The sequence below is a fragment of the Bradyrhizobium sp. AUGA SZCCT0431 genome (genome assembly GCF_018131065.1).
In the GTDB taxonomy this organism is placed as follows: domain Bacteria; phylum Pseudomonadota; class Alphaproteobacteria; order Rhizobiales; family Xanthobacteraceae; genus Bradyrhizobium.
On record NZ_JAFCLR010000035.1, the window covers coordinates 1 to 56,637 of the forward strand.

Consider the following 56,637-nt stretch of genomic DNA (forward strand, 5'->3'; position numbering starts at 1 on the left):
ATCGTGTGCACCAGGCGAAAGATGTTATCCAGAATCTTCGCGTTGTTCGGGTCCTGCTCGAACCGCACCAACTGATTGTCGACCGTATCCAGGCTCTCGCTGGTCTCGGTCAAAAATTCCCGCAACAAATCATCCATGAAACCGGCCTTCGCACGCACCGGCACGCGACATCGACGTGCCCCGACGGAACTTGGCCAGCTTCTATGCAAAGCGTTTAATATTGGTTGAGCAAATGGAAAAGAACGGGCTCAACAAAGAGATAAGACGGCTGCAATGAATCCAGCCGTCCAATATCAACCTTTGGTTAACCATAATCGCCGCGTGGCGGCGCTCAGGCGGCGGTAACGAGCACCTTGTCGCCGTCGAGCACGAGCGTCACGGCGAGCCCGCAGGCCTGCGCCAAAAGCCGCGTGTAATAAGGCTGCACCGCATGCGCATCGATGGCCGAACTGGAACTCGCACTCAAGAGGTCGGCGATGTTTTGCGGCACGCGGGCGTTGAGGCCGGCCGAGGTGACGCGAAAGCTCATCGTCTCGCCGTCGCCGATCGGGTCGATGGTCAGCGTACCGCCGCGCGGAATGGTCTGCTGCGCAATGACCAGCATGTTCAAGAGCAGCTTGACGCGGTTCTTGGGCAGCAACAGCCGCGGCAAATTCCAGCTGATGGTGATCTTGCCGTCCTCGATATGGCCGCGCGCCATGGTCTGGGCGTCGCCGAGATCGATCTGCGCGCCGGCCGAGCCGGCCGCGCCAAACGCCAGCCGGCAGAACTGCAGCCGGGCCGAGGCGGTCTTGGCGCTCTTGCGAATCAGATCGAGCGCGAATTCACGATCTTCGGGCTTGGGATTGTCGTCGAGGACCTCCAGCCCATTGACGATGGCGCCAACCGGACTGATGAGATCATGACAGACCCGCGAACACAGCAGTGCCGCAAGTTCGAGGGCGTCGGGAGCGACGCCGGGAGAGGGAGTGCCAGACATCGGATCTTCCTGGAAGGCCGCGCAGTCCCCAATCGCTGCAAGAGACTGCCGGCGGACAATTACGAATCACGCATGCTCGGTGGTTTGATACACTGCGCAGGCGCGTGCTGCCAGCACAGGGCGGCACCGGTCAAGGGAACACGAACAGCAAATGAGCTCCCGCTTATGAATGAGGCAACTCTGCCCGTTATCGATCATGTGGCCGCTAGCGCCCTGATCGAGCCGCTGACCGATCTGGTGATCCGGGCCGGCGCCGCGATCCTTGCCGTCAACCGCGCCGCCATGACGGTCGATGGCAAGACCGACGGATCGCCGGTCACGGAAGCCGATCTCGCCGCCGACCGCATCATCGGCGAAGGCCTTGCGCGGCTGGCGCCAAATATACCGTCATTGTCCGAGGAGCGGACGCATCTGGCGAAACTGCCGTACAAGGACAGCTTCTTCCTGATCGACCCGCTCGACGGCACCAAGGAATTCGTCGCCGGTCGCGCCGAATTCACCGTCAACCTGGCGCTGGTGACCGGCGGGGTGCCGCTGCTCGGCATCGTAGCCGCGCCCGCACTTGGATTGATCTGGCGCGGCATCGTCGGCCGGGGCGCCGAGCGGCTGACCCTTATTGACGGTGGCGCGCCGCGGATCGAGCCGATCCGGACGCGGCCCTGCCCGATCAGGGGAAAAGCCTGGACCGTGGCCGTCAGCCGCTCGCATGGCGATGACCGCACCGAAGCCTTTATTGCCGCAAGGCCCGGAGCCGTGCGCGCTGAACTTGGCTCGGCGGTCAAATTCGGCCGGGTGGCGGAAGGCGCGGTCGATATCTATCCCCGCCTGTCGCCGACCTGCGAATGGGATGTGGCGGCGGGCCATGCGGTGGTCACGGCCGCCGGCGGCAAGATCACGGATTCGACCGGCGCCGCGCTGCATTTTGGTTGTGGCCGCGAAGACTTCATCGTGCCGGAATTCATCGCCTGGGGCGATCCCGAGGCCCCGTCCTGATTTACTGCGCCAGGCCCTGTTCGAGTCGAGGCCAGCGGGCGGCGGCGTCTTTCAGGAAACGCGAAGGATCGGCCTTGAACGCATCGCGGTTTTCCTCGCGGCCGAACAGATAGAGCCGCTGGCCTGCGACCACCCAGAACCGCGGGTTACCGGCATAGGTAACCCCTCGCCCCAGGTCGACCGGATCGTAACCGCCGAACTGCGGGCCATAGACCTCGGGGTGGGCGACAAAGGAAGCGCGATTGCCCTCGTTGCGAAAGCGCCAGACGGCGCCGGCCTCGGCGGCCTCGAAATCCGCCACGCCCTGGACGGCCACGGAATCGGTGAAATAGGCGACGGGATCAAACCCCTCGATCGCAAGGCCGGAATAGCGATTGACCACCACCCGTTCGGTGGTCGCGGCAAGGGCGGTGAAATCAAGGCAGAGAACGCCGAAAAAGCCTGCGCATAGCGCGAAAATGGCCATTCCGGGGCGCCAACCATATCTTTCCTGCCGTTGTGCCGTCATAGTTGATACCGATAACATACGAGTCGAGGGGACACTGGGCGCAACCTAGAGCCGTGCTTGTTGGCGTCAGGTTAAGGCGGCGGCCAGAATTTCGATACCAGGGGTTCTTTGATGATTTTCGTCTCACGCCTTGCCGCGGTAACGCTCGCCGCGCTGATGTGCTGGACTGTGCCCGCACCTGCGCAGCAGTCGGGGCCGATGCAACAGGCGCCGCTGCAGGCACCGGGCCAACAGGTGCCGTACCAGCAGGCTCCTGCGCAGCAAACGCCGTACCAGCAGGCTCCGGTCCAGCAGGCGCCGCCGCAGCGCGCGCCGAGCCCGGCGACCTATGGGCCGGACGAACTGGTCAACGCCGGCCACAAATTCTTCGGCAACGTCTCGCGCGGGCTGGCATCGATCATCGAGCGCGCGGTGAGCCAATGGGGCCTGCCGAACGGCTACGTGCTCGGCGAGGAAGGCTCCGGCGCCTTTGTCGCCGGCCTGCGCTACGGCGAAGGCACGCTCTACACCAAGAACGCCGGCGACCTCAGGGTCTACTGGCAGGGTCCGTCGGTCGGCTTCGACTGGGGCGGCGACGGCGCCCGCACCATGACGCTGGTCTATAATCTGCCCGCCACCAACGCGATCTATCAGCGCTTCGCCGGCATCGACGGCTCGGCCTATATCGTCGGCGGCTTCGGCATGACCGCGCTCACCGCCAACAACATCGTGCTGGTGCCGATTCGCTCCGGCATCGGTCTTCGGCTCGGCGCCAATATCGGCTATCTCAAATTTACCCCGCGCGCGACCTGGAACCCGTTCTGACCTTTTCCTGAGCAACGGTTTCCTGAACAGCAGCACACATTGATCTTCACGATTCAGGTTAACGCGGCATTGGGCTGGCCTTTTGCCGGTCCCCCATGGCATTGTGATTAACGAATTCTTTATGCCCTCGGGGAGTGTCCATCCATGATCGAACCGATCATGTATCTGGCGATCGGTTTTCTGGTCTCGATGCTGTTTGGCCTGATGATCGTGCCGCTGGTGCATAACCGCGCGGTCCGGCTGACGACCCGGCGACTGGAAGCGGCCACCCCGCTGTCGATGGCTGAAATCCAGGCCGACAAGGACCAACTGCGCGCCGAATTTGCGATGTCGGCGCGGCGGCTCGAGATGAGCGTCGACCAGCTCAAGAACAAGACCACCAGCCAGCTTGCCGAACTCGGCAAGAAATCCGACGCGATCAACCGCATGAAGATCGAGCTTGGCGAGAAGAACGCCACGATCTTCGGGCTCGAGGCGCGCGAAAAGGCGGTGAAGGAACAGCTGCGCGCCACCGAGGAGGAATTCGCGGCCAAGACCGAGATGCTGCGCGGCGCCGAAAAGGCGCTGACCGACAAGCAGGGCGAACTCGCCAAGATCAATCATGAACTGTCAGACCGTTCGATGGTGGCGGACAGCCGCCAGGTCGAGCTGGTCGCGGTGCGTACCCAGATCGAGGAGTTGAAGAACCGCGTCGGCGACGCCGAAAAGGAATTCGCGGCGACGCAAGTCCGGCTCGGACAGGAGCGCAGCGAATCCGAGAACGCGACGCGCGAACTCAACGAGGCGCGCAGCCGCGTCGAAAATCTGAGCCAGCGCGTCACCGATCTGGACCGGCAGCTGATCATCCAGGTCAAGGAAGCCGAAATGCTCGGCAACCGCGTCAACGATCTCGAAGCGCGGCTCGCCACCCAGGGCAAGCTCCTGGCCGAACGCGAATTCGAGAACAACCAGCTCAAGCAGGCCAACGACGTCGCCGAGCGCACGACCAAGGAATTGCGTGTCGAGATCGCGGCCCTGAGCCAGGGCGGCAATTCGCCCGCGATCGAAAAGCTGCGCAGCGAGAAGGCCGCGGTCGAGGAACAGCTTCGTGTCGCGCGCGACGAACGCGCCAAGCTGCAGCGCGACATCAACGCGATCCAGCAGCAGGCCGAAAGCTCGTGGGCCACCGAGCGCATGGAGAACGCGCTGCTGCGCGAACGCATCAACGACATCGCCGCCGAGGTGGCCAAATTGGCGATCCAGCTGGAGGGGCCGAATTCGGCGATCGAGGCCATGCTGGCTGCGGAACCGGCGGCTCCGAAGCCCCCGGCCAACGACACGGCCGCCACCACGCCTTCCGAAGGCGGCGGCACCCTGGCCGAGCGAATCCGGGCCCTGCAGTCGCACGCCTCCCGCGCCCGCCAGCAAGGGGCGTAATTCGCTTCGATTCGGCCGCTTTGTTTGCTTGACACTATGGGCCCTCACTTCGTAAATCGCGGGCTCTGACGGCGCTGATTTCGCCGGACCCCGGACGCATAGCTCAGCGGGAGAGCGTTCCCTTCACACGGGAGAGGTCCAAGGTTCGATCCCTTGTGCGTCCACCATTAGACCTTCACATTCAATCACTTATCGGCCAGATTCCCTTAGAGAGTGCCCCAAAAAAACTGGGGCACAATAGGGGCACTCCCGATCGGGCCGGCAAAAAACGCTCCGCCGCGCTCGCGAAGCGCTGCGATTTCGATGCCAGGGAAGAGACTTGCTGATCCGTTACGACGACATCCTGCTAAGATATCGATGCCAACTGGACATCGGCTGATGGCCAATTCGCTTGTCGTGCGCAAGGGAACGGATTTGGCGAAGCGCATCAGAGCGCTTCGGGCCGCTCAATATGTGCGAATGTCGACCGACTTTCAACGCTACTCGATCCAGAACCAAGCCGCTACGATCGCGGCCTACGCACTGCAAAAACAATTTACGATCGTTCGGACCTATGTCGACGAAGGGCGCAGCGGCCTACGGATTAAGGGACGCGCGGGCCTCATCGAGCTGATCGACGACGTTCAATCCGGGCGTGCGGATTTCGACCATATTTTGGTTTACGACGTCAGCCGCTGGGGACGGTTTCAGGATGTAGATGAGAGCGCTTACTACGAGTTCATCTGCAAAAAAAACGGCGTCAAGGTCGCCTACTGTGCCGAGCAATTCGACAATGACGGCAGTTTGCTATCGAGTATCGCCAAGAACGTCAAACGGGTAATGGCGGCCGAGTGGAGCCGAGAACTTTCCGTCAAGGTTCACACCGGTCAATGCCGTATTGCGGGCCTCGGCTATCGCGTAGGCGCCCCCCTCACCTTCGGCCTTCGCCGGGAGCTGATCGGCGAGGACCTGAACTCGAAGGGACAGCTCGCTAGGGGACAGCAGAAATATCTAAAGACGGACCGCGTGCGTCTTCGACTCGGCTCTGACGAAGAGGCGGAGACCGTGCGACGAATCTTTCATTTGTTCGTTGTCGAACAGCAACCCAATAGCAAGATCGCACGTCTGCTCAATCGACAAAAGGTCACCAACCAACACGGCCGTCCCTGGACGGCCGACATGATTCACAGAATTCTCGGGAACGAGAACTATGTGGGTAACCTCGTGCATAATCGGACATCCCGGCGACTGGGGCAAAAGCAGGTCCGTAACCCCGGTCATCTCTGGGTCCGTCGCGAAGGGATCATTGAGCCGATCGTCGACCCCAAGATTTTCGCGCGTGCTCAGAAAATAATGGGGGACCGGTACATCTCGATATCGGACGAGCAAATGCTGGTTCGCCTGCGCATCACGCTCGCAAAAAAGGGAGAGTTGACCTCCAGCATCATCAACAACGCGCCTGGCCTTCCCTCCGCCTCAAGCTATATCAAGCATTTCGGTTCGTTAAAGAAGGCATTCGATCTCATCGGCTACACGTCACCGCGTGACTGCGACTGGATCGATACGCGAGAATATTGGTCCAAGGTTCTGACAGAACATGCGACGCGAATGGCTAGAGTTCTTGGCACCGGCTCACCGCAGCGTGATCGCGAAAACGGCATCAGGCTTCCGCTCAACCGGAGACGAACGCTCACGCTCCTCGTTGCCCGACAATTGAAGCGGAAGCCACACCATTCCGAGCAGTGGAGAGTGTGCCGAAGGCATTTGCCACCGGGGCTATTGGCTATTGCTCGGCTGGACAGAACGAACAAGACTATCAAGGACTACGTGCTGATGCCCTCGCCAAAAGTCCGCGGTTCATATCTGTGGCTCTCGGATGCCTCGCTGGCGCGCCGCAATGCTGTGCGCCTCGAAAGCAGCGACGGTCTCGGTTGCGCTGTCCAGTCAAGGCTGCGTAGCTGACGGCGCCGCGTGCCAATATTCTGAACCAATTTCTCCCGCCTGCTGCTAGTCTTGGCCGAACATTGGAGTGCCTACAAATGTCAGACCAAGCGGTCGAAATTCTCATCACCAATGCGATCCATACGGCTTTCATCAAGTACCCCGAGGGCGACGGCGGCCCGAACCTGGACTATGAATGGATCGCGCCGGATCAGAGCGTCCATATCGCAAAGGCGATCCTGCAGGATCTGGCAGTCAACGGATATCAGGTCGTAAAGAAGGGCAAAGTCTAGCTGATCGAATCGGATGCGTTGACTACGGCAAACCCCGGTTCAGAACACCGGTACGCAGACGTCGCGAATTCATAAACCAACAACGCTGGTCAGCTTTGGTTTACCAGTCGCGTTAAGCCTTCACGGCCGAGCCCATGACATGGTGGCTCGCAGATCGAGGGCAAACCTCGGCAGGGAAAGCGTCAGGGTCAGGCCGCCAAGCGCGCCTGACCCGCCATTTTTTCGGGGAAGGTAATGCGAGCAAAGAAGACGCCACCGAAGTCAAAGCGCAAAGCGAGCAAGATCAGTCCGACGTCGACCCGTGCCTCACCAATGATATTGATGGCCGCGCGAAACCTGATGGACATGGTCGCGGTCGGTGCGACTTCGGGCGCAGTTCTGCTCACCCTCCTGGCCGCCAAGCATTTTTGAGAACGCGCGGATTCGCGCATGACGGATTACGGAGCAACGCACCTCAGCGGAAAATGTAAGACTGCGAGTTCCGAACCGTGCGTCCCGAACGCAGTGATCATCTTCTAAGTTGTTGATTTTTATGGCTGCGGAAGGCGTTTCTGCCACGTTTTGTTCACGGTCGTTTCGCGCAATTCGTTGCGATTTCGTTGCGGCGTTACCCACGAGAACAATGTTCGCTGAGGTATTAAGTCGAAGCAAGTCCGACCCCAACGGCACCGATGAAACGACTGACCTAGCAGGGCTGTCGTGCCGAAGCCACCTTGCACTAGGCGGTGCGTTTGTCTTGCGAGCTGTCGGGGGTTCGAGTCAGCAGACCGCTGCCGCTTTTCCCCACACGACGCAAATCTGCGATATCGCCTCCGATCGTCCGCCTAAACTCGGGAACTTGTCGATTGGTGGATTCAAAGAAGCGTGGCAGAGGTGATGCCGGTCGCGCCCTGCTTTTTTTGCGGGTTTTTGGCAAGTTTTTGGCTCCGCCCCACCATCCGCCCCACCAATCTTCTCAGCGAAGGACGTGGCAGCTCTTGCGATACGGGCTCGTTGAAAATCTGTTACCGCTTCGCGTCCGATGGGGCGGCCGCAATTTGGCAAAGCGACGGCGCCGAACTGGGCCACCTAAGCATTCATTTTTTTGCTGCTTGACTCGGTTCGGTCACAAGCCGAACTGGGCAGCCGATCACCGCAGATCTTCACGTATCGCTCTACCTAGGCGGATACTCGCGCGCGAGGAACGCAAGGACGGCTTCTGCGAAAACTTCAGGCATCTGATCGGGAAACGGCACCATGGCACCGGCAATCTCGACTATGGACGCGCCAGAGATGGCGCCGGCCACCTTGCCTGCGACGGGAAAGGCATGCGGATCTGCGGCGGGCGCCAGTACCTTGACGGGACACCGCACAAGCGGCAGGCGCGTTTCCATTGCATATCCATTGACCACACGATGGCCCTCGGCAGCCAATGGCCCGGCTTTCAGCGCATCGACAATGAAGCGATCGAGAAGATCGATCCCACCTGCGGGATAGTCGGGTTGGCGCATCTGCCAAAGCGCAACCAGGTGGCTTCCGTCGGCATCTGGCGTCACCTCATCGACAACCCTCTTGCCTGCAGCGTTCGCGCGCCGTTCGGCATCAACATAGGGCGGTGCGGAAAGCACGGCGGCGACAATCCTCTCAGGCTTCGCAGCTGCCATCTCGATCGCGATCGCAGCTCCGGTGTGATGGCCAACGATAGCGACTTTGGGCAGTTCGAGTGCGTCAAGCAGATCGAAGGCACAGGCGCACCACGCTTCGATCGAGTTATCCTCAAACGGCAGCGCCGCCGAGTCGCCAAAGCCGGCAGTGTCCATCGCGATGGTCCGATAATGCCGGCCGATCAAAGGGAGCACGTCGCGATATTCGTCCCAGGAGCGCGGCGTCTGATGCAGGAGAAGGACCGGCCTGCCCTCGCCGGCGGTCGCGACGTGGATACGCGCCCTCGGCGTCGCAACGAAGCGGCGTTCAGTGACAAGATGGCGATCGGACATCAGCGTTCGTCCTTCGGGATTATGACCGAGACCGGAACGGCATGCGCCAGAAAGGTGACCTCGGGCATGCCCTCTGCCCTTTCCTCATCTCCGGCGTCGGCAATTCTCACCATTGGCGTGCCGAACGGGTCGTCCCAGCGCTGGACGACCATGACCGTGAAGCCATGCAGCGTGTAGGTCTGCCACATCCTGGCACCTGGGCCCGTCATCACTGCCCCTCTCTCGTCACCGCATCAGAACGGAACGATCCGGCACGTTATTTGCCCAGCCGGCGCCGAGGGGCGCCACGAATACGTTCTCGGTCCGCGTCCGGGAGACCTTCCAGACGCCATCAACCCTGCGGAACAGATTGTTCAACCGGCTGGACCGCAGCAGCGACGAGCCGTCAGAGAAAATCCAGGGCTGACAGTGTACCCACTGCCCGTCCGCCTCATCGCCCCGCACGTGGATCTGTTCCGAGGTGAGATAATGCACGTTGAGCAACAACGCAGGATCGCGCTTCTGGCCCCAGAATGCCTCAAAATGCTCGCGCAGCGCCGCCTTGCCGACGCGCTGGCCGAACTGATTGTCGTAATAGGCGCCGACCCCCTCCCAAATCGCATCCTCGGTGTAAAGGTCGAGAATGCACTCGATGCGCTGGCTATCGTTCTCAACCCCGGCCTCGGGGCACGGGGTATCGCAAAGAAACATGTAGCGCGCCTGCACGCGGCGAATTTCGGCCTCCGCCTCTAATGTTTCGATTCGCTTCGCAAGCGCTTCGAGCGACTGCAGCACGTCCTTGGTCATTTCACTCATGCATAGGCCTCGTCAGGGGATTTGAGGGGCGATCCAATATGGTGGTACAGCCGATTGAAATAGATCAGTCCCTCCGGCTGGGCCGCGGTCACGATTTCAGCGACCTCGCAAAACAGGACGCTATGGGTGCCGACCTCCGCCACCCTTGCGATCCGACAATCGAGGCTTGCCACCGCGTCGATCAACACCGGCGCTCCCGTCGTCAATTGGGTCCATGACCCGCCGGCGAAACGCTGTTCGACCGCAATTCCGTGACGGCCGAAATCATCGGACAGATTCTGATGACGGCCCGCGAGTATGTTGACGCAAAGCGCGCCGTTCACCCTGAGCACGTCGTGGGCGCCGGCATCGCGCCGGACGCAGACCAGCAGCGTCGGAGGCGTGTCCGTCACGCTGCAGACGGCGGACGCCGTCAATCCATGCCGGCCCGCGGGACCATCCGTCGTAATGATGTTCACGGCCGCGCCGAGCCTGCTCATGGCCTCTCTGAACGCTTGCTGATCGACATTTGCCGGCATCGCGGTTCTCCCTGAAGCTCAGATATCGAGCACGAGCTGCGGCGTCTTCGACCGTGAACAGCACAGCAGCATCTGGTCGTTCGCGGCCTTCTCTTCGTCCGTCAGATAGACGTCGCGATGATCGGGAATGCCTGACAGCACCGTGCACAGGCAGGTGCCGCAGATCCCCTCCTCGCAGGAGGTCGTAACCCTGACGCCCGCGTCCGCCAGCGCCGTGACGATCGAGCTCTCCGCACCAACCGTGACACGCCGGTTGCTCCGCGAAAGCAGAACTTCGAACGCCTCGCCCGAATGGTCGACACTGGTCTTGAAATACTCGCGGTGTATCTGCGCGTCGGGGTAGCCGAGCCGCTGAGCGTCCGCGATGATCCAGTTCATGAACCCCTCGGGGCCACAGACATAGAGATGAACGCCACCCGCCGGCTGCGGGAGATCGCGTGCAGCATCGAAGCGCTGCACCTCCGGGCCATCGTCGAAGTGGAGATGGACGCGGTCGCGGAAGCCGGCTTCGTTGAGCTCCGACAGGAACCCGGCCTTTTCGGGCGCCCGCGCGCAGTAGTATAATTCGAAGTCCTGCGCGGTGCTGTACAGATGGTGCGCCATGGCCATAATCGGCGTGATGCCGATGCCGCCGCCGATCAGGATCGAGCGGCGCGCCTCGGCGGCGAGCGGAAACAGGTTTCGCGGTGAGCCGATTCTGATGCGCGATCCGGCGTGGAAGCTGGCGTGGATGGCGGCCGAGCCGCCGCGCGAGGCAGGCTCAAGCAGAATGCCGAGCCTGTAAACGTGGGTGTCGGCCGGATCGCCACAGAGCGAATATTGACGGATCAGCCCTGGCGAGATCTCCACATCGACATGCGCGCCGGGCTCGAACGGCGGGAGCCTGCCGCCGGCCGGATCGACGAGGTCGAGAACGACGATGCCTTGCGCCGGCTGTTCTCGGCGCGCGATCATGAGATCGCGCGTGGACCCATGCTCGGCAGGAGTAGGCTCCGGTACCGCAATGGCTGGTTCAGAGAATGTAGCTGATGCCACCGAGTGCCTCCGTCGAGTTGATGAGCCGAACGACCTTTTGATCGATCTTCAGCGCACCCGTCTCGCGAACCAGTCTGTAGCTTACGTTCGCCGCGTAAGCCCGCGTGCGGCCGCGCCTATGCTCGGTCAGGAACTGGGCGCAACGTAAATCGCAACTTGCGCCGTCCGACTCAAGGATGCGGAAACGCGACAACAGGCGCACCGTGCGCGCCACTGGCGATGCCGAAATGGATTGTCCGCTTAACAGGCGATCGACGCGCTTGCGGCGCATCTCGTCATCGTCGTAGGCATAATTGAGCGTATCCTCGAATTCGATAGCGGCGGGATCGATCGGCACGACGTAGCGCGACGTAGCCGTCCACAGCGCGAGCCATTCCTCGTAGCAGGCATGGTCCAACAGGTCGGCCTCGAGCGATACGAACTCGCTGGCCTCTTCGAGACCGATCGCCGGCGTTATGACGACGGGCATGTTCATGCGGGCTGCTCCATCATCGCTTTCCATTGCTGGTAGGCCGCGCGCATCCCAGTCTCGGCGCTGACGTCGCTGCGGCGATGGCCGTCGGCAAGCAGTTCCTCGCCGGCGATACCGCGGTTGAGCATCAGCCAGAGATCCTTGCCGCCCTGGGCGCCGTGCTGCACACGGTCCCATACCTCGGCGTCGTCGGGGCTGCCAAAGCCCATCGGTCCCTGGAAGAACTCATGGATGCGCAGCCGCGCACGGTTGGCCGCCTTCGGCCCACCTAGCATGCCGAGCGCGACATGGCGCACTTCCGTCTCGTCCACCGAGATCGGCTGCAGCACGCGGAAAAACGCCGCCGAACAGCCGAGATTGGGGAACAGATTCAGATTGAACCCGGTGCCGCCGACCGCGCGCACGATCCGCCGCACCTCCTGGTCGGAATGATCCTGCGCAAGCTCGGCCGCGAGAGCCTCGAACTTCTTCGGGATCGGCGCGTCAAGGTTTTCCTCGAGATCAGTCAGGCTCGGCATCATCGTCATCACGCTGTGGCCGTTGCCGAGATCCTCGACGAAGCCGCCATTATTCATGATGTCCATCATCGCCTCGGTCTCCTTGTCCGCGGCGGTCAGGAAGAATTTGTGAACCAGGGGAAAATGATAGGCGTCCGTGGTGTTCTCGAGCTGGATCTTCCAGTTGCCGGGAAAACGGAATTTGTGCTCGCCGAGCGTGGCCAATGGATAGCCCGCGCCCTGTTTCATGAACAGGTCGATCCATTTCTTCGCCCCGCCGAGGAAATCGCTGAGCGGCTCGATGTCATGCCTGAAGCTCGCAAAAATCAGCCCGGCATACTCTTCGACGCGAAGCGATCTCAGCGGGAACTCGCGCTTGTCGATCGCGCCTGCATACCCCGCATCGTGGGGCACGCCGCGCAGCGATCCATCGAGCGCATAGCTCCAGCCGTGATAGGGGCAGACGAAACTATTGGTCTTGCCCTTCGCCACTTCGCAGACCGTTGCCGCGCGATGCCGGCAGCGATTGACATGCACATGCACCGCGCCCTTGCGATCGCGCACCACGATCACCGGCTGCAGGCCGACCATCGCCATCTTGAAATCGCCGGGTTCGGCGATCTCGCTGGCATGGGCGACCCAGACCCAGGTCCGTTCGAAGATCCGGGTCATTTCCGCCTCGAAGATGGTGGGATCGGTATACATGCTCGACTGCACGCGATCCGGACGGACCAGCATGGCGGCTTCGGGCGCGAGCTTCGCTGCGATGTTCATTCGTCAACTCCTCGTTCGAACGGTTCGTTGGCCAGACAGCGCGTCAGGTCGTCGGGTGATAGCGGCGCAACAGCAGCCCCACCGCGATCCGCAGCAGACGGTCAAAGACGTAGCCGAGCATGCCAAGCGCCAGGATTCCGACGAACACCCATTCGGTGCGGGCGAAGTTCCGCGCCGTCCAGATCAGGGCACCGAGACCGCTGTCTGCCGAGACGATCTCCGCCGATACGACGGTGAGAAAGGAATTTCCCATCGCGATTCGGGCGCCGGTGACCATGAACGGTACGGTCGAAGGCAGGATTACCGTAGTCAGCATTTGCAGCGGCCCCGCGCCGAGGCTGGCAGCCGCCCGCAGCCGCAGCGGATTGACCGCCTGCACGCCCGCGATGGTGTTGAGCGTGACGATGAAGACCGTGGTGTAGAAGATCAGCGCCACCTTGGCCGACTCGCCCGGTCCCAGCCAGATCACGGCCAGCGTCACGAAGGCGATCGGCGGGATGAACCGGAAGAACTCGATATAGGGGTCGAGAAACTGCCGGATCGGCACGAACCGGCCCATGATAATCCCGAGCGGAATGCCAACCACAACACCCAACGCCCAGCCGCTTGCAATCCGGGCCGACGAGGCGAGCACCGCCCGGACCAGCGTGCCGTCCTCCATCAGCTCTTTGGCGGCCTCCAGCGTAGCCGCCGGCGATGGCATGAACAGTGGCGACGAATATCGCGACAAAATGTTCCAGAACAACACGCCGCACAGGATCGAGAGCGCCGTCAATCCGATCCGGTTCAGCGTCGGCGATAAACCCGGGCGCACTGGAGTCTTGATCGGAGCCACTTGCACGGTCTCGGTCATGCCGCGACCTCCTCGGTGGTGAGGCCCTGGGCACGCAGCACGCGGGTAACTTCCGCGCCGATATCGTCGCGCAGCCGGCGATAAAGCGCCAGGCTCGCCGGATCAGCCGGATCGCGCGGATGCGGCAGGTCGACCTTCTCGATGGTCTTGATGGTCGCCCGCGGACCTGCGGTCATGGTCACGATGCGGTCGGCCAGGAGGATCGATTCCCAGATATCGTGCGTCACGAATACGATGGTGCAGCCGGTCGCGCGCCAGATGCGATCGAGCTCACGCTGCAATACCTCGCGCGTCTGGGCATCGAGGGCGCCGAACGGCTCGTCCATGAGCACGACCGACGGCTCGTTGACGAGCACACGGGCAATCTGCGCCCGCTGTCGCATGCCGCCCGACAGCGCATCGGGAAATTTTTCGGCCGCTTGCGAAAGCCCAACCAGTGCCAAATAATGATCGGCGAGCTCAGCGCGTTGGCGGGCGGCCATGCCGCGCAGGCGGGGGCCATATTCCACATTCTCGCGCACGCTCAGCCACGGAAACAACGCTTCTGACGACTGAAACACGACACCGCGGTCGACGCCCGGACCGCTGACTGGTCGATCAGCGACGCGAATCTGCCCATTGGAGGGAACGAATCCAGCAATCGCGTTCAATAGCGTGGATTTGCCACAACCGCTTGGCCCGAGCAGGCAGACGAATTCGCCGGCGGCAATGTGCAGGTCGATACGTGAGACGATCTCGTTGCCGTCGAGCGTCAGGCTAAGCTGGTTGATCGCAATGGATGAGCCGGACATTACGCCCGCTCCGGCTTGTAGAAGCCGCGCTGGATGACGCGACGGAAATCGACCACGGAAGGTGTCACCTTCTGCTGCGCCAAGAAGGCTGCGATACCGTCGAAACTCTCGAAATCGGCATCGGTGAAATCGCGCACGCCCGGGTCCACGTCTTTGAGCGCGCTCAGCGTCTGTGCAACCGGGATTCTGGTGACCGCCTGCACCGCCGCCGCCGCCCGCTCCGGTTCGCGAACCACGATCTCGCACGAGCGCGCGAGGACTTTCAGGATGCCGCGCGCAGCCTCGGTATTGCTGTCGAACCAGGCTGCGGCGGCCGTAATCCACATCGTGTCGGTATAACCGACCTCCTTGCTGGTCATGATCACCCGGCCACCCTGCTTGATGCCGTTGGTCGGCCATGGCTCCCAGGCGAAGAACGCGTCGATGTCGCCGCGGGCGAGCAGCGCCGGCAGTTCCGGTGGGCCGCTGCGAACCATCTGCACCGTACTGGCATCCAGCCCAATCATCTTCAGCGCCAGAAGCGCGGCGTACTCGCTGACCGAACCCGGCACGATGCCGAACTTCTTGATCTTCCCGGGGTTGTCGATGTCCTTGCCGAGCACCATCTTGATGTAGCGGCCCGACTGATAGACAACCGCGAGCGGTCGCATTTCGGCGCGCGCAAAACGAACCATGTGGGTCGGCTCGGCTGCCGCCGCCAGACTTACCTGCTGCGCAACGAGGGCGTTTAGCGCTTCGCTACCGTCGGCATAGAGTTGAAGTGCGACGTTCAACTTCTTCGCCTCGAACATCTTTTCGTGGGCTGCGAGATAAAAAGATGAATAAACCGGATCGGAGCCGACGCCGATTTTGATCGGCGCTCCTTGCGCCAAAAGATGTGTCGGCCGCGTCGCCGCCGCGATAACGCTGCTGGCGATGAATGCACGTCGGGTAAGCGCTATTCGTTCCATAGTTCATCGCCCCTCAAATTGGATGATCGGTGCAGCAACTCACGGATATGGCATTCCCGGTGGCACTCCCGTGAAGAGCGCCCCCGCCGCTTCATAGGTGCCTTCGTTCAGCGACGCGTGCTGTGTGACGACAATGGAGTCGCGGAAGATCCTTTGCAGACGGTGCGATTTATGGATGGCCGCCATACCCGCGATCCGGTACGCCTGCTGCACGACCTCCGCGGAAGTATGCGCGGCATGCGTAGCGCTGAGACGCAGCAGGTTCTCAAGGTCCGGTTTGATCGGATTGCCTGCGAGCAGAACGTCCCACGCGCGCTCCGACGATTCGTAGAAGAACGCGCGCGCACTGCGCCATTTCGCTTCGCCACGCGCGAGCTCCGACCGGTAGTAGGCGCGGTCGGCGAGTTTTGCTGCACCGGGCATGATCTTGGTGCCGCCTGACATCTCGGTTGCGGTGTCCAGCGCCGCACGCGCCAACCCGATGTTCACGGCTGCGTGCACCTCCGCCTGATAGGAAAGTACCGGATAGCGATAGAGCGGCTCGTCGATCAGGCCGGCCGCCCCCCGCGCGCTGATCCAATCCAGGGCATAGAACTTGTCCTGCACGCTGGTGTCATGGCTGCCGGTGCCCTGCATGCCGACCACGTCCCAGTTTTCGATGATCTCCACTTCGCTGGCCGGACAAACAGCCATGTAGGTCGCGCTCTGCGTCGGCGAATTAGGCAGAGGCTTGTCGATGGAGATACCGACGCCGATCCAGTCGGCGGCCATGCAGCCGCTGGCAAACCGCCAGCGACCGGTCGCACGCACGCCGCCTTCGACGAGGCGTGCCGGCTGCACGGGGTAGAGGCCGCCGGCATTGACCTGGTCAGGACCATTGGCGTAGATCGTTCGCTGGGTCTCGATCGGCAGCGCCGCCAAATAGGTATTGGCTGAACCAAACGCCGCGACCCAGGCCGCCGATCCATCGACGACCGCAATCGCCTCGATCATCCGTAGAAATTCATGGGGCGGTCGTGCGTCGCCGCCGAACCGTTTTGGCGTCGCGGCCCGGAAAATGCCGGCCCGTTTCATGCTTCTGACGACGTCGCGCGGGACATGCGAGAGGCGGTCGAACTCGTCGCGGCGCGCGCTGATCTCGGCGACGAGGTCATGCAGGGCCAAAATGTCCTGCTCCGCCGCCAAAGGCTCAACCGCTGGTATCAGGCCAACGCTGCTCTTCATCGTCGCTCCAGCACTCGCCGACGCTTCATTGCTCCGGTGCTGTCATTGTCCGCTCGCATTGATCTAAGTCAAATTCATAGTTATAATTCGCTTCATGAGCGAAATGAATGCAGGTCTCGACCTCAACCTCCTGCGCGTTTTTCTTGCGATCTGGGATTTGCGGAGCCTGACCGCCGCCGGCGACCGGCTCGGGCTCACCCAGCCCGCCATCAGTCATGCGCTCCGCCGCTTGCGGGATCGGTTCAATGATCCCTTGTTTGTTCGCGCTGCAAACCGGATGCTGCCGACGGACGCCGCGGTGCGCCTGCACGAGCCGCTCGATCAGGCCTTCGGCATCATCAATCGCGCCATCCAGGAACGCGTCGCCTTTGAACCAAAGGTGACGCAGCGCGTCTTTCGCGTCGCGATGTCAGATGTGTCGGAGGTCATTCATCTGCCGCGCCTGATGGCCCGGCTGGTTCGTGTCGCTCCGCTGGTCCGGCTGGACGTAGTGCCGCTGGCCGTGGATTCGATCGTTGGCGCGATGCGCGCCGGCGAAGTCGATCTGGCAATAGGTTATCTCCGGAACCTCGACGGCGAATGCCTGAGCAAGCCGTTCTTCGAGGACAATTTCGTCTGCATGGTTCGTCGCGACCATCCGATGGGAAGGTCCAAACTCACGAAGGACAATTTCGTTAAGCTGCGTTATGTCCACGCCGGCACCAGCGCACCCGGCCATCAGATGATCGAACAATGGCTCGCCGAGACCGGCATCAAGCGGCAAATCGCCGTTCGGCTCGGTCATTTTACCGTGGCGCCCGACATCGTGCGCGACACCGACCTCGCGGTGATCTTTCCGGAAATCCTGGCGCGCCAACTCAACACTGCGAAAGCATTTCGTTTGCTGACGCTTCCATTCGACCTGCCGCCGGCTCAGATCATGGTCCACACCCATTCACGCTTCGCAAGCGACATGGGCATCAACTGGCTGCGCGACACACTGGTCTCGATGTTCGCGAAAACAGCCTGAACTTTGACTGCGGGCTGTCCGTGAGTAATCTCTAGCAGCGGTCGAAATGGCGAGTTGCCCGTCCACACTATGATGAGATCCTCGATCAAGGAATCTGTTGCACAACACCACGGATTGTAAGTTCAAATCGAGACTCGCAACCACCGATACCGACACTCGCTGATCGTGGCTGTTTGAAGCAGATAGCCCCCTACGTCCCGAACGCAGTGTAAGTTATTGATTTTCTTACTTCGGCAGGTGTTTTCGTCACGTTCTGTTCACGGTCGTTTCACCCAATTCGTTGCGATTTCGTTGCGGCGTTTCTCGGGGGGGAACACTAGCAGCCACCTTGGTCCAATGGGTGATGCTCCAACGGACCTAGTAGTGGATTGACGCCGACGTAACAGTCCTTGTTGGGATTCCCATGGCCTCGGCGTCGTGCGAGTCCATCTCGCGCACCTTGGCCAAGACCTTCTCATCCGACCAGCGCCCTTCGCCGACAAAATGCAGTAGTGATTGATGCTGCGCTCCCGTCCGCTCAGGTGCGGCACCGCCGCCATAGGCTCTACGCTTGCGCTCGCATGGCATCATCAGGCCAACGCAGTAATCCCGCAGCGGCCTGGCACGGTCCGCATGACCGATCACGCTCACAAGTCCCTCGACAAATGCTTCAAATCGCGATGCACTGTCAGCCGCTATTGCGTGATCCATCTCAGCTCCGCTTGCCGAAAAACGAATCTCCCAAAATTATCAAGGATCACAAGCTCCCAAAATGCGACTTTCTGACTCAGAAAGATTGGAGGTCGGCTGATCAATCTCGATAATCGTCCATTGCGCGGCACCCGAAACGACGGAGTCTTGCGCTTACTGGGCTTCTCCTGACCAACGGTAGGCCATCAGGTACCACCGGCAAGCCCTACCGTTGCGAAGGCTGCCTCAGCGTGGCTCGCGGGGCTAGCCGGTCTGTTTAGTGATTTTGAACGATCGATGTCCGCCCAATAGGGTGCGGCGGACGCAGCGGAAAAGCCGCCGCTTGGAACGGCTTTGCATCCAGGAATGCTGCGGCGGCGCGCATGACGAGGGCGTCGGCGAAGCGCGGGCCGACGATTTGCAGTCCCACGGGAAGTCCATCGGATGTCAATCCGCATGGCAAAGAGACTGCGGGACCGTGCGAAAGATTGAATGGGTAGGAGAACTCCGCCCAGCTGAGCCAATCCCACGCATGATGCGGCCAGTGATCGGGAACCTGGCGGCCATGCGGGAAGGCCGCGACCGACGCCGACGGCGTGATCAGCAGATCCCATCCCTCCGCAAACCAATGCCCCACATCCGCCGCGTAGGCGAGACGTCGCGCCTGCGCGGCGTTGACGTCACGCCATGTCACACCGGCAAAATCACGCAGACAGGCGACAAGCCCAGCATCCATCTGCTTCTCGCTCGCAGCATCGGCCGGGGTGAATGCCAGCAGAGGGGCGCCCCAGAGGGCACGGATCAGTTCCGGGCCGCGCGGCCCCCAGGACGGTGAGACCACCTCAACCTTGGCGCCAAGCGCTTCAAAAGTCGGTGCCGCTCGCTTTACACAGCAGGCGATCTCGGGATCGACCCGCGCATGGCCGAGATCGGGACTGAAGGCGATGCGCAGGCCTGCAATGCTGCGCGATGGAGCACGCCGATAGCCAGCCGGATGGGAGGTGAGATCCAGCGGATCGGCTCCGGCCATCACCTCGACCATGAGTTCTGCATCGGCGACATCGCGCGCAATCGGCCCGATATGCGAGAGCAGGCCGTTGCTGGGCGTCGGTACATATGGGACTGTTCCGAACGTCGGCTTGAAACCGACGACGCCGCAAAAGTGGGCCGGCAAGCGAACCGAGCCCGCGCCATCGGTGCCAAGATGCAGCGGACCACAACCGGCAGCCGCGAGTGCCGCCGCGCCCGAGGATGAGCCGCCCGGCGTCAGGCCGATACGCCACGGATTTTGCGTGGCGCCCGTCAACGGATTCTCACCGGCGGCGGTCCATCCCTGCTCGGTCATCGTCGTCTTGCCGACGATGATGGCGCCCGCAGCTCGCAGCCTTGCAACCGCCACCGAGTCGGCAGCAGCCGGTGACGGATCGGACAGCCGCGAGCCGCGACGGGTCGGCAGGCCCGCAACAGCCTGAATGTCCTTGATCGTGACCGGAACACCATGCAGCGCGCCGAGCGCACCGCCGCGCATGACGGCGGCTTCAGCGGCGCGCGCTGCGCTTTTGGCGCCTTCGCGATCGAGCACGACAAGCGCATTGAGCGTTGGCTCGACCACGTCGAGGTGAGCCAACAGGTCGTCGACGATGTCAACGGGAGACACCCGGCGTTGACGCACGAGTTCTGCGAGCGCGCAGGCCGAGAGCGAGGCCAGGTCGCCGCCGGACGCCGTCGTCATCGCGCCAGCCCCTAACGAGCAGACGTCGATTGCGCGGGGTGGTCCCAAGCCTCCACGTCGAGGAACGTGCTCTGGTAGGTGGCGCCCGCACCCATGTCGGTCAGCCGATCGGAACAGAGGATATTCACCGTCCCCGAAACAGCCTCGGCCTCCGGCCGCTGGCCGGGCACGAGGATGACGCCCTCTCCCACTTCGTCGCTGATCTTGAGAACCAGGCCGATATGTCCGCGCTCGTTGAAGAGACGAACCTTGGCGCCGTTCGCAAGGACACGCCGCTCGGCCTCCTTCGGATGGAGGACGCAGGACGGCTCACCTTCACGCTTGCGCAGAAAATCATTCGCGGAAAAAGCGGTATGGGATTGGAAGTACCCTGGCGTTGTCAAAAGCCGCAGCGGCCACTTGGCGGCATCCATGACCTCCTGCGGATCGGCTTCCCAGATCGGCATCGGCGGCACGCCCTCCGCCGCCAGATCGGCCGAATAGATCTCGAGCTTGCCGGATTTGGTGCGGAATTCCTGGGCATCGCCTTCGGGCGCCACCTTGACCGCGCGATGATCGAGCAGCTGCTTCGGATCGACCTTCGCGACCGCGCCCGTCGAGCCCTCAAAAAACTTCGGGAATATCTGCTCAGGCGTCAGGCGGAAGACCTCGTCCGTCACGCCCATGCGGCGCGCCAACTCCTGGGCAAGTTGCATGTTCGACCATGCCTCGCCCTGGGGCGCGACAGCCGCCAGCGCAAACTGCATGTAGTAGCTGCCGTAACTGCGATAAAAGTCCGAAGTCTCGAGGTAGGTCGTCGCCGGCAAGACGATATCAGCGTACTTGGCCGTGTCCGTGAAGATCGGATCATGCACGACCGTGAAGAGATCCTCGCGCAACAGGCCCTGCTTGACCTTCTGGACCTCCGGATTGGTCACAGCCGGATTGTTCGCGCAAATCAAAAGTCCATTGATCGGCGGCTCCTTCATCGTCAACAGGGCTTCGCCGAGCAGGCTGTGGTTGACCTGGCGGGTCTGCGCCGGCCCGGACGGCTTGCGAATGGACGCGAAGTCGAGGTCGATCGAACCGGCCGCGAGCAGCAACGCACCGCCGCCGCGCCGCCCGTAGGCGCCGGTGACGGCCGGCAAGGTCGCGACCGCGCGGAGCGCCTGGCCACCGCGTGCGAGCCGGGTCATGCCCTCGCCGATGCGGATGAACGAGCGCGGTGCTGCGCCGTACATAGCTGCCAAACGCTCGACGTCATCGACGCTGAGCCCGGTGATCTCGGCGACGCGCGCCGGTGGAAACTGCGCGACGACCTCGGCGTTCCAGCGATCGAAGCCAAGCGTGTGCTTGGCAAGATATGCCTCGTCGCATTTGCCGTCGCGCACGAGAATATGAACGATGCCGATCGCGAGCGCTGCGTCCGTTCCTATTCTGATCGGGAGGTGCCAGTCGGCGCTTTGTGCCGTGCGCGTCCGGCGGGGATCGATGACGATGATCTTGATGCCTTGCTTCTGGCGCTGTTCGGCTTTCTGCCAGAAGTGAACGTTGACCGCCTTGAGATCGCAGCCCCAGGATATGATCAAATCGGACTCTGCGACCGATTCAGGATCTGCGCCGCCGACGGGCCCGAGCGTCATGTCCCAGGCGGTCTCGCAGCAACTGTCGCAGACGGTGCCCGCCATCAGCCGGCTGCTGCCCATGGCGTGGAACAGGCCATTGATGAGGTGCCGATTGATCTGGCCCTGGTGCGCGCTATAGGCGTAGCCCAGCAATGCCAGCGGCCCGTCATTGGCGACGATACCCTTCCAGCGCTGCTCGATCTCGTCGAGCGCATCAGTCCATGTGATCGCTGCAAACTGTCCCGATCCTTTCGGCCCGGTCCGGCGCAGCGGCGTCTTGATCCGATTCGGAGCGTAAACCAGCTCGGCATCACGGTTGACCTTGGCGCACGCGAAACCTGCCGTGTAGGGCTGCTCCGGGTCGCCCGAAACCTTGATGAGCTTGCCATCATCGACTTGCGCCAACAGCGAGCACATGCAGGGGCAATCATGGCCGCAGGTCACACGGATCGTCTTCATTTGGCGTCCTCGGTTGCAAGGTGAGCACGGGCGTCGAACCAGGCGCTTACGGCGCCGGGCGCGTATGGCTTGACACCGGTTTGTCGCATGAACAAAGTGGTCGAAACGAGGTCCACTTCGGGGCAAATATTGACAACCACTTCAGGCCGGCGACGGGAGGTATTCGACCTTCCGATCAGCCTGGACCGATCGATCCGCAATCATGGACAGCAGGTGCATGCGGCGCTGCGTTCCGCGATTATTGACGGCCTCCTGAGACCAGAGATGAAACTGCCGTCGAGTCGGACCCTCGCGGAGCAGCTTGGCGTCCGGCGCAATGCCATCGTGGCTGCTTATGAGCATCTGTTCAGCGACGGACTTATCGAGGCCCGACACGGCGCAGGCACCTATGTCGCTGCTCGACTGCCAGCACGAGCGTCGACGGCGCCACCAGCGCAGTTCAAGATCGCGCAAGGGCCGCGCCGCGCCTTTGCGCTCGGAAATGCCCATGCCGATGCCTTTCTGCTGCGCCGTCTGGCCAGCAACGTCCGACGCCGGATCGCCACGGCGACGGACGATCAACTCGGCTACGGCGATCCGCGCGGAAGCGAGCATCTTCGGACCCAGATCGCACGGCACCTCGCCGCCAACAGGGGCATCCGGTGCGATCCAAGCTGCGTGGTGATCGTCAGCGGCACCCAGCACGGTATACGGCTTTGCACGGATGCCCTGCTGTCGCCTGGTGACGCGGTCTGGATGGAGGACCCCGGCTACTACGCCGCACGCCACACCCTTGAAACCGTCGGCATGAAGCTCGTCCCCGTGCCGGTCGACGCGGATGGCATTGTCGTCGCTTCGGGTCTGCGGTCCAACCCTTCAGCCAAAGCAGCCTACGTCACGCCATCGCATCAATTCCCGACCGGAGTGACGATGAGCATGGCGCGGCGGGTGGCGCTTCTTGAATGGGCGCGCTCGTCCAAGGCCTGGATTCTGGAAGATGACTATGACAGCGAGTTTCGATTTGCGGGACCGCCACTGACGGCACTCGCGGGACTCGGCGGAGAACGCGTCATTTACATCGGAACCTTCACTAAAACTCTCTTTGCCGGTCTGCGACTAGCGTATCTCGTCCTGCCGACTGCCGTCGTCGAGCGGGTCGTCCTCGCCCGCGCAGCACATGACCGGTTCCCGCCACGCTTCATGCAGGATGCCGTGGCCGATCTCATGTCTGACGGCGTTCTTGCAACACATACGCGGCGTATGCGCTCACGCTATCGCGAGGCACGCGACGCCGTCGCCACTGCTTTGGGGAATGCAGCAAGCGGCGCCTTGCGCATCGCCGTTCCGACACAGGGACTGCACATGCTTGCTTATCTGCCGAACGGCCTGCCCAAGGACACCGCGATGCACATCCGCGAGGTGGCCGAAGTCGAGGCGAAGCTGCTCTCCGAGATGCGGATCAATCGATGCGGACCGGATGGATTCATTCTGGGCTTTTCAGGGCATAGCATCAAGGAACTGAACGCCGCCGCGCATCGGCTCGGCCAAGCCGCGAAAGACCACTGTAGCGCTGCAGAGAAGATCGCCCGCTGATGTCCGAAAGCTGACGGCGTGCGGGTCGGATAAGTATGCACCCTAATGTGAAGGTTTACCGCCCTCGCCGATCGCCGCGTTCGAGGCGAGTTCAAAATCTGGCGAGATTCATTCTCTGATACGCCACGCAAGGCGGACGACGCTTGGACACGAGCAATGCCAAACCCTGCATGCCCTTGCGCATATCGGTGTGGCCGGTGGCTATCCAGATTCTCAGCCTGCAGCGAGCGGGATCATCGGCGCTCCAGAACCTGCAGCACTTGGAACAGAGCGGCCGCATCGACGCCGGTATCGACGATGACCTGACGATCCTTGCCAACGATAATCACCATCCGCCCGTTTACCGGAGTCGCAAACAATTACCGGTTCGGCTCCAGCAGCAACGATCACCGGCGCGAAGCCGACCCGTTGTATTTCAGGAGGAGTAGGCTCCGGGCGAAACGACCGCTGCCACCTCATCGGCAACGAACGTGATATGCCGTGCCGTCTTGCGGTAGATGATATCGCCCGCGGCGTCTGCAAGCGCTCGATGACGATTCGGAGCTTTCCGTTGTCAGACCAGCGCCGCCGTCGACCCGTCTCAACCACCTCGAGCCGCTCAACCTGAGTACTATACCTATGGCTGTCGATAAGGACAGTTACGCATCACTCAGCCTATCCCAACAAGGCGGCCCTCACCGGAGGAAGACTGCAAGACGGGTCTGGGCCGGCAAGAAAACGACGACGACTGGTATGAAATCTCGAGCCTGCCTCTGCTTCTAGAAATCGGGGCGCATTTGCGAGAACCAACAGTCGATCGGTCTCAATCCTGTTGGAGCGAGGCGATCGTTTCCGAAATCGTCCGAACAATCGCGGGCGGCAGAGGCAGGATAGGAAGTGGCGGCTTTGCAGCGCAAATCTTCTCAGCGATGGCGTAGGCGACTCGCAGGCCCGAATGGGTCTTGAAGAGGTCCCAAACCGGCCGCAAACGTTCGTTGAGCTCTCGCGCCCTTGGGGCGTCGCCTTTCGCAACGGCCTGTGCGATTGCGACACATATCTTGGGACATATGCCACCGAGAACACTGTACCAGGTGTCACCGCCGGCCAGCAGCGCTTCGACGCAATTCCAGTCGGCGCTGTATCCAAGCGAGAACCCGCGCGGGACGGCGCGGCGCAAACCAGATAAGTGAGAGGCTATTTCGTTGACCTCCGGCGCCGGGCTCTTCAGGCCAACGATGCCCTCCACCTTGCCGAGCCTTGCCACGAGGTCGGCTGAAAAGTGAAAGTGCGTGGTTCCCGGATTGTCGTAGATGCAGACCGGCAATCCGCTCTCACGCACCACCGTCGTGAAATGTTGAAAAACCTCTTCATCTGTCAGCGGCGTATATGAAACGGGCGCAAGCAAACCTACCGCGGCGCCACCGACCCGTGCATCGTTTGCGAGCTTCACGGCGTCGTCAGTGCGTAGGGCACCAATGCCGACGAGAACCGGCATCCGTCCCGCGACCTGCTCCACTGTTGTCTCCACAGCCCGGCGACGTTCCTCCCTTGTGAGGTACGGATACGTTCCCGTGCTGCCGAGCAGACCGACCGAATCGACGCCGGCCTCAAGCAATGGAGCCACCACGGCGCGCAACGCACCCGCATCGACTTTCCCGTTTCGGTCGGAGGGTGTTATTGGAAACGCGGACAGTCCCTTTAGATCAATCATGTTGGTCTCACCTGATGCTTGGCCGAACAATCCAAACTAGCTGCGCGTATTGCGTCTAGCAAACATTCCGTCCCGATCTTGCGCGCATCACGCACCCAGAACGTCAGGCGCTGCATGGAATTCATTCCTGAATAAAATAAATTGGACTGGACCAGGCCTCATGGCCGTCTTCAAAGGCCGCGCAGAGCCAGAGCGGATTGTCACCCTCGATCAGCCCAATGTTGCGCTCCAAGTGGAGCGAAAAGACACTGTAGTCCGCGGGCTGCCGGGAGATTCTGAGTTCGCGCGCCAGCTTGCCGTAGCTTTCCACGAAAGGCGTATGATCGATCTCCGTGATATTCCTTTTTACGGAGCCCATCGGGGTTTCAATCTCGAACGTTGCATCGTCATCCGAGAGGACGAGATCAATTCCGGCCATGTTTCCGGTCGTGATCGACGACCATCGCAGTTCTGTATCCGATATCTGCTTCAGCGGTCGATCTGGATTTAGGAAGTTGATGGGCTTGGCGCTGATGATTTGGCCTCCTGACAATTTGAGTGAGCCGTCCCAGGTCGTCTGCCGAGCCCGCCCCCGGTACTCGGCGCCGCTCCATTCGATGCGAAGTCGCCGTCCCAGAGGCGAACCTGCGTGAGGGCGGATGGTTTCAAGACATTCACTACCGCGCCTGATCTCAAGACTAAGAATCGCTGCCGAGCTTGCAAGATCGATCATCAGTTTGGCGGTCTTTCCGCTCGATGTGACGATATCGCCCATGATGGCTCGATCGGCTTTCTTCGAACGCGCCCCTTCAATGCGAGGATCGTCGATCCAGATTGTTGCCGGATGATCAAAATCGGAGCTGACGGCGAGGTGAATCCGCGAACCAGAGGTGGCATAGTGGTGCCGCGCATGTAACGCATCGAACACATCGCCCCGCGTGAGTGACGGCATTAAGTAGCAGGTAAGCCCGCCAAGGGCGCCGAACATGGAGGCCCCAGGAGACTCGTAACCCGGCCTCCCCTTGTGGCCGTCGCTGTTGCCCACGATACCGATACGATAACCCTCTCGAAAGGCATCGTCGGCGAGCCATTCGAACGTACCCCAACTAGAGTGGACTTCGACCGACCGTTCGAGCGCGTGGTCGTGCGCATAGGCGATGTCGGCGTAGCGGCCACCGCAATGCGCCCACACCACCGTGTCCTGGTGGGAGCCGAGAGCGCTGAAAAGTTCTCGCGCGTCCCAGCAATCCGTCTCGAGATCCGTGCGATCGGCGACCAGGGCATGGGAGGAGCGGCGGATGGTGCCGGTTTCATGGCGGTAGAACACGTTACGGTCGCCGCCGAGAGCCGTGTTGCCGGACCATTCATAGCCGGGGATTGTCACAAATCTGCCGGGCTCGTCCCATTCCTTCATCGCTGTATTAAGCGTCTGCCAAAACTCCGGCGTTATCTGGAAGTCGTTCCCTTGATGGCCGATGATGTCGAGGCAGGCGGCATCCCGCGCGTATTGCATGTAGTCTTCGATCGATCCGGAGCCGATCGTCTCACCGGATTGTGCGTGCAGATCGCCCCAGAACGGCCGAAGGTCAAGGGATTGAACGGTGACAAGCTTGTTCGACTGCGCAATCGGACGATCCTCTGACATCAAGTCGATCAGGATTTCGCCGATACCGGTAACGCGTAGTCCTTCGATACGACGAGCGGTGTCGCCTTTCCCAAAGGATATCGTCCGCGGCACCCCCTCGATGGGCCCCGTCGCTCTCAAACCGAGGCGATCAAACGGCACGTCGTCCGTCGGATTGCCCCACATGTCCTCGGCACGAATGCACAAGGCGACCTCGTCTCCGATCGCCCGGCAGGTGGGAAGGATGGCTTGCCATCGCGCCGCCGGTCCCGCAATAATCGGCATGATGGGGACATTCGGAACTTCGACGTAAGTATAGGTCGCGATGGGATCGACCAGGACCCGAAAGCAAAACTCCGGATCAACGAAGGTTTGCATACGCATGCCCGGACCGCCGCCGTCGGTTCCAAATGATACAGTAATCGTGTCGCCTTCCTTCAGGAATCCGGCGGCCACCTTGATGTAGAGCGTTCGGTCCCACGGCCTCGTGTTTTGTTTGTAGTCGAACCGGGTCTCCAAGGTTGCGCCATTCGACGCAGTGACGCTGACCCAATTTGGCGCCGCGGGATCCGAGAATTGTGGCCGGCCCATATCGGACGCGAACCGGTAGCAAATCTTGAGCGATCCGGTGTCGTCGATCCCGTACCGGCCCGCAACGTAGGTCAGCACAAACCGGCAGTAGCTCCCGGCAGCAAAGGGGCCACAGTTGTCTATGCTGACGGAGCCGGCATCGCGCTCGCTGACCGGTGTGACCTCCGGCATCCAGTTTGCGAAAGAAGTCTCATTTCCCATGATTTGTCGCCTGCTTGGAGGTTGAAGTCTGATCTCGAGATTGCAGTCGTCGAAGCCTATGCGATGACCGAAGTCATAGACTCCGGTATCTCAATTGCTTTGCGCGTACAGACGTCGAAGAAAACGTGGGTCACGGCCACGGAGTAGAGGAACGCATCAGTTTCGGCATCGATGATAATGTGGCGCGCATCAACCAACTTGCCGGTCTTTCGCGTGAGCAAACTCTTCACGTCGAGAAGCATGCCCGCCAGCACAGGCCCATGGAGGGCAATTTCCATATCGAGCGTGGCCGAGCCTACGATCAGGCGACCCCCAAGATCGCGCTGACGTCCGCGTTCAAGACCCGCGTGGCAACTCGCGTGATTCAACATCGCAACGAGCTTTTGCCTGCGAAGTCTTGCGTTTTGGACGTCGCCGTCCAAAATCGAGGATCGGCCGCAATGCCGCAAGCCGACATGGCTCTTGTCGACAAGCACCGACGGCTGTGTCGCCCGCCCCGGAGCTTCCTGCGGCCGCTGTTCATATACTTCGTAGTCGATGTCAGCCGTGGCGGCCAGGAAGCCATCTTCAGTCCTTGTGAGCGCGTGGCGCACCCGAAAGATCCCCGGATCGACCGGCTCGAAAGCCGACATTGTGATTTCGATCGGGGCACCCGCCCTCAGCTCGCTGTGGAACGTCAATCGCTCACGTAGCGGGCCGAGCTTTTCCCTCACGAGCAAATCATTGCCCACACTCTGCCAGGCGTCATCAAGCCCGACCTGTTCGGATAGGTCGAAGCGCTGGGCGTAGAACTGAATGTTCATATGGCCCATTTGATCGCATTCCCAGGCATCGACCGCGCCCCGATAGGTTAGCTTCCCGCGCGACGCCAGCTTTGCGGTTTCGTTGACCAACGTGCTCATGAGGACCGCGACATGCCCCACTTGCGGACAGTTCTCTGTTCGAGAGTCCGGAAGAATACGCCTTCCATGACGAGCCCGATGATGACGATCACCAGAAGGCCCGCGAAGACCTCGGGAATGTCTAGATCGTTGCGCTTCTCGAAAATGAACCAGCCTACACCCCCGCCCTTCGACGAAGCGCCGAATACAAGCTCTGCCGCAATCAGGGTTCGCCAACCGAAAGCCCAAGCGATCTTGAGGCCCGCGATTATTGACGGAAGCGCTGCCGGCATCAGGACTCTTGCGACGTACTGCAAAGGGGCCAAGCCGCAATTGCGCCCTGCCATGCGCAGCGTTTCGCTTACCGAAAGGTAGCCGGAATGCGTGTTGAGCGCGAAAGGCCATAGCACCGAATGTGCCAGCACGAAGATGATGCTGCCTTGTCCGAGTCCAAACCAGAGCAGGGCCAGAGGCAGAAGCGCTATCGCTGGAAGGGGATTGAACATCGACGTCAGTGTCGCCAGCACGTCGTTCCCCACCCGCGTGACGATGGCGGCCGTGGTCATCGCAATGCCGAGACCGATACCGACCGCATAACCGATCAGCAGCGTGTGCAGCGAGTTCCAGGTTCGCGAGGGGAGCACCCCATTGATCGTGGATTTCCACAAAGCAACGAGCACGTCGGACAGCTTTGGAAATACGAGGTCATTACTCACCCACGTTGCGTAGGCCTGCCAAACAAGTCCCAGGGCCACCAACACAAGCGCACGCCGAAGGCCCTCATTGTCGAGCAGCCGCTTCCAGAGCGGTAGCGGAAGTACCACAAAGGTCTTGTCCGGCTTGCCGAGGCGCTCGACGACAAAGTCCGGCCGTTCATTGGCATCCGCTAGAACCGTCATTGACTCTTCTCCACCGCGCTTCGCTCGCCTTCCTCGATCAGCATCGCCGTAATCCGCTGTTCCAGCGCTTGGCGTTGACTGACGTCCCAATCGGACGGACAGCCGAACTCGGCGCGCACCTGGCCCGGATGGGGCGACAACAGAAGGATGCGCGATCCAATCCGCGTGGCTTCGTCGATCGAGTGAGTAACGAAAAGCATAGTGAAGCGCAGATCGTCCCAAAGCCGCAGCAGTTCGTCCTGCAGCCGACGGCGGGTCAGGGCATCGAGGGCCGCAAACGGCTCGTCCATCAGCAGCACGTCCGGCTCCATCGCCATGGCTCTTGCGATAGCGGCGCGCTGCTTCATGCCGCCCGAAAGCGTGTGCGGGTAGGCGTCGATAAACTTGCTGAGGCCGACCTTATCGAGACTTGCTCGTGCGCGTTCGATGCGCTCCTTACGCGTCCAGGGCTTCGACGACATCGGGAAGGTCACGTTCTCCAGCACAGTCCGCCAGGGAAACAGCTGATCAAACTCCTGGAAGACCATCATCCGGTCCGGACCAGGCTTGCCAATCGGGCTGCCCTGCAGCGTAATCTTTCCTTCAACCGGCCGAACGAACCCTGCAACCGCTTTCAAAAGTGAAGACTTGCCGCAGCCCGAAGGTCCAAGCAGGATGAAGCGATCGCCATGGTGAACTTGAAAACTCACACGCCATGTCGCAGTCACCAGGCTCGTGCGCGAGGCGTATTGCAACGTCACACCATCGACGTTCAGCAGCACGCTTTTGCCAATGACGCGGGAGGGAACCTTCACCTTCGCATCCTTCTGTGCGGCTAACATCATGAACCGCTCGCACCGTGGAGGCCTTCAAAAAAAAAGTCCTTCCAGGAAGTCGGACGCGATTCCAGGAACCCGGTCTTCGAGAGAAAGTCGGCAAACTTCTCTGTTGATTGCGGGGCGGTCGTGTACACGTTGCGCGGATCCTGCACGATCTGCAGAAGGGTTTCGCGTTCGCTTTCAGGCGCGTTGGTGACGCGCATATAGGCTGCAACGGCTGCGGGCTTGTCGGCCGCGATCCTTCGCATGGCGTCATCCAACGCCAGCAGAAATGCCCGGTACGCGACCGGCCGCTTCTCGACAAAACTGGAAGCCGCCCACACGGCCGAGAAGGTCACCGGCCCGCCCATGATCTCGAAGGAATCGACGATCTTGTGCATGCCCGGGTTTCTGAGTACTTGCTCCTGGTAAGGTGAACTGCCGAAATAGGCCGAGATTGAGGAGCGTGGAGACAGCAGCGCGGCGACGGCATCAGGGTGCTTCATCGACACGGTCTGCGCGTCAAGGGCAGCGTATTTGTCCGCCCCAAATGCTTGCGCAGCGGCCATTTGCAGAAAGACGGCTTGCAGGGAGACCTTCGGTATCGAAAGCGCGATCTTGTCTTCAGGTTTGAAATCGCGAAGGGATTTGATGTCGGGTCGGTTGGTGACCAGCATCGCGGGTGAGGAGTCGAGCGCTGCAATGCCGCGAACCCTCATGTTTTTTTGCGTGCGATCCCAAAGCTTCAACATGGGCGCAAGCCCGCCGGCGGCGAGGTCGGCCGATCCCGTCAGGATGGCATCATTCAGGGCACCGCCGTTGCCGAGGTTCTGCCATTCAACCCGCAGATCGAGCCCAAGCTCCTTGGCTCTCCGCTCCCACATTTCCTCGGCCTGCATCACGGAAAGAGGCAGGTAGGAAATCCCGTATTGCAGAACGACTTTTGCCGTTTCGGCGTGGGCGCCCTGTACCTGCAAGCAGGTAAGGCCAAGCAGCAGGAACGCCAGTGCTGCTCGGGCGCGGCGGATCAAACATCGGGTCAAATCAGAAACCAGGTTCATCATAAGACCTCCTCACCTGCTTTGGATGTTCAGGCCGCCAGGGCCTTTGCGACCTCATAGGGCGCCGCCGTGAGCTCAAGCTCATATTCCACTGGCGGCACCACGATCTTCTGGAACGTTATCGGCTCACGGTGCCGGCTGGTCGCCAGCACCCGGATAACCAAGCAATGGGCGCGGCTGCCGAGGCCGAGCTTTTTCAGGATATCGGCTGACGGTCGCTCGATACGGGCCGTCTGACTGATGGCGAGGGTCGGCGCATTGAACTCATCGCTGAGAATCTGCTTGAGGTTTATCCCTTCGAGGTTCGACATCGGAAGGTCGAGCAGTCGCCCGAAGCGCGAAGCCCGCAGGTACATTTCGCTCCAGCAGTTGAATTTATCGTCGATGTTGATGAGGCGGTTGATTTGGACATAGCCGACCCGATCCTCACCCAGGATCGAGTTCGAAGCCGGCAAACTGGCCACCCGATTGCGGCTTTCAACGGTGGCATAGACCGGCAACAGCTCTTCGCGCGTGGGGTGGCGAAAACGGTAATGCCAGAGCTCCCTGAGTGAATTCCGCGCAGAGCGAACAAAGGTGCCGCGCCCGTGCTCGCGAACCAGATCGCCGTCGTTCGTAAGCGCGTTGAGTGCCTTTTGCACGGTACCGAGGCTCAGCCCTGTCGCGCTGCAAATCTCGCGCTCGCCCGGAAGCTTCGCGCCATCCAGGATGGCGCCGGAAGCGACGAGCGACGAAATCGCCTCGTACAACTGCGCAGCCTTCGAAAGGCCCTGACGCTGCGAGCGCTCGAAGGAGGCGGAAATCATCGACGCTATGCCGGTATCGACGCTATCGACGCTATCGACGCGCAAAATGCGCCCCGATGGCGTCTTCGCCGCCCCGCGCTTGGTTATTTGACCCGCGCGACCCGAATTGATCTGCTTTTTCACTGCAATACGCCTTGGTTGCCGAACAGCTTTTGATGCGCCTCATCGTCAAGCGGTGCCTGCTTGGCGACATCCTTGAAGAGATCCATGCCGCGGCTTACCGCCGGCCGGCTCGACACCCGGCCGAGCCAGGCCTTTGTCCTTGGGAAGCGCTCCAAATCCTGACCTTGTCGTCGGTGTCGGCAGATCCAGGGGAAGGTCGCCATGTCCGCAATGCCGTAATCGTCGCCCGCGATCCACGCCGTGTGTTCCAGCTGCCGCTCGATGACACCGTAAAGGCGCGTTGCCTCATTGGTATAGCGTTCGACGGCGTAGGCGACGTCTTGCTTGGCATAACGACGAAAATGCGTGGCCTGACCCAACATCGGCCCGAGACTGCTGCACTGGAACAGGAGCCACTCCAGCGTCTTCGCGCGCTGCGACCCATCGGTCGGGAGAAACCTGCCGGATTTCTCGGCCAAATAAATCAGTATCGCGCCAGTTTCGAAAACAGACAGCGGGGCACCGTCCCGCACGACATCACTGTCGGTGATGGCAGGAATCTTGTTGTTCGGACTGATTTTGAGAAACGCAGGCTCGAACTGCTCACCGCGTAAAATGTTGACCGGACGGGCATCATATCGCTCGCTCAGCTCCTCGAGCATGATCTGTATCTTCTGCCCGTTTGGCGTGGGCCAGGTGAACAATGTGATCATGACGCGTGCCTCGCTGCCAATCTCGATATACCACCCCGTACCCTCAATATTTCTACAGCACAAGAGCTATATAGCTCTTTGTTTGGGCAGACTGCATGCTATTTTACAGGCAATTATGCTGCTGCTGAAAATCTCGGCGGTCGCTGACCTGTTTATGTACTCTATAGCTCTTGAGCATCGAGGGACTGTCCTCTAAAGGAAGGGCTCACGAAGCAATTCAAGGGCACACGGCAATGACGACGTTGAATCGCAGCACCACCATCGGAGGCGCGATTTTCGACGGAAGGTCTTCTTCTGAACGCCATGCAATGATCAGCCCAACCGGTCGGCCGATCAGCTACGCGCAGGCCAATGCGTCCGTTCAACAATTGTCTCAAGCCCTTTCGGCAGCAGGCATTGGCGAGCGCGACCGGATTGCGACCTTGCAGCCACGCGGCGCGGCCGGAATGATCGCATTCCTCGCCGCATCGACTGTCGGATGTTGTTGTCCGATGAATCCCAGCATGCGAGCGGAGGAGTACGAAGCGTACTGCCGCATGCTCAAGATTTCTGCGGTTCTTGACGGAACCTCAAGCGCGATTGCCGTAGAAACCGCTGCGAAGCTCGGCCTGCCCCTGATCTCATTCACTGACAACGACGGTGAAATGAGCGTGAGCGTCTCACGGCCGCGCACGCGCACGCGCAAGCATGAAGACACCGAGCTTCCGCCTGGTACCACCCTTCTGATGCAGACTTCCGGTACAACATCGAAGCCCAAAATCATTCCCCTGACGCACCAAAACGTCCTGTCCGCGGCGCTTGGCATTGTCGACTGGTTTGACCTGACGCCCGACGATGTGTGCCTCAACCCCATGCCCCTTCACCACATGCACGGGCTGGTAACCGCGGGCACGGCCTCGCTGCTTGCCGGATCGTCGGTTTGCTGCCTCGAGGCTTTCAAGGCGCCGAGCTTCCACGAGGCGTTAGCGGCACTTCAGCCGACCTGGTTCACCGGCTCGCCAACAATGCACCTGGCATTGAAAAACTTCTACGATCGAGGACCGGACCTGGTACCAACGACAAGACTGCGCTTTTTCCGATCGTCCTCCGCCCCGCTGCCGGCTTCGATCATCGCGAACCTCGAGACACTTTTCGCGGCGCCCCTCATGGAAACCTACGGCCTCACCGAAACAGCATCGATGGTGTGCGCCAATCCCCTGCCACCCCGTCAGCGCAAGATTGGCTCGGTGGGCGTTGCCGTGGGCGCCGAGATCAGGATCTTCGATGATGGAGGGCGTGAAGAACCGGCCCGAGAGCCCGGGGAAATCGTGATCCGGGGCCCCAGCGTCATTCGCCGTTACCTCGGCAATAATGAGGCCAACAAAATCCTGTTTCATGACGATTGGTTGCGAACCGGCGACATTGGCTACCTCGACGAGGACGGCTATCTCTTCATCGTCGGGCGCAGCAAGGAGCTGATAAAAAGGGGCGGGCTATCGGTTTATCCCGATGAGGTCGACAATGCGCTCATTGCGCATCCAAGCGTTGCGGAATCGGCCAGCTTTTCGGTTCCCCATCCCACCCTTGGCGAAGAATTGGTTTCCGCAATCGTCCCGGTCGCGGGCCAGACGCCTCATGAACACGACCTTCGCACCTATCTTGCCAGTCAACTCAGCACCTACAAAGTGCCGGCCGCAATTCTCATCGTGCCCTATCTGCCAAAGAACGAAGCCGGCAAGATCATGCGGCGCGAGGTGCCGGCGCACTTTCAGAGCGCCTTTGAGCCGCGCAATCAGCCGCCGACCAACGAGCTCGAGCAGACGCTGCTCGAACTTTGGCGAACGGCCCTGGTTCGGACCGACTTCGGCGTCGACGACAATGTACTTCTGCTCGGTGCCGATCCCATTCGTTCAGGGGAGCTTGCCGAGCAATTATACGCACGGACCATGCTGCGTCTGTCCGTCAAGGACATTCTCGCGAATCCGAACGTGCGATCGATGGCAAGCCATTTGAGCCAGACAGGATAGCCAGATGGGATTCGCAACAGTCACGCAGGACGGGGCGATTTTGACCGTCACGATCGATCGCCAAGAGCGGCTTAACGCCCTGCACTCGCCGGCCCACTTCGAATTATCTGGCATCTTCGATACGTTTGAGCGCGATCCTGGCCTGCGGGTCGCAATCGTGACCGGCGCCGGTCAGAAAGCCTTTTGCGCCGGAAATGACCTCAAATTTCAAGCCGAGGGTGGCACGCTCGAGCGTCCTGCGACCGGCTTTGCCGGTCTCACCAAGCGTATCGGCCGGACGAAGCCGATCATCGCGGCCATCAACGGCCTGGCGTTCGGCGGCGGGTTCGAGACTGTCTTGAGTTGTGATCTTGCGATAGCGGCACCATTCTCCCGTTTCTGTTTGCCAGAGGTCAATCGTGGGCTTGTGCCGATGGTTGCACTTCATCTCTTGCCACGTCAGCTGCCGATGAAGGTCGCCAAATCGCTGTTGCTGACCGGCGTCGAATTCGGCGCCGAAGAAGCGCTCCGGTGGGGTCTCATCAACGAGATTTCCGAAGCGGATAGTCTCATGAGCGTCGCGCGACAATGGGCCGATCGCATCGTCAGCGCTTCGCCGGTCGCGGTCGCAACCAGCATGGACATCATCGAAAGAGGCCTTGCCAATCCGGACATCACGGCGGGCTTCAATACCGAATACGACAGTTTCAAACGGCTGCAGGCGAGCGACGATTTCATCGAGGGACCGCGCGCCTTTGCGATGAAACGTAAGCCGCAATGGCGCTGAGTATCCGAACTACCTTTCGGACAACCAAGAAGGATTTGGCCATGCTCCAGAAGCGGACCTTGATGATGCGTCTGAAGTCGATCGTCGTGACGACGCTGCTCTCCACTCTCCTGCCCGCGACGGCCGCCCTGGCGGACACCTCCCATGTCAAGATCGGATCAGGCTTCGGCATCCACTATCTGCCATTTTACGTGATGGAGAAGGAGCAACTGCTGGAGAAAAAAGCTGCGGCCACCGGCCTCTCGCTCAACGTGACCTTTGCCCGGTTCTCCGGCGGCGCCTCCCTCAACGATGCGATCCTGTCACGCGCCGTCGATATTGTCGGCGCCGGCGTCGGACCATTCTCGATCTTGTGGGACAAGACCCGCGAGAACCTGAAAATCAAGGCTATTGCCGCGATGGGAGATATCCCCCTGGTCGTTCTCACCAACGACCCGCGTATTCAATCGCTGTCCGATATCCGTGAAGGGGATCGGATCGCGCTGCCGGCCGTGAAGGCGTCCATGCAAGCGACGCTGTTGCAATTCGCGGCAGCCAAACTTTACGGGGACGCAAATTTCAACAAGTTCGACCCCTTTACCGCGACGATGGCGCACAGTGAGGCTTTGACCGCGCTGATTTCGCGAAGCGGCCTCATCAATATGCATTTTTCCGTAGCGCCGTACAGCACACGCGAACTCAAGGAAAAGGGCATCCGACAAATTGCCGACACGAGATCTATCATCGGTGGTCCAATGAGCCTCAATCTGACATTCATGAGCCAAAAGTTTCACGACGATAATCCCGTCATTTGTCGTGCTTTTCTCGCAGCGCTGTCCGAGGCCATGGAGCTTATCCAACACGATCCGGCACGGGCTGCGGAAATCTATCTTGCCAGCGACAAGGCGGCTGGCGCCGACCAAGCGACCGTGGAAACCGTGCTTAAGGATTTGAAGCCAGCGTTCACGGTTGTCCCGCACGGTGTCGGCGTCTTTACCTCCTTCCTGTACCGGGCCGGCATCGTCAAGCATGACCCGAGCAAGTGGAACGATCTGTTCTTCGACGAAGCCAATGCCCTGCAGGGAAACTGACGGGCGGCGCGGCGAATATTTTTGGTGATTGAAATGAATGCTTCCCCTTCGGTGGACCTTGGCGAGAAGCCATTTGCCTTTCTGCCACTTCCGGCCGGACGATCGACGGCGAAACCCCGACGCGTCGGCCTCACCATGATGATCGATCAAGGACTCCCGGCACATTATGCCGAAGATCTGGTCGCATGCGCGGGTGAGTATATTGATCTGGCCAAGATCAAGACGGGGACCGCACGCCTTTACCCCGAGCGCGTGCTCCGCGCTAAACTCGAGCACTACAAGGACCACGCCATCAAGCCGTTCATTGGCGGCCAATTTCACGAATTTATTGTTGCTACGACGGCCGGGCGTGCGTTAACAGCCTTCTACACCGAAGCAATCCGCCTCGGCTTTTCAGCGATTGAAGTCTCCGACAATGTCATTCCGCTGACCGATCGCGAGCGGAGAGAGCATATTCAGCGTGCACGGGACGCGGGACTTGAAGTATTCGGGGAGGTCGGGGGCAAGGATCGCCGCACGACGCCCCAAGAACTTCTTGATCAGGCCGCTATTTGCCTCGAGGCCGGAGCCAGCTTGGTTCTTGTGGAAGCGGCCGAACTTGTCGAGGGCGGACGCGTCGATCGCGCTCTTTTGCAAGCGGTCACTCAGGGCCTCAATCCGGAACACGTCATGCTGGAGTTGCCTGGTCCGTGGATACCCGACGTAAGGACGTGCGACATCGAAGCACTAAAAAAGCTTTTAGTTCTCGAATTTGGTCCTGACGTGAACGTGGCAAATGTTGCGCCGGATACGGTGCTTGATTTCGAAGCGACCCGCACCGGCTTTGGCGTGGCCGGACCGCTGCCGTCGCAATTGCAGAAGCCCGCGTGATTCGACCGGCTTTTAGCAGGGGGAAGCCTCTAAGCGCGAATTGAGCGAGCCACTTTCGGCTTCATGACGATCGGTCCATTGCGCCGGATAGAGGGCAGCACTCACAGAAGGTACGGATACTAAGAAGCTGTTCGCCTTACGTAAAAACCGGCAAAGCGCTTGGCAAGTTTGAGCTAACTTCAGCGAACATGTTCTAAGGAGATCGTATCACAATTGCATGCGTCAGGGAGAGACTGACGGATAATCGCAACTAGGTTTAAGTCCCAGACCCGCAACACTCGATTGTTGCGATTGGTTGAACGGCAAATTCCCAGGCTCGTTGCTGAACAGATCCAAATCTGCGGCACCTGCGTCCCGAACGCAGTGAACATCTTCCAAGTTGTTGATTTTTCTCGTTGCGATAGGTGCGTCTCGTTTTGTTCACGGTCGTTTCGCCCAATTCGTTGGACGTTGCGGTTGACGTACCAGTTCAGACCCGCCGTGTGGACGGTCTGTTTTCTGCCCGCCACGCCATTCGCGGTTGCCAGCTGATCGTTGAGATCGATCATACTGATTAGGCCTCGACGCTAGGTCAGCTCGAAACGTTCTCGTACCAACGCTCCAGTGCGGCGTGCTCACCGGGCACCGAAAAATTCATGGCTTTGGTCGCAAAATCGACAGAGACCAATGCGGTGATGTCTGCCGCCGAGAACGTGTTGCCGGCGACAAAGGGTACTTCTGCAAGACGGCTATCGAGATCGGCGTAGAAGTTTTTCACCCGAAGCCGGCTGCGCTCGGCCAGCGCCGGAATTTGATCATAATCGTGGGGTCCAGCAATCGCACGGCCCTTGAGGCGTTCCGCGGCGTTGCGAACCGCTTCCATGACGGCCGCAAAACCCTCGAGTTCGGCGCGCCGTTCCCACATGGCAACCAGCGCCTTGTCTTTCGGCGTCGACCCGAGCAAAGGCTGCGCCGGATAGACCTCTTCGAGATAGCGCCAGATTGCCGGAACCTCACCGATCGCAGTGCCGTCTTCCAAAACGAGTGTGGGTACGACGCGTCGCGGATTGATCGCGCGGTAGGGATCGGAGTGTTGCTCGCCCGTGGCGAGATCAACCGGTGCAAGAGCGATAGCGATGCCATTCTCAGCGAGGAAGATCCGAACCCGCCGGGAGTTCGGCGACGCGGCGGAATGGTAGAGTTTCAGGTCATTCGACATCAGGGAGCCTCATCTTCTTTTGCTGCCGGTACGATGGTCGGTGGCAGAAGCCAGCCAGACTGCGAATCCTGTCGTCCGATCTCGTGACTCAGCTGTTTGCGTCATGCGGGAAAGTGGTCGCCGAACATGGGCAATCCGCTCTTCGATTCGGCTTTTGTCGCTTCGTCCTGAAGTACATCCCAATGCTCGGCCAGCACGCCGTTCTCGATCCTCACCACGTCGGCGGCCACCCATGCCGCAGGTTGCCCGTGACCCGAAAAGCGGCCGTGGACGATGACGTAGTCATCCTCCGCCAAAATCAGGCCGGGCTCGTAGCGCAGGCTGTCGGGAAGGCTGCGGATAAGCCCGAACAGCCCTTCGCGACCGGGTTCGATGTGGGCGCTGTGCTGAATGTACTTGTCGGACCAGAAGCGGGATGCCGCATCGTAGTCACGTTTATTGAACAGCGTGTCGAATGCTTCGAGCACGAGTACCTTGTTTTGCTCCGGTGTGGTCCTGATCATGTGTTGTCCTTCGCTTTTCGACGGAATAGCAGTCTGGATCGATCCGGCGCGAGTCATCGCGACCAACGCGACTGTGATCACGCTGAACAGGGAGATCACGCCCGCGCCAAGGTTGACGGCGAAACCGAGCCCGTGCGCAGTCGCCACCGCACCGAGAAGCAGCGAGACGGCACCCAACGACACATAAGCCAGCAAATAGATTGCCGAGAGCACGCCGCCGCGGTGCTCGGCCGGCGCCGCGCTGTTGATCGTCTGCAGGCCGCCGAAAAACAGCAGACTATATCCGGCGCCGGAGATCGCCGTAGCGGCGAGGAAGACTGGCAAATGATGATGAGCGACCGCCGCCGCCAGCAGCACCATGCCTAGTGCGGATGCGGCAGCGCCACCGGTCATCGCGGCCCGAGGTTGCAGCCTCCTCGCGCCAATCCCGACCACGGCCGAGGCGATCGCGAATAGGGAAAGAGCCGCGCCGTTCACGAGAGCGTTGGGCGATCCAACGAGATCGCGGGCAACCTGACTTCCGAGCGACAGGATCAGTACGCCGTGTGTGTAGGCAGTAGTTACCGCCGCCGCCGCGATCGCGAAAACGTTGCGCAAATGGTTCGGTATGAAGGGAGTTTTGGGACGCCAGCGGCCCAGGGCTTCGCTGCCGGTATGGCGCGGCAGGAACCATGCCGTGGCAAACAGCGCAGCCAGGACTGCGGACAGCACCCAAAAGTTCAGCCGCGTGGGCAGCGGAGCATATTGAACGAGGGCGCCGCCGAGCAGCAGTGCTGCTCCGAAACCGACGGCTTGGGCGGCATTTGTGATCGTGGCCGCGCGCTTCGCCGCTCCCTGGCCGCTGAATTCCACCATCGCAGCAGTCGACGCGCCCGCGGTAAGGCCGACGCCGATGCCCATGAATGCGCGCCCCGCAAACAGCCAGAGCACATCGGGCGCCTGCGCCAAGAGCAGGGTGCCAAAGAGCGAAGCGCCGACACCCCACAGGATTGCGGCGCGACGGCCGACATAATCGGACACATCGCCGAAGCCCACCAGAACGGCAGCTACGACAATAGGATAGATGGCGAAGACCCCGGTCGTAACCGTGTGGGTGAGATGCCACTCCTCGGCAAACAGCGGATAGGTCATCGCCGGCGCAGCGCTGGTCCAAAAGGTGTGCGCGACCACGCCGGCCGCAACCCAGAAGCTTGCGCGTTGCCCAAGCTCGTACGGTGCGGAGTTCCGCTGGGTACAGCAGCCGGGCCGGTGAGGCCCGCAAGCGGCTGGAGACAGAAGGGGATCCTTGATCATCGCTTTACTCCCGGCGCTCCCGGCGTTCCAACTTCACAGGTTCGAGCCGCCATCGACGCGGATGATATCGCCGGTGATCCATCGGGCATCTTCGGATGCCAGGAAGGCGATAACGCCGCCGATGTCGTTGGGCTGCGCGAGGCGCTTCAGTGCCTGAATGCCCAGCGCGAAGTCGCGGCCCGCGTCTGTCCTCGTGAAGTTCAACATGTCCGTCTCGACGACACCGGGTGCGACGGCATTGACACGGACACCGCGCGCGCCAAGCATCGAGGCGAAATGCTTCACCAGGGTGTCGATGGCGCCCTTGGTTGCCGCATACGCGGGTTCCGTTCCAACAACGGCGCGCGCCGCGAGCGATGAGAGGAAAACGATGCTGCTTCCCTTGCACATGATCGGAAGCAGCTGCTGCACAAGAAAGAATGGTGCGCGGACGTTGACTGCGAACAGCCTGTCGAAATCCTCGACCGTCGTTTCCTCGATGGTCGCCGCTTTCAAGATCCCTGCGTTGGCGACAAGGATGTCGAGGCGATCTCCGACAATACTGCGGACCTGCCTGGCAAGCTTGCCGGCGCCGTCCGCGGCGGCAAGGTCCGTCGCTATGGCATCCGCTCGGCCGCCGGCTGTGGCGATCTCTGCGACAACATCGTTGGCTTCCTTCGCGCCGCGGCCGTAATGCACGAGAACCTGGGCGCCGGCGGCGGCAAGCGCGAGTGCGCTGGCGCGTCCGATGCCGCGCGAACCGCCGGTAACGAGCGCAGTTTTGCCGGTCAGGGTAGCCATGATCGTCGTCCTTGGTCGTTGCCGCGGCGGCTAAGTGACCGCTTCGTATCCTCACACGCCTCGGCGCTCGTCCGCCGACAGGAACATCGAGACATGACGGACGAAGAGTTCGGGATACTGGTACTGCGAGCCGTGATTGGCGTCGGGGTAGAGGATGAGTTGGGCGTTCGGCAGGTGCTGCTGCAGGATGAACGAGTTCACCGAGTAGACGATCACGTCCTTGCCGCCGTTCACCACCAGCGTCGGCTGGCTGATCGCCTTGAGATAGGCGTACGACCCTTTGAACTGAATGCCCCATTTGCCTAACGCTTCGAGTTGTGCGGGTGCCACCTTTTCGTTGACCTCCGGGTCCCGGTTTTCTTTGCGCAGGCGGAACCGCTTGAGAAAGTCGTGGCCGGCTGCCTGACTTGCTTCCGACCGGGTGAAATGGACGGCGAGCCAGAGGTGGTCGGGTTCTTGGTAGGTTGCGCCGAAAATCTGCTGCGCTTCGGGCGTCAGATTGGCCATACCCTCGCCCCCGCGTGGTCCGGTCCCGACAAGGACCAACTTGCGAACGAGGCCCGGCGCCTGGCCGGCGATCTCCTGAGCAACGAGGCCACCGATGGAGAAACCCAGCACGTCGACCCTTGACAGACCCAGCGCTCCAATGAAGGCGATGGCGTTGGCGGCCATACCCTCGATCGAAGTTGGCACTTGCCCTGAACTGCTGGCGACGCCGGCATTATTGAACAGGATGACTTCGCGCTCGTTCGCGAGTCCGTCGGTCACCGCCGGATCCCAATGGTCCATCGTCCCGGTGAAGTGCTGGTTGAAGACGAGCGGCACGCCCGATGCATTGCCAAAGCGGCGATAGGCAAAGCGGATGCCGTTAGCTTCGACGAATTGCGTCGGCGCGGTCTGGTGGGTGTGAATCATCTGGTCGAGCCTTTTCACTCAGTGGGTACCGCATCCGGTAGGAGCGCCAGGGCCGCTCTCGCGCAATCGATGTCGTTCTGCACCACGGGCGCTCCGCTCACCCCGATCGCCCCGACAACCTCGCCGTTCACCTTGATGGGAAACCCGCCACCCCACGCCGCTACACGCGCAAGCGTGGGGATGCCGGCCAAAAGGGACGGGTCGCCCTGGATAAAGTTGAAAAAGTCCTGAGTGGAGACGCCGAATAGAGCGGTGTACGCCTTCTTTTGCGCAATCTCGATGGTAGGCATCGAGGCCCCATCCATCCGGCTAAAGGCCTTGAGATTGCCGCCGTCATCGAGGATCGCCACGTTCTCGCTGACGCCAAGTTCTCTGGCTTTTGCCACTGCTGCATCCACCATTTTCTGTGCCAGCTCAGAAGAGATGCTGTGTTTCTTCACAACGTTAGCCATTGGATTAACTCCTCAGTTGATATGCACTGCGCGCTTATCGGGTGTGGGTCGTAATAATCGACTCCCTTGCGCATCCCTGGTGCCGCAAGTGATCACATGGCGGTTTTGCCGCCGTTGATCCTGATGATCTGGCCGGTGACGAAGGAAGCTTTGTCTGAAGCGAGGAACACGATAGCGTCGGCGATCTCTTCCGGCTTCGCACCGCGTTTAAGCGGTATGGCAGCATAGAACGCCGCCTTTTTGTCGGGCGTCCCGGTCAGACGTTCGAGCATCGCGGTCTCGGTCGGACCAGGCGCGACGGCATTGACGCGCACGCCGGAAGGGGCGGCTTCGAGAGCGGCGGATTTCGTGAGACCTTCCACCGCGTGCTTGCTTGCGGTGTAGAGCGCTAAATTCGCCGCACCGCGCTCGCCCATGGTCGAAGAAATATTGATGATGCTGCCTGAGCCTTGCGGCTGCATGACCCGCAGTTCGTGCTTCAAGCTCAGGAGCGTGCCAAGCACATTGGTGTCGAACATCCCTGCATAGCTCTCGGACGTCTGCTCGGCCAGCGGGCCAGGTTTTCCTTCGGTGCCGGCATTGTTGACCGCGACATCCAGGCGGCCGAAGCGCGCGACAGTCTGTTCGACAAGGTTGCGCACCTGGTCTTCGTGGCGCACGTCCGCCAGAATGAAGGCGGCTTCAACGCCGAGGCTACGAAGCTCGGCTTCGAGTGCCTTGCCTTCGGCCTCGCGGCGGCCGGACGCAACGACCGTTGCGCCTTCCTTGGCAAAGGCCAATGCCGTGGCACGACCGATGCCGGTCAGAGCGCCGCTAATGAGGATAACAGGAGCGCCCATAGCGGTCGTCCTCTGAATCTTGTTGTTGACCTAAGACGTATGCGAAGCCGTGGCTTTCGGGCGCGGAGCAAGCTTCAGCGCCAAAACATGGTCAGTTGGCGCTGTGTCCGCCGTCGACGTTGAGGACGTGGCCGGTGATGAACCTGCCTTCGTCCGAACCGAGGAACACGATGCCGTCGGCAACCTCCTCGGAGAGGACGAGCCGACCGAGCGGAACCTGGGTCACCAGGGCCGCCTTGTTCTCCGCCGTGCCAGTAAAGCGGGTCAGCATGCCGGTGTCCGTGGGGCCAGGCCCGACGGCGTTCACGCGAATCCCCGATTTGCCGAGTTCGAGCGCTACCGACTTGGTAATGCCTTCGACGGCATGCTTGGCGCCGACGTAGATCGAGGCATAGGGCGCGCCCCTGTGCCCATAGGTCGAGGAGATATTGATGATGCTGCCGCTGCCCTGGGCCTGCATGGCGCGCACTTCGTGCTTCATGCTCAGGACCACGCCGAGAACGTTGGTCTCGAACGTCGCGGCAAAGCTTTCCGCGGTCTGGTCCGTGATCGGGCCGACCGCACCTTCGGTGGCGGCATTGTTCACCGCGACATCGAGACGGCCAAACCGCGCGACGGTCTTGTCGACCATAGCGCGGACGTCATCCTCCTTGCGGACGTCGGTGTTGATGAACTCGGCCTCGGAACCGAACGAGCGCAGCTCCTTGACGAGCGCCTGGCCGGCCTCATCACGCCGGCCGGCAACGACCACCTTCGCGCCCTTCTTGGCGAAGGCGACGGCAGCGGCGCGACCAATGCCGGTCAAGGCACCCGTGATCAATACGACTGGGTTGCTCATTTGTGATCCTCGCAATTTGCTGCCCTACCGGCAGAGCATGGAACCGGATACCTATGGCCGCGGCTTTTAGAGACCGAGATCAGTCTCAGGTGCCCTCGTTGAAAGCCATGTAGGCTCCTCTGGCGCTCCCGAAAAAGACTTTGTAAGCTGGGGGGCATGCCTTCGCGATATGGAGAGCGCTATGGAGCTACGGCACCTTCGCTATTTCATCGCGGTCGCCGAAGAGGGCAGCCTGACGCTCGCGGCCGAAAAACGGCTGCACACCGCGCAGCCTTCGCTGAGCCGGCAAATCCGCGATCTCGAATACGAGGTCGGCGTTCAACTGATGAGCCGCAGCGTGCACGGCATCGAGTTGACCGCCGCTGGTCGCGCCTTTCTCGACCATGCGCGGCTGGCGCTCACCCAAGCCGATGCAGCCAAGGAAGCAGCGCGGCGGGCGGCGCAACCCGCCAAGCCGACCTTCGCTCTAGGGTTTCTCACGGGGAAAGAAATAGATTGGTTGCCTGAAGCGCTGCGCATCCTTCACGATGAACTGCCCAATATAGAGGTCACGGTCTCAAGCCAGAATTCCCCGGACCTCGCTGACGCCTTGATGCGGGGGAGGCTCGACGCCGCGTTCATGCGGCCGGAAGAGCGGGCGGACGAGCTGGTTTACAGGCGTGTGATTACGGAGCCGTTCGTCGTGATATTCCCCAGCGACCACCGCCTTGCCGTGCGTGACTCCGTTGAGCTGCGAGAGATCGTGGGCGAAACATTCATCATACCATCGAAGACGGCCCCAACCTCGCGCGCTGTGATCGAGGACTACCTGAAGCGATCCGGCCTGGATATCGTTCCGGATCACGAGGTGGACAACATTACCCATGCGGTGTCCATGATCGCGTCGACCGGCGCCGTAGCACTGCTGCCCGCGTACCCAAGTAATCTTCTTCCTTGGTCCGTGACCAGCCGTCCGCTGGTGGGTGAAGCGCCAACGATTGATCTGGTCCTAGGTTACAACAAAGCAAACACCTCGCCGATTCTCAAACTTCTCCTCTCCAGAATTGATGACTTGACCGCCCAAATATCCAGCAAGGCGCGCCGGATGACCGGACCGGGATCGGCCGCTCCGAAGCGATGACGCACATGCAGGCTGTGGCGGTGGAACCATGGCAGACCCTCGGTCCAGACCACGAACGTCCGCCAAAAAGAAGTCGTCCGTCTTGAAGCCGAAGGCGGCGAAGGTCAGCCGACCGCAGAGCTAGGGCCGACAACCCGCCCCCTTTCCCGCGTGCAGCGTTATGTCTCGGCCTTGGCAGCCGCGGCAGAACTCCAAAGCGAGCCGGGATTGGCGCGATCAGGGTAAAGCTCCAGCATCCGGTCATAGAACTCGCGGGCGGTTGTTGTCGCGTCATTCAACCGAATGAAGTTGCGGATGTACTGGCGCGTTTCTTCCACATTTTTCGGACTGTCCTCGTTGCCGGGAATCTTATGTCCCGCAACAACCGCTGACGCTTTCAGCGCTTCGATTTTGTCAAGCGCGGCAATCCATTCCAGCCTGGTTTGCCGGTTCGACTCGTTGAGAAATGGATGAATGCCGTTATAGACGGCATCGCCGGCGACGACCAATTCGATCGATGGAACGTGAAGACACGTCGTATCATCAGTGTCGGTATGCCCGACTCGTACAACGACTAATTTGCTTCCTTCCAAATCAATCTCATTGCCTTCCAACGGATCCGCGATGGAAATGAGATCTGGAATTTGATTTGGGAACAGCTTGCGCCATCGGCTGTTCAATTTTTCCGGCGTAATCTGAAGCTTCATTTTTGCCACGACATCGGGTGTCGCCAGTGCTTTCAGGTCTGGGAATCGATCCTGCAGCACCTTTATCCCAAAAAAGTGATCCCCATGTGCATGCGTGACGTAAATTGCCTTCAGCGTCTTTCCGCTCGCAACGATGACGTCTGCCAAACCGTTGCACTGCTCTACCGTAAGGAAGGTATCGACGAGTACCGCGTCTTGCTCTCCGTAGATCAGCGTCGCCGAATTGGCCACCCACATCAGGGGCTCCTTGCCGGGCGGCACATCGCGGTTCAGGCCCGGACGAGTGACGGTGAATACCTTGTACCTCAATGGAGGTGCCTTGCTATCCGAACTTGCCACCGCTGCTCCCGGCATCATCGGAAGCATAACCAGGGAAGCCAGCTTCATCATATCGCGACGGTTCATACCAACCTCGTATCATTTGGCCGCCTTCACGCGTCGTGACGGCGCAGAAACTCGGTAGCCAAGGAGAGAAATTCATCGGCTCCCTCGAAGTAGGCCAGGTGCCCGGCACTAATCTGTCGGCCCATCGCGCCGGGAATACTCGCGGCCAACTCGGGTGTCTGCGTGACGATCTGATCGTGAGCACAGTTAATTACAAGCGTGGGGCTTGTAACGCTTCTGGCTTGTTCGCTTACATCGACAGCCAGATCCAGTTCGACCTGACGTGTAATCCCCTCCCAATTGGCGAGAGGCATGTACCGTTGGATCATGCCTTCGATGGTCGAAGCGCCGACGCTCGAAACAAACGCCGGCGTGAGTCCGGCGATCAGGAGTAGCCTCAGAAAGGCGTCGCGGTTGGTCCGGAGCAGGTCGAGCCAGAGTTCGAATTGAAGCTTGAGCCGCGGCTCTGCGCCCCGCGAAAAGCCGGCGACCACAATGAGGGATCGAACCAGATCCGGGGAACTGGCCGCAAGCTGAATGGCAATCGCCGCTCCCAGGGAATGACCGACCAGATCGAACCGGTCTACACCTGACGCGCGGGCCACTTCCCTTACCTGCCGCGCAAGTTTTCGCAGGGTAAGTGCGCTGCCGTCATCGATCGTGTCTCCGGAGCCCGAGTAATCCAAACTGATCACGGTTCGATGTTTGCTTAACTCTGCGATCACTGGGCCCCAATGCGCATCCAGGGCGGCCGTGCCGTTTACGAGCACGACAGCAGGACCGCGCCCGTGCAATCGATATGCGACACGCGCATCATCGACGTTTACCACGCTTGTAGTTGCCACAAATTCACCCTTTCCATTGTTCGGATGATAGTCGTCATCTAATTGATGCGTGTCGCGCTTGATGGCAAGTCAAGGCGTCGTGAGGACGCTCGGGCAGAGGTGTAATCGTCGTGATCCTGAGCACGGGCCCGCGCGGGCAATCAAGCGGCGAACTCGATGCCGCCTGCGTCGTCTACGGCGCGTACGTAGGCGACGTAGCCGTCCGGACGGACAAGCATTGAAGCGAAGTTGCCGAGCAGGCCGTCGTTGGCGCCAGGTGCCACGCTGACGATGTTGATTTCGTCCCTGACGGGCTTTGCGTTGCTCTCCGCAGCGACTTGCAACAGGACCCAGCGGCCTTCCTGGAGATAGGGGTAGAGGGTCGTGCGCGAGCCGTCCCTCAACACGAGATCCCGGTCGGAAAGACGATGCCCGCTCACACCTTTCCGGTGTTCCCAATTGTGCTCCGCCCGAAACAGCGGTTCTGGATAGGCGACGCCAAAGCCGGAGAGCTGATCCGAGAGCTGGCGGTTGACCTCCGGCACGCGAAGAAAGCCGCTGAGCATGCGCCGCAGAGCCAAGGCCGGAGGATCAAATGCGGAGAACAGCGCGAATTGCGCGAGCGTGTCATCCTGGAGCGCCTCGCCGATCGGTCTACGTTCCGACTGATAGCTATCGAGTATCCCGTCAGACGCGGTACCGTGTATAACACTCGCCAGTTTCCAGCCGAGATTCATGGCGTCCTGGATGCCGACGTTCATTCCCTGACCGCCCATCGGCGGGTTAATGTGAGCGGCATCGCCAGCCAGGAAGATCCGTCCTTTCCGATAGCACTCGGCGAGGCGCGATTCATCCGTGAAGCGCGATATCCAAACAGGATCGCGCGGACGGAGATCCCTGCCGAAAATGCGGGCCGCGCAAGCCGCGACCTCGGCGAGCGATACCAGCTCGGAGGATGCCAGATAGGGTGACGATGCATCAATGACGCCAATTCTATGATGAACACCATCGCCACGTGGCGCGAGAACCAAACCGCCAGCCTCGTTGACCAGGGTGAGGACCGGTTTCTCTGGTGGCGCATCAAGCGCGACGTCTGCCAATGTCATTGCGTGCCGTGCCGGATGACCGACAAAATCGATGGCTAAGGCTTTCCTTACGATACTGCGAGCGCCATCGGCGCCAGCGGCGTAGCGAGCGGCAAAGCCGAACGGTGTCTCGCCGTTCCGGCCCCGTACGATGACGCTGTCGGCATTCTGCTCAACCTGTTCCACAAGGTGGCCACGCCTGATGTCGACACCCAACTCCAGTGCACGCTCCTCGATGAGCCTTTCGGTCGTCGCCTGCGGCAGGAACAGCGTGAAAGGAAAGCGCGATTCCAATGTCGAGAAATCAAGCAGCGTATCCAGCCCTCCGAAGAAAAACCCAGGGTTCGGACGACCTTGTGAGAGGAAGCGTTCCGCGATCCCACGCAGGGCGAACACCTCCAGGGTTCGACCGTGGAGCGTCAATGCGCGGGATTGGGTGACGCGTTCGGTGCGCCGTTCCAGCACGAGGACTTTCACTTTTGCCAGCGCCAGCTCACACGCAAGCCACAGTCCCACCGGTCCGCCGCCAATGACGACGACGTCAAATTCATTGCTCATGATCATCTCACCACATATCTTACGATGTTAGATATAATCTAACGATGTTAGGGAGATCAAGCAGTGGCAGCCGGTGTGGGCATTCAACAAGAGGTGATCGTACGGGCGGCGCTGACCTTGCTTGATGAGGTTGGGCTGGAGGGTCTCACGATGCGGCGGCTCGCCACCGCCTTGAAGATTCAGGCGCCTTCGCTGTATTGGCATTTTCCCAACAAGCAGGCGTTGCTGGACGGCATGGCGGATGCCATTTTTGGCGCAGTGTCGCTGCCGCGGAATCTCAAGGGGAAGACCTGGGATGTGCGGCTGAAGGCGGTTTTCCGTTCCATCCGGAGGGCTTTTCTCGCCCACCGGGACGGTGCTCGTGTCTTCGCCGGCACGTATGTTCCTACCGACAATGTGCTTCGAGTCGTCGAAGCCATGATGGCGCTGATGCAGGAAGCTGGCGCTTCGCCAAAGCTTTCATCCGACGCAGCCTTCAGCCTCGTCTATTACGTGCTGGGTTTCACGATGGAGGAACAGGGACTGGATCCGCGAACAGGCGGCCCGCTCGATCTCGCGAACCGGCAAGCGGAGTTCGCGAACCTTGCGGCAATGAAGTACCCAAGCATCCACGCGGCTTTGCACCGTATGTTCGACAACGATCTTGACGATCGCTTCGAAGCAGGACTCGATCTGCTGATCAGCGGGCTAAGGGCCCGGATCGATACCCGATCGTAATTCCGTTCTCGCGGACCGACTGGCCATAGCTGTGCACCCCATATTTTAGCCGGGCGCCTTCTTGCACCCGAATGACGACGGTGCACCGTGCGGCTATCGCGGTTGGGTTTGTGCTGCAGCCTAGCCAAAGCGCCGATCCCGCAGACGGCCGCTTTGCGCCAAACCCGGAAGTCGCGTTTTTCAGCCGAGCGGCATTCCGAGCATGGACTTGGGTCGGATGGCACGGAGGTCGCGGTCAGCATAGGCTCGATAGAGTTGAAACAGCCGACCTACTCCTCACGATACACAGTGAGCGTTCGGTAAGCGATCTAGCGCTGGTCAGCGTATACGGCGCAGGCGTCAGTTTGAATGTCGCATGTTCGCAGCCGCTTCCGCGACTTGAGTCTCGCGCATCGCGCGCCGTTTGGTTGAGTCGGCCAACACGGCTGCCACGATCTCCGGTGGCGAAGTATAAGGCGTGCCTCCCGTGAACGGAGGCGCCGGATCGTACTCCATGGCAAGCTGGATCTTGCGAGCAACCTTTTCGCCAGCGAGGTCACCCACTACGCGGAGTGCCATGTCGATGCCTGAAGTTACTCCACCTGACGTGTAGATATTGCCATCAACGGTCATTCGATCGTTCGAAACCGTCGCGCCAAAATTTGTAAGGAGGTCGCGGGCCTGCCAGTGCCCGCCAGACCGGCGGCCAACCAGAAGACCAGCCGCCCCAAGCAGCAAGGAGCCGGTGCAAACGCCAAAGACGTATTGAGAGTGGGCCGCTTCCCGTTTGACGTATGCGACCCACGCGGGATCAAGCATCGCCGTATCGATTCCCGTGCCTCCAGGGATAACAATAATATCGCTCTTTTTGGCGGTCTCGCGTGTGACATTCGGGACTAAACGAAGTCCACGGTCTGTTCGCACGGGATCCATTGTTGCCGCAACAAGATCGACGGTCCATCCCGGCGTGCGAGAAAGGACTTCGAATGGACCGGTAATGTCGAGCTGTACCATGTCGGGCACGGTGACGATATTGCAATGCATCGGTCGTTTCATCGATGGTTTGCCCGGACCGTCTTCCGCCGCCTGGACAACATTGCTGCTGCGACTGAGCGCCGAAGCGGAAATTGCGAAAGCCAAGGCATCACGCCGTGTTAGTTTCATCTGTATCTCCGCTCAAGAACTTGACAGAACCGTTTCCCTGGCAAACATGTATGTATGTCTCGTTCATGATCAGCGGCTTGTATATGTCAAACAAGCGACAGAAACTGCCACGAAGAACGTTTTTGATATTGGCGTTTAACGGCGTTCAGATCATTGACATCGCGGGGCCCGCCCAGGTTTTGAGCACTGCGAACGAAGAAGGTGCGGACCCACCTTACGATGTCCGAATCGTTGCGCTTCAAGCTGGTTTGATCGAGAACGCATCCGGTTTCGCTATATTGGCCGGCGAAATTCCAGAAGAGGGCGCGGTGGACACGCTCGTGGTTCCCGGGGGGCCTGGTGTTCATAACCTCCGAAAGAATCCGTTGGCAAGCATTGCACTTAATGAATTGAGCCAACGCGCCGCACGGGTTTGCTCTGTTTGTACGGGCGCCTTCCTTCTGGCGGAGGCAGGCATTTTGGACGGTCGCCGGGCAGTCACGCACTGGCGCTCCTCCAATCAGTTGGCCCGAGACTTTCCTAATGTGAAGGTTGATCCCGAGCCACTATTCCTGAACGACGGACCCGTATGGACGACGGCTGGCGTGACCGCTGGTATCGACCTGATGTTGAACCTGGTGCAGCAAGACCATGGTGCGGCACTTTCCGCGCGCGTCGCCCGCCGCCTCGTCGTCTATATGCGGCGAGCTGGCGGTCAGAAGCAGTATAGTGAGCCTCTGGCGTTACAGGCGGCGAGCGGGGCCCCCTTCGATGCCTTGAGTTGCCAGATTGCAGGCGATCCTTGCTTGCAGTGGACCGTGGAGAAAATGGCTGAGGTTGCTGGCCAGTCGCTGCGAACTTTTCATCGCCGGTTCGAAGCGGCTACGGGCCAGTCTCCTGCCAAGGCGGTCGAGAAGATCCGGTGCGATCTCGCACGGTCGCTTCTTCACACGACAGATCTGAGTCTTGGGCAGATTGCCGATCGCACAGGGCTAGGCTCTGAGACTCAGCTTAGACGTGCGATGACCCGACAGTTCGGCGTAAATCCGAGCGAGATGCGTGACCGGTTTACATAATTGCGCACTGATGGAACATAAAGCGCTCGCTGCGTCTATCCGGATAGCATCACAATGGCATGGCCATTTGGTGAGGAAGCTTGGTCCCATAATCAAAAATACACAATGCGATTTTCAAAGTCGCCGGACAAATTGCTCAAGGTCAATGGGAAGCATGCAGACTGCCCTGAGCCAAAAGTCTGGATTGGGTCAATCGCTTCACTTTGACAGAGGACCGGCGACTTCCGAACTTCCTCTGAGAGCGGACATCGTCCCGCCTGGTCGGCACGTCTCAAACCTGCCGAAAATCAAACTTAGGGAATCGCGGCGCTTGGCACCTTTTGAGACATGCCGACCGGCCTGAAGTTGTCCTTTCATCGGGTAGATTGGAAGTAACCGGCGGCTGGTCAGAACGACGCGATTTGCACTTTCCGGACCTTGTCTGGACGACTGGCCGCTTTGCCAGAAGCAGAAGCGGACATTCGAGCGTCCAGCTTTCGACCCAAAACGGTCAGCAACTGTAGGTCTTGAGTGCGGAAAGCATTTGGTGAGATCGTCACGGCCCGCTCTTTGACTCAAACTCGCTGGCGGAAACGGATCATGTAAGTGTCCATCGTGTGATCGGCGACCTGATTCCAGAGATACTGGTCTCCCCGAAACGCGACGAAGTGTTCGTAGACCCGCTTGAACCATGCGTTTTTCTCGGACATTTCCGTGAAGACCTCGTTGGCAGCTTTCCAGCTCGCGTCCATGACTTCAGGCGGAAACGCCTTGAGCACGGCGCCCGCTGCGACGAGGCGTTTTAAGGCGACTGGATTCTGCGCATCATATTTCGCGGACATCCATTGATTCGTCTCCGCAGACGCCGATTGCAGGATGGTCTGATAGAGTTTGGGAAGTTCGCCCCACTTCTGCTGATTGACGAACAGGCCCACGGTTGGCCCGACCTCCCACCAACCGGGATAGTAGTAATACTTTGCCACCTTCACGAAGCCGAGCTTCTCGTCGTCGTGGGGGCCCACCCATTCGGCGGCGTCGATGGTGCCCTTCTCGAGCGCGGGATAGATGTCCCCGCCTGCGATCTGCTGGGGGACGACGCCGAGTTTCGACAGGATGATGCCAGCAAAGCCGCCGACGCGAAACTTCAGGCCCTTGAGGTCGTTGAGGGAATTGATTTCCTTGCGGTACCATCCGCCCATCTGGCAGTTGGTATTTCCTGCAGGCAGGAACAACACGTTGTAGGTCTTGTGAAACTCGTTGATCAGATCAAGCCCACCTCCGTGGTAGAGCCACGCGTTGCGCATCCGGACGTTCATGCCGAATGGCATGTCGGTTCCAAACGTAAAGGTCGGATCTTTGCCGAAGTAGTAGTATGGCGATGTGTGACCGCATTCGACCGTATTGTTCTGGACCGCGTCCAATACCTGCAAGCCGGGCACGATCTCGCCGGCTGCGAACACCTGGATTTTGAACTTTCCATCGCTGAGTTCGCTCACCCGCTGCGCCAGGAATTCGCATCCGCCGTACAGGGTATCCAACGATTTTGGCCAACTGGCCGGCATACGCCATTTGATTTCCGGTGTTGATTGGGCCAGCGCGGGGGCAGCGATTGCAGCGGTGGCTGCCGCGGTTGCTCCCAAGGCCGACGTCTTGAGGAATTTTCTCCGGTTGGTGATGCTCATTAGACGTCCCCCTTATGTTGTTGGTGTTTGCGAAATGCCGCGAAACGCCGATCAATGAATGTGGCTACCGCCATTCACGTCGATCGTCGCTCCGGTGACATAGGTTGAAAGTTGGGAAGCCAGAAACAAGCAGACGCCCGCGATATCCGACGGCTTTCCCGGCCGCCGCAGCGGAATACCCGCGACAATTTCGTCGAATTTATCGCGAGAGAGGTTATCGTCGAGCATCGCGGTCTCGACCATGGAAGGGCAGATGACGTTCGCGCGGATGCCCTGAGGGCCGAACTCGCGCGCGATCGTCTTTGTCAAGCTGACGACGCCGCCTTTGGAGGCGGCATAGTGAGCGCCACCTACAAGGCCGCCGCCCCGCTGCGCGGCGACTGATGCCAGATTGACGATGACGCCAGCTTTTCTGGCGGCGAAGACAGTCAATACGCTTTTGCAGATATTGAAGGTGCCTTTGAGATTAACGTCGAGAATGCGGTCGTAGTCCGCCTCGACGATCGAGAGCATCGACTGTGCCAGCACGATACCCGCGCAGTTCACTAGGCAATCGATGGTGCCAAACCTCGCCACGACTTCCGCTACGACGCGCTCGCAATCCGCAGGGTTCGTGATGTCGCATTTCAGTCCAGCGACGATGGGATCGGAGCCTGTTTTGTTCGCGATCGAGGCCACGATGTCGCTGATGATCCTGTCGTCCATGGCAAGGTCGACGAGCACGAGCCTTGCGCCGTTTTGCGCGAAAAGTTCAGCGGTGGCGTAGCCGATCCCTCTCAGCGAGGACGCGCCGACGATGATGCAAACCTGACCTTGCAGAAGCACCGAGCGCCCTCCCGAGCTATGTCGTTGCGTACAATCACATATGAATTCACTAATTCATATGTAAATCCATTTGACGACCCTGTCCAGACTGCCGTATACATTTTTATTAGCAAATATATTGCATCGCATATAAAATAGGATTTGAGCCGGATGTCAGCCAGACTGCAGAACAAGACTGTCGCTATTACCGGCGGTGCCGGCGGGATTGGTTCAGCGGCAGGCAGGCTGTTCTGCGAAGCGGGCGCACGCGTTGCCTTGATCGACACCGACGCCGTGGCGGCAAGAGAGACAGCAGAGTCCATTCATCGCGAAAATGCCGGTGCCGACATCCGCGCGTTTACGGCCGACCTCGGAGTTGAGGCGGAATCCGGTCGTGTCGTGGGAGAAATCGCGTCGGCCTTCGGGAGCGTTGATGTGCTGATCAACAATGTCGGCATTCGCCGCTATGAGCCGGTGGCAGACGCCCCATGGGGCACCTGGGACGCGATCGTGCGCATCAATCTGTTGAGTTTTGTCGCAATGTCCCGTGCCGTTTTACCTCTCATGCGGACGAAGCAATCCGGCAGCATTGTCAACGTATCGTCTACCTACGCCCTGTACGGCCGAAAAGGCATGGGCGCCTATGATGCGACCAAGGCGGCAGTCCTGGCCCTGACGCGCACACTCGCCTTCGAAGAAGCCGAGCATGGCATTCGGGTCAACGCAGTCTGTCCCGGCTTCACGCGGACGCCATTCCACGTCAACCGCATGGGACAGGAGGCGGTCGACGATCTCGTTCCGCCGTGCGCGCTGAAGCGCTGGGCCCAACCGATCGAACTTGCTTACCCGATGCTTTGGCTTGCTTCTGACGAAGCTTCCTATGTGACATCTGCCACCTTCATGATCGATGGCGGACTGCCCGCCTAGTCCAGTCCTGAACCAGCGCGAAAAGGATCAAACGATGAATATGAAATTCCACCACATGAATTTGTGTTCCGAGAACGTGCCCCGCCTGTCCGAGTTTTACCGCTCGGTATTCGACCTTGGCTCGGTCGACTATCAGCGCGTCAATACCGCCGATGGTTACGGCGGAAACGTCGACTTCGTGACTGACGGAGCGATCGAATTTCACCTGGCGCGCAGGGATGTCGACCTCGGCTTCCGCATGAAGCACATCATCAATCCGCTGGACCGGGGCCACTTCTGCTTTCGAACGGACGACATTCAAGCCTTCAAGCGACGCCTCGAGGAAAAGAAAATCCCCTATTCGGACTACGGAACATGGGCGATGGCCGGCTGGTACCAGATATTCTTCCACGATCCCGACGGCAACATCATCGAGGTGCATCAGACCGGCAAATAATTCCTGATGGCGGCGTTAGGTGATGGGTGTTCGCAGCATCCGATGGTACGTTACTGCTGATCAGCATTTGAACCCGGTTTGTGCAGCCTGCAAATGAGCGATGACCTAAAACTTGCCAAAAAGTCGAGTGAGCCGGAGGGGCCCGTTTATTCGGCACCTGCTCTTGAGAAAGGGCTCGATGTCCTCGAACTCCTCTGCAAGAGCGAAATCCCTCTCTCCCAAAAGGAGATCGGCCAACAGCTCGGACGCAGCACCAGCGAATTATACAGGATGATCACGTCCCTGATGGAGCGTGGCTACATCTTCAGCGTTGACGACAGGTTTCACATCACGACCAAGCTGTTCGAACTCGCGCATATCAACCCCCCGACGCACCGCTTGCTGACCGAAGCGATGCCGCTCATGCAAAAGCTCTCCACCGACCTCGATCAGGCTTGCCATCTGACCGTTTACAGCCTGGGTCGGCAGATCGTCGTGTCGAAGGTCGACGCACCGAGCGGAATGGGCTTCAGCGTCCGTG

56 protein-coding genes, 1 tRNA gene and 1 pseudogene (1 of these 58 only partly in view) are annotated in these 56,637 nt (G+C 60.4%); 18 read left to right on the plus strand and 40 right to left on the minus strand.

The features are described from left to right. Positions 1-331 precede the first annotated feature (331 nt). On the minus strand, positions 332-979 hold the full coding sequence (chpT, locus tag JQ567_RS27895) for a histidine phosphotransferase ChpT (RefSeq protein ID WP_212441788.1): 648 nt from the start codon (positions 977-979) through the stop codon (positions 332-334). 165 nt (positions 980-1,144) lie between these two features. On the opposite strand from chpT, the gene JQ567_RS27900 reads away from it, so the two are divergent. After that, positions 1,145-1,972, plus strand: a complete 828-nt coding sequence (locus tag JQ567_RS27900) for a 3'(2'),5'-bisphosphate nucleotidase CysQ (protein ID WP_212441789.1) — start codon at positions 1,145-1,147, stop codon at positions 1,970-1,972. 1 nt (position 1,973) lies between these two features. Here JQ567_RS27900 and JQ567_RS27905 read toward each other — a convergent pair whose 3' ends face one another. Beyond that, positions 1,974-2,438, minus strand: a complete 465-nt coding sequence (locus JQ567_RS27905) for a YHS domain-containing (seleno)protein (protein WP_212441790.1) — start codon at positions 2,436-2,438, stop codon at positions 1,974-1,976. Between the two features lie 153 nt (positions 2,439-2,591). On the opposite strand from JQ567_RS27905, the gene JQ567_RS27910 reads away from it, so the two are divergent. The 5 genes from JQ567_RS27910 (at position 2,592) to JQ567_RS27930 (ending at position 6,913) form a co-directional block, all read left to right on the plus strand. Further along, positions 2,592-3,284 (plus strand): DUF1134 domain-containing protein, encoded by a 693-nt coding sequence (locus JQ567_RS27910; protein WP_212441791.1) that lies wholly within the window; start codon positions 2,592-2,594, stop codon positions 3,282-3,284. A 144-nt stretch (positions 3,285-3,428) separates the two neighbouring features. Continuing rightward, entirely contained in the window at positions 3,429-4,700 is a 1,272-nt protein-coding gene (locus tag JQ567_RS27915) for a hypothetical protein (protein ID WP_212441792.1), read from the plus strand. 92 nt (positions 4,701-4,792) lie between these two features. Continuing rightward, positions 4,793-4,867 (plus strand) — tRNA-Val (locus JQ567_RS27920). Positions 4,868-5,078: 211 nt separating this feature from the next. Continuing rightward, entirely contained in the window at positions 5,079-6,641 is a 1,563-nt protein-coding gene (locus JQ567_RS27925) for a recombinase family protein (RefSeq protein ID WP_212441793.1), read from the plus strand. 77 nt (positions 6,642-6,718) lie between these two features. Continuing rightward, positions 6,719-6,913: a hypothetical protein gene (locus JQ567_RS27930; RefSeq protein WP_212441794.1), complete on the plus strand. Its 195-nt coding sequence runs from the start codon at positions 6,719-6,721 to the stop codon at positions 6,911-6,913. Positions 6,914-7,101: 188 nt separating this feature from the next. Here the strand turns inward: JQ567_RS27930 and JQ567_RS27935 are convergent, their stop codons facing one another. From JQ567_RS27935 to JQ567_RS27990, 12 genes are all read right to left on the minus strand, one after another. Beyond that, the gene (locus JQ567_RS27935) at positions 7,102-7,260 is read right to left on the minus strand and encodes a hypothetical protein (protein ID WP_212441795.1); all 159 of its coding nucleotides are present in this window, start codon (positions 7,258-7,260) and stop codon (positions 7,102-7,104) included. Positions 7,261-8,067: 807 nt separating this feature from the next. Beyond that, the gene (locus JQ567_RS27940; protein WP_212441796.1) at positions 8,068-8,889 is read right to left on the minus strand and encodes an alpha/beta fold hydrolase; all 822 of its coding nucleotides are present in this window, start codon (positions 8,887-8,889) and stop codon (positions 8,068-8,070) included. Continuing rightward, positions 8,889-9,098 carry a hypothetical protein gene (locus tag JQ567_RS27945; protein WP_212441797.1) on the minus strand — a complete coding sequence of 70 codons (210 nt, stop codon included), beginning with the start codon at positions 9,096-9,098 and terminating at the stop codon, positions 8,889-8,891. The genes JQ567_RS27940 and JQ567_RS27945 overlap by 1 nt, the downstream gene beginning before the upstream one ends. Positions 9,099-9,114: 16 nt before the next feature. Continuing rightward, complete coding sequence (locus JQ567_RS27950) at positions 9,115-9,675, minus strand: nuclear transport factor 2 family protein (protein WP_212441798.1); 561 nt, start codon at positions 9,673-9,675, stop codon at positions 9,115-9,117. Positions 9,676-9,680: 5 nt separating this feature from the next. Next, positions 9,681-10,202, minus strand: coding sequence for a flavin reductase (locus JQ567_RS27955; RefSeq protein WP_212441799.1), 522 nt, complete (start codon positions 10,200-10,202; stop codon positions 9,681-9,683). 18 nt (positions 10,203-10,220) lie between these two features. Continuing rightward, positions 10,221-11,156: a PDR/VanB family oxidoreductase gene (locus JQ567_RS27960; RefSeq protein ID WP_212441800.1), complete on the minus strand. Its 936-nt coding sequence runs from the start codon at positions 11,154-11,156 to the stop codon at positions 10,221-10,223. Between the two features lie 58 nt (positions 11,157-11,214). After that, entirely contained in the window at positions 11,215-11,712 is a 498-nt protein-coding gene (locus JQ567_RS27965) for an aromatic-ring-hydroxylating dioxygenase subunit beta (protein ID WP_212441801.1), read from the minus strand. Further along, positions 11,709-12,980 (minus strand): aromatic ring-hydroxylating dioxygenase subunit alpha, encoded by a 1,272-nt coding sequence (locus JQ567_RS27970; RefSeq protein WP_212441802.1) that lies wholly within the window; start codon positions 12,978-12,980, stop codon positions 11,709-11,711. The genes JQ567_RS27965 and JQ567_RS27970 overlap by 4 nt, the downstream gene beginning before the upstream one ends. 43 nt (positions 12,981-13,023) lie before the next feature. Next, positions 13,024-13,833: an ABC transporter permease gene (locus JQ567_RS27975; protein WP_212441803.1), complete on the minus strand. Its 810-nt coding sequence runs from the start codon at positions 13,831-13,833 to the stop codon at positions 13,024-13,026. After that, complete coding sequence (locus tag JQ567_RS27980; protein ID WP_212441804.1) at positions 13,830-14,624, minus strand: ABC transporter ATP-binding protein; 795 nt, start codon at positions 14,622-14,624, stop codon at positions 13,830-13,832. The genes JQ567_RS27975 and JQ567_RS27980 overlap by 4 nt, the downstream gene beginning before the upstream one ends. Beyond that, positions 14,624-15,574 carry an ABC transporter substrate-binding protein gene (locus tag JQ567_RS27985; protein ID WP_212441805.1) on the minus strand — a complete coding sequence of 317 codons (951 nt, stop codon included), beginning with the start codon at positions 15,572-15,574 and terminating at the stop codon, positions 14,624-14,626. Before JQ567_RS27985 ends, JQ567_RS27980 begins: the two co-directional genes overlap by 1 nt. 39 nt (positions 15,575-15,613) lie before the next feature. Beyond that, a complete protein-coding gene (locus JQ567_RS27990) occupies positions 15,614-16,798 on the minus strand; it encodes an acyl-CoA dehydrogenase family protein (protein ID WP_212441806.1) in 1,185 nt (394 codons plus the stop codon). A 94-nt stretch (positions 16,799-16,892) separates the two neighbouring features. Between JQ567_RS27990 and JQ567_RS27995 the strand changes: the two genes are divergently transcribed. Continuing rightward, a complete protein-coding gene (locus tag JQ567_RS27995; protein WP_212441807.1) occupies positions 16,893-17,807 on the plus strand; it encodes a LysR family transcriptional regulator in 915 nt (304 codons plus the stop codon). Between the two features lie 357 nt (positions 17,808-18,164). On the opposite strand, the gene JQ567_RS28000 is transcribed toward JQ567_RS27995, so the two are convergent. The 3 genes from JQ567_RS28000 to JQ567_RS28010 all read right to left on the minus strand — a co-directional run bounded on the left by JQ567_RS28000 (position 18,165) and on the right by JQ567_RS28010 (position 22,271). Next, positions 18,165-18,497, minus strand: coding sequence for a transposase (locus JQ567_RS28000; protein ID WP_212441808.1), 333 nt, complete (start codon positions 18,495-18,497; stop codon positions 18,165-18,167). A gap of 256 nt (positions 18,498-18,753) precedes the next feature. Continuing rightward, a complete protein-coding gene (locus JQ567_RS28005; protein WP_212441809.1) occupies positions 18,754-20,208 on the minus strand; it encodes an amidase family protein in 1,455 nt (484 codons plus the stop codon). Positions 20,209-20,219: 11 nt separating this feature from the next. Further along, positions 20,220-22,271 carry a molybdopterin-dependent oxidoreductase gene (locus tag JQ567_RS28010; protein WP_212441810.1) on the minus strand — a complete coding sequence of 684 codons (2,052 nt, stop codon included), beginning with the start codon at positions 22,269-22,271 and terminating at the stop codon, positions 20,220-20,222. 87 nt (positions 22,272-22,358) lie between these two features. Between JQ567_RS28010 and JQ567_RS28015 the strand changes: the two genes are divergently transcribed. Next, positions 22,359-23,843, plus strand: coding sequence for a PLP-dependent aminotransferase family protein (locus tag JQ567_RS28015; protein WP_212441811.1), 1,485 nt, complete (start codon positions 22,359-22,361; stop codon positions 23,841-23,843). A 492-nt stretch (positions 23,844-24,335) separates the two neighbouring features. Here JQ567_RS28015 and JQ567_RS38935 read toward each other — a convergent pair. From JQ567_RS38935 to JQ567_RS28060, 9 genes and pseudogenes are all read right to left on the minus strand, one after another. Further along, positions 24,336-24,431: pseudogene (locus JQ567_RS38935) on the minus strand (IS66 family insertion sequence element accessory protein TnpB); the annotation flags it as partial. 214 nt (positions 24,432-24,645) lie between these two features. Further along, a complete protein-coding gene (locus tag JQ567_RS28025) occupies positions 24,646-25,533 on the minus strand; it encodes a dihydrodipicolinate synthase family protein (protein WP_212441861.1) in 888 nt (295 codons plus the stop codon). A gap of 121 nt (positions 25,534-25,654) precedes the next feature. Continuing rightward, a complete protein-coding gene (locus tag JQ567_RS28030) occupies positions 25,655-27,928 on the minus strand; it encodes a DUF3604 domain-containing protein (RefSeq protein ID WP_212441812.1) in 2,274 nt (757 codons plus the stop codon). A 56-nt stretch (positions 27,929-27,984) separates the two neighbouring features. Beyond that, a complete protein-coding gene (locus JQ567_RS28035) occupies positions 27,985-28,830 on the minus strand; it encodes a hypothetical protein (protein WP_212441813.1) in 846 nt (281 codons plus the stop codon). Further along, on the minus strand, positions 28,827-29,708 hold the full coding sequence (locus JQ567_RS28040; RefSeq protein ID WP_212441814.1) for an ABC transporter permease: 882 nt from the start codon (positions 29,706-29,708) through the stop codon (positions 28,827-28,829). The genes JQ567_RS28035 and JQ567_RS28040 overlap by 4 nt, the downstream gene beginning before the upstream one ends. Further along, a complete protein-coding gene (locus tag JQ567_RS28045; RefSeq protein ID WP_409363635.1) occupies positions 29,705-30,532 on the minus strand; it encodes an ABC transporter ATP-binding protein in 828 nt (275 codons plus the stop codon). Before JQ567_RS28045 ends, JQ567_RS28040 begins: the two co-directional genes overlap by 4 nt. Next, a complete protein-coding gene (locus JQ567_RS28050; protein WP_212441815.1) occupies positions 30,529-31,566 on the minus strand; it encodes an ABC transporter substrate-binding protein in 1,038 nt (345 codons plus the stop codon). The genes JQ567_RS28045 and JQ567_RS28050 overlap by 4 nt, the downstream gene beginning before the upstream one ends. A gap of 29 nt (positions 31,567-31,595) precedes the next feature. Next, positions 31,596-32,495, minus strand: coding sequence for a GntR family transcriptional regulator (locus JQ567_RS28055; RefSeq protein ID WP_212441816.1), 900 nt, complete (start codon positions 32,493-32,495; stop codon positions 31,596-31,598). Continuing rightward, positions 32,492-33,187, minus strand: coding sequence for a glutathione binding-like protein (locus tag JQ567_RS28060; RefSeq protein WP_212441817.1), 696 nt, complete (start codon positions 33,185-33,187; stop codon positions 32,492-32,494). Before JQ567_RS28060 ends, JQ567_RS28055 begins: the two co-directional genes overlap by 4 nt. A gap of 233 nt (positions 33,188-33,420) precedes the next feature. Between JQ567_RS28060 and JQ567_RS28065 the strand changes: the two genes are divergently transcribed. Genes JQ567_RS28065 through JQ567_RS28080 form a run of 4 tightly spaced genes read left to right on the plus strand, consistent with a single transcriptional unit; the run spans position 33,421 to position 37,899 of the window. Further along, positions 33,421-35,193 (plus strand): non-ribosomal peptide synthetase, encoded by a 1,773-nt coding sequence (locus tag JQ567_RS28065; RefSeq protein WP_212441818.1) that lies wholly within the window; start codon positions 33,421-33,423, stop codon positions 35,191-35,193. Positions 35,194-35,197: 4 nt separating this feature from the next. Then, positions 35,198-35,959, plus strand: a complete 762-nt coding sequence (locus tag JQ567_RS28070) for an enoyl-CoA hydratase-related protein (protein WP_212441819.1) — start codon at positions 35,198-35,200, stop codon at positions 35,957-35,959. 41 nt (positions 35,960-36,000) lie between these two features. Next, positions 36,001-37,029: an ABC transporter substrate-binding protein gene (locus JQ567_RS28075; protein WP_212441820.1), complete on the plus strand. Its 1,029-nt coding sequence runs from the start codon at positions 36,001-36,003 to the stop codon at positions 37,027-37,029. Between the two features lie 33 nt (positions 37,030-37,062). Further along, positions 37,063-37,899 (plus strand): phosphosulfolactate synthase, encoded by an 837-nt coding sequence (locus JQ567_RS28080; protein ID WP_249165778.1) that lies wholly within the window; start codon positions 37,063-37,065, stop codon positions 37,897-37,899. A 179-nt stretch (positions 37,900-38,078) separates the two neighbouring features. Here the strand turns inward: JQ567_RS28080 and JQ567_RS39115 are convergent, their stop codons facing one another. The 8 genes from JQ567_RS39115 to JQ567_RS28120 all read right to left on the minus strand — a co-directional run bounded on the left by JQ567_RS39115 (position 38,079) and on the right by JQ567_RS28120 (position 44,717). Further along, the gene (locus tag JQ567_RS39115) at positions 38,079-38,447 is read right to left on the minus strand and encodes a porin (RefSeq protein ID WP_212441822.1); all 369 of its coding nucleotides are present in this window, start codon (positions 38,445-38,447) and stop codon (positions 38,079-38,081) included. Between the two features lie 23 nt (positions 38,448-38,470). Continuing rightward, positions 38,471-39,097, minus strand: a complete 627-nt coding sequence (locus JQ567_RS28090) for a glutathione S-transferase family protein (RefSeq protein ID WP_249165770.1) — start codon at positions 39,095-39,097, stop codon at positions 38,471-38,473. Between the two features lie 101 nt (positions 39,098-39,198). Further along, on the minus strand, positions 39,199-40,893 hold the full coding sequence (locus JQ567_RS28095; protein WP_212441823.1) for an MFS transporter: 1,695 nt from the start codon (positions 40,891-40,893) through the stop codon (positions 39,199-39,201). A 33-nt stretch (positions 40,894-40,926) separates the two neighbouring features. Further along, the gene (locus JQ567_RS28100) at positions 40,927-41,673 is read right to left on the minus strand and encodes an SDR family NAD(P)-dependent oxidoreductase (protein WP_212441824.1); all 747 of its coding nucleotides are present in this window, start codon (positions 41,671-41,673) and stop codon (positions 40,927-40,929) included. Positions 41,674-41,724: 51 nt separating this feature from the next. Further along, positions 41,725-42,606, minus strand: a complete 882-nt coding sequence (locus tag JQ567_RS28105; RefSeq protein ID WP_312017476.1) for an alpha/beta hydrolase — start codon at positions 42,604-42,606, stop codon at positions 41,725-41,727. Then, a complete protein-coding gene (locus JQ567_RS28110; protein ID WP_212441825.1) occupies positions 42,603-43,040 on the minus strand; it encodes a heme-binding protein in 438 nt (145 codons plus the stop codon). Before JQ567_RS28110 ends, JQ567_RS28105 begins: the two co-directional genes overlap by 4 nt. Positions 43,041-43,132: 92 nt before the next feature. Continuing rightward, entirely contained in the window at positions 43,133-43,879 is a 747-nt protein-coding gene (locus JQ567_RS28115; RefSeq protein WP_212441826.1) for an SDR family NAD(P)-dependent oxidoreductase, read from the minus strand. Between the two features lie 91 nt (positions 43,880-43,970). Continuing rightward, the gene (locus JQ567_RS28120; protein ID WP_212441827.1) at positions 43,971-44,717 is read right to left on the minus strand and encodes an SDR family NAD(P)-dependent oxidoreductase; all 747 of its coding nucleotides are present in this window, start codon (positions 44,715-44,717) and stop codon (positions 43,971-43,973) included. A 181-nt stretch (positions 44,718-44,898) separates the two neighbouring features. Here JQ567_RS28120 and JQ567_RS28125 point away from each other — a divergent pair, with 181 nt between their 5' ends. After that, a complete protein-coding gene (locus JQ567_RS28125) occupies positions 44,899-45,837 on the plus strand; it encodes a LysR family transcriptional regulator (RefSeq protein WP_212441828.1) in 939 nt (312 codons plus the stop codon). Between the two features lie 158 nt (positions 45,838-45,995). Here the strand turns inward: JQ567_RS28125 and JQ567_RS28130 are convergent, their stop codons facing one another. From JQ567_RS28130 to JQ567_RS28140, 3 genes are all read right to left on the minus strand, one after another. After that, positions 45,996-46,928, minus strand: coding sequence for an MBL fold metallo-hydrolase (locus tag JQ567_RS28130; protein WP_249165772.1), 933 nt, complete (start codon positions 46,926-46,928; stop codon positions 45,996-45,998). 26 nt (positions 46,929-46,954) lie between these two features. Continuing rightward, positions 46,955-47,737 (minus strand): alpha/beta fold hydrolase, encoded by a 783-nt coding sequence (locus tag JQ567_RS28135; RefSeq protein WP_212441829.1) that lies wholly within the window; start codon positions 47,735-47,737, stop codon positions 46,955-46,957. 155 nt (positions 47,738-47,892) lie between these two features. Beyond that, positions 47,893-49,374 carry an FAD-dependent oxidoreductase gene (locus JQ567_RS28140; RefSeq protein WP_212441830.1) on the minus strand — a complete coding sequence of 494 codons (1,482 nt, stop codon included), beginning with the start codon at positions 49,372-49,374 and terminating at the stop codon, positions 47,893-47,895. A 63-nt stretch (positions 49,375-49,437) separates the two neighbouring features. On the opposite strand from JQ567_RS28140, the gene JQ567_RS28145 reads away from it, so the two are divergent. After that, positions 49,438-50,091: a TetR/AcrR family transcriptional regulator C-terminal domain-containing protein gene (locus JQ567_RS28145; protein ID WP_312017477.1), complete on the plus strand. Its 654-nt coding sequence runs from the start codon at positions 49,438-49,440 to the stop codon at positions 50,089-50,091. Between the two features lie 339 nt (positions 50,092-50,430). Here the strand turns inward: JQ567_RS28145 and JQ567_RS28150 are convergent, their stop codons facing one another. Next, on the minus strand, positions 50,431-51,234 hold the full coding sequence (locus JQ567_RS28150) for a DJ-1/PfpI family protein (protein ID WP_212441831.1): 804 nt from the start codon (positions 51,232-51,234) through the stop codon (positions 50,431-50,433). Positions 51,235-51,284: 50 nt separating this feature from the next. Between JQ567_RS28150 and JQ567_RS28155 the strand changes: the two genes are divergently transcribed. Beyond that, positions 51,285-52,289: a GlxA family transcriptional regulator gene (locus JQ567_RS28155; RefSeq protein WP_212441832.1), complete on the plus strand. Its 1,005-nt coding sequence runs from the start codon at positions 51,285-51,287 to the stop codon at positions 52,287-52,289. Positions 52,290-52,843: 554 nt separating this feature from the next. On the opposite strand, the gene JQ567_RS28160 is transcribed toward JQ567_RS28155, so the two are convergent. Beyond that, the gene (locus tag JQ567_RS28160) at positions 52,844-53,950 is read right to left on the minus strand and encodes a TRAP transporter substrate-binding protein (protein ID WP_212441833.1); all 1,107 of its coding nucleotides are present in this window, start codon (positions 53,948-53,950) and stop codon (positions 52,844-52,846) included. 51 nt (positions 53,951-54,001) lie between these two features. After that, positions 54,002-54,775, minus strand: coding sequence for an SDR family NAD(P)-dependent oxidoreductase (locus tag JQ567_RS28165; protein WP_212441834.1), 774 nt, complete (start codon positions 54,773-54,775; stop codon positions 54,002-54,004). Positions 54,776-54,925: 150 nt separating this feature from the next. On the opposite strand from JQ567_RS28165, the gene JQ567_RS28170 reads away from it, so the two are divergent. The 3 genes from JQ567_RS28170 to JQ567_RS28180 form a co-directional block, all read left to right on the plus strand. Then, positions 54,926-55,681, plus strand: a complete 756-nt coding sequence (locus JQ567_RS28170) for an SDR family NAD(P)-dependent oxidoreductase (protein WP_249165782.1) — start codon at positions 54,926-54,928, stop codon at positions 55,679-55,681. 34 nt (positions 55,682-55,715) lie between these two features. Further along, positions 55,716-56,117, plus strand: coding sequence for a VOC family protein (locus tag JQ567_RS28175; protein WP_212441836.1), 402 nt, complete (start codon positions 55,716-55,718; stop codon positions 56,115-56,117). Positions 56,118-56,210: 93 nt separating this feature from the next. Then, on the plus strand, positions 56,211-56,637 hold the 5' portion of the coding sequence (locus tag JQ567_RS28180; RefSeq protein ID WP_212441837.1) for an IclR family transcriptional regulator. It continues 368 nt past the right edge of the window; only the first 427 of its 795 coding nucleotides appear in the window; the start codon lies at positions 56,211-56,213; its stop codon lies beyond the right edge, outside the window.

Coding starts and splice junctions, on each gene's coding strand:
- JQ567_RS27925 (WP_212441793.1), top strand. CDS start 5,079: ATGGCCAATTCGCTTGTCGTGCGCAAGGGAACGGATTTGGCGAAGCGC.
- JQ567_RS28075 (WP_212441820.1), top strand. CDS start 36,001: ATGCTCCAGAAGCGGACCTTGATGATGCGTCTGAAGTCGATCGTCGTG.
- JQ567_RS28100 (WP_212441824.1), bottom strand. CDS start 41,673: ATGGCTACCCTGACCGGCAAAACTGCGCTCGTTACCGGCGGTTCGCGC.
- JQ567_RS27930 (WP_212441794.1), top strand. CDS start 6,719: ATGTCAGACCAAGCGGTCGAAATTCTCATCACCAATGCGATCCATACG.
- JQ567_RS27945 (WP_212441797.1), bottom strand. CDS start 9,098: ATGACGGGCCCAGGTGCCAGGATGTGGCAGACCTACACGCTGCATGGC.
- JQ567_RS28140 (WP_212441830.1), bottom strand. CDS start 49,374: ATGAGCAATGAATTTGACGTCGTCGTCATTGGCGGCGGACCGGTGGGA.
- JQ567_RS28025 (WP_212441861.1), bottom strand. CDS start 25,533: ATGATTGATCTAAAGGGACTGTCCGCGTTTCCAATAACACCCTCCGAC.
- JQ567_RS27960 (WP_212441800.1), bottom strand. CDS start 11,156: ATGATCGCGCGCCGAGAACAGCCGGCGCAAGGCATCGTCGTTCTCGAC.
- JQ567_RS28035 (WP_212441813.1), bottom strand. CDS start 28,830: ATGAGCACGTTGGTCAACGAAACCGCAAAGCTGGCGTCGCGCGGGAAG.
- JQ567_RS28060 (WP_212441817.1), bottom strand. CDS start 33,187: ATGATCACATTGTTCACCTGGCCCACGCCAAACGGGCAGAAGATACAG.
- chpT (WP_212441788.1), bottom strand. CDS start 979: ATGTCTGGCACTCCCTCTCCCGGCGTCGCTCCCGACGCCCTCGAACTT.
- JQ567_RS27900 (WP_212441789.1), top strand. CDS start 1,145: ATGAATGAGGCAACTCTGCCCGTTATCGATCATGTGGCCGCTAGCGCC.
- JQ567_RS28045 (WP_409363635.1), bottom strand. CDS start 30,532: ATGATGTTAGCCGCACAGAAGGATGCGAAGGTGAAGGTTCCCTCCCGC.
- JQ567_RS27980 (WP_212441804.1), bottom strand. CDS start 14,624: ATGTCCGGCTCATCCATTGCGATCAACCAGCTTAGCCTGACGCTCGAC.
- JQ567_RS28040 (WP_212441814.1), bottom strand. CDS start 29,708: ATGACGGTTCTAGCGGATGCCAATGAACGGCCGGACTTTGTCGTCGAG.
- JQ567_RS28070 (WP_212441819.1), top strand. CDS start 35,198: ATGGGATTCGCAACAGTCACGCAGGACGGGGCGATTTTGACCGTCACG.
- JQ567_RS28000 (WP_212441808.1), bottom strand. CDS start 18,497: ATGGATCACGCAATAGCGGCTGACAGTGCATCGCGATTTGAAGCATTT.
- JQ567_RS27985 (WP_212441805.1), bottom strand. CDS start 15,574: ATGGAACGAATAGCGCTTACCCGACGTGCATTCATCGCCAGCAGCGTT.
- JQ567_RS28065 (WP_212441818.1), top strand. CDS start 33,421: ATGACGACGTTGAATCGCAGCACCACCATCGGAGGCGCGATTTTCGAC.
- JQ567_RS27955 (WP_212441799.1), bottom strand. CDS start 10,202: ATGCCGGCAAATGTCGATCAGCAAGCGTTCAGAGAGGCCATGAGCAGG.
- JQ567_RS27990 (WP_212441806.1), bottom strand. CDS start 16,798: ATGAAGAGCAGCGTTGGCCTGATACCAGCGGTTGAGCCTTTGGCGGCG.
- JQ567_RS27975 (WP_212441803.1), bottom strand. CDS start 13,833: ATGACCGAGACCGTGCAAGTGGCTCCGATCAAGACTCCAGTGCGCCCG.
- JQ567_RS27940 (WP_212441796.1), bottom strand. CDS start 8,889: ATGTCCGATCGCCATCTTGTCACTGAACGCCGCTTCGTTGCGACGCCG.
- JQ567_RS28110 (WP_212441825.1), bottom strand. CDS start 43,040: ATGGCTAACGTTGTGAAGAAACACAGCATCTCTTCTGAGCTGGCACAG.
- JQ567_RS28150 (WP_212441831.1), bottom strand. CDS start 51,234: ATGAAACTAACACGGCGTGATGCCTTGGCTTTCGCAATTTCCGCTTCG.
- JQ567_RS28170 (WP_249165782.1), top strand. CDS start 54,926: ATGTCAGCCAGACTGCAGAACAAGACTGTCGCTATTACCGGCGGTGCC.
- JQ567_RS27935 (WP_212441795.1), bottom strand. CDS start 7,260: ATGTCCATCAGGTTTCGCGCGGCCATCAATATCATTGGTGAGGCACGG.
- JQ567_RS28095 (WP_212441823.1), bottom strand. CDS start 40,893: ATGATCAAGGATCCCCTTCTGTCTCCAGCCGCTTGCGGGCCTCACCGG.
- JQ567_RS27995 (WP_212441807.1), top strand. CDS start 16,893: ATGAGCGAAATGAATGCAGGTCTCGACCTCAACCTCCTGCGCGTTTTT.
- JQ567_RS28155 (WP_212441832.1), top strand. CDS start 51,285: ATGTATGTCTCGTTCATGATCAGCGGCTTGTATATGTCAAACAAGCGA.
- JQ567_RS27965 (WP_212441801.1), bottom strand. CDS start 11,712: ATGAACATGCCCGTCGTCATAACGCCGGCGATCGGTCTCGAAGAGGCC.
- JQ567_RS39115 (WP_212441822.1), bottom strand. CDS start 38,447: ATGATCGATCTCAACGATCAGCTGGCAACCGCGAATGGCGTGGCGGGC.
- JQ567_RS27950 (WP_212441798.1), bottom strand. CDS start 9,675: ATGACCAAGGACGTGCTGCAGTCGCTCGAAGCGCTTGCGAAGCGAATC.
- JQ567_RS28030 (WP_212441812.1), bottom strand. CDS start 27,928: ATGGGAAATGAGACTTCTTTCGCAAACTGGATGCCGGAGGTCACACCG.
- JQ567_RS28120 (WP_212441827.1), bottom strand. CDS start 44,717: ATGAGCAACCCAGTCGTATTGATCACGGGTGCCTTGACCGGCATTGGT.
- JQ567_RS28050 (WP_212441815.1), bottom strand. CDS start 31,566: ATGAACCTGGTTTCTGATTTGACCCGATGTTTGATCCGCCGCGCCCGA.
- JQ567_RS28175 (WP_212441836.1), top strand. CDS start 55,716: ATGAATATGAAATTCCACCACATGAATTTGTGTTCCGAGAACGTGCCC.
- JQ567_RS28125 (WP_212441828.1), top strand. CDS start 44,899: ATGGAGCTACGGCACCTTCGCTATTTCATCGCGGTCGCCGAAGAGGGC.
- JQ567_RS27970 (WP_212441802.1), bottom strand. CDS start 12,980: ATGAACATCGCAGCGAAGCTCGCGCCCGAAGCCGCCATGCTGGTCCGT.
- JQ567_RS28080 (WP_249165778.1), top strand. CDS start 37,063: ATGAATGCTTCCCCTTCGGTGGACCTTGGCGAGAAGCCATTTGCCTTT.
- JQ567_RS28160 (WP_212441833.1), bottom strand. CDS start 53,950: ATGAGCATCACCAACCGGAGAAAATTCCTCAAGACGTCGGCCTTGGGA.
- JQ567_RS28130 (WP_249165772.1), bottom strand. CDS start 46,928: ATGAACCGTCGCGATATGATGAAGCTGGCTTCCCTGGTTATGCTTCCG.
- JQ567_RS28005 (WP_212441809.1), bottom strand. CDS start 20,208: ATGACGACGGCGTCCGGCGGCGACCTGGCCTCGCTCTCGGCCTGCGCG.
- JQ567_RS27910 (WP_212441791.1), top strand. CDS start 2,592: ATGATTTTCGTCTCACGCCTTGCCGCGGTAACGCTCGCCGCGCTGATG.
- JQ567_RS28010 (WP_212441810.1), bottom strand. CDS start 22,271: ATGAAGACGATCCGTGTGACCTGCGGCCATGATTGCCCCTGCATGTGC.
- JQ567_RS28115 (WP_212441826.1), bottom strand. CDS start 43,879: ATGGGCGCTCCTGTTATCCTCATTAGCGGCGCTCTGACCGGCATCGGT.
- JQ567_RS28015 (WP_212441811.1), top strand. CDS start 22,359: ATGAACAAAGTGGTCGAAACGAGGTCCACTTCGGGGCAAATATTGACA.
- JQ567_RS27905 (WP_212441790.1), bottom strand. CDS start 2,438: ATGGCCATTTTCGCGCTATGCGCAGGCTTTTTCGGCGTTCTCTGCCTT.
- JQ567_RS28090 (WP_249165770.1), bottom strand. CDS start 39,097: ATGTCGAATGACCTGAAACTCTACCATTCCGCCGCGTCGCCGAACTCC.
- JQ567_RS27915 (WP_212441792.1), top strand. CDS start 3,429: ATGATCGAACCGATCATGTATCTGGCGATCGGTTTTCTGGTCTCGATG.